The organism is Microcoleus sp. N9_A1 (assembly GCF_036701795.1).
In the GTDB taxonomy this organism is placed as follows: domain Bacteria; phylum Cyanobacteriota; class Cyanobacteriia; order Cyanobacteriales; family Microcoleaceae; genus Microcoleus.
This window is the reverse complement of the sequence record NZ_JAUBRI010000058.1, coordinates 1-43,001: the sequence shown is the minus strand read 5'-3', so window position 1 is coordinate 43,001 and position 43,001 is coordinate 1. Positions and strand designations below refer to the sequence as shown.

Here is a 43,001-nt window from a genome sequence, read left to right as displayed (position 1 = left end):
TTTACGTGAGAGTAAGGGGTGTGAATCCCTTAGTGGAGTAGGCTCCACGTGCCGAACGACCTTTCAGGTCGCGCCCCTAAGAACCGGACTTGACACTTGTCGCATCATCCGGCTCAAGCCTCTGCCTTCACAGTACGTTTACCACTGTGTACCACTTTATGACAGATTTTGTGTAGGTGCTGGAGATTGTCGATGTCATCCGAGCCTCCTTTTGTCATTGGTACTATGTGATGTGTTTCGATAGCTTCACCATTGCTAAGATATTCGCCACAGATAGGGCATTTCCCTCCTTGATTTTGGGCAATTTGGTAATACTTCGACCCTTTTTCCCAGATGGTTTTCCCAGATTTTGTGGCTCTTTTAGCCCAATATTTTGTTAGGTTGGGGTCGTCTGGGGATGCTGTTCCTTTTACCTTTATGTGGCGTTCGATGGGTATTTTAGCTATGTTAAATAGGCTAATTTCCTTGTTGTTACCTTTTCTGTCCTTGACATTGCAGGTAAACTCCCACCCTTTGCCTCTAATTTTAAAGTATCGGTTGGCAATCCACCGTTTGCTCTTGTTTGGGTGTCGCCGTTTTGCCCATCGCCAAAGTGCTATCCATACCTCAGAACTGATGTAGCTAAACACTTCTTTGCTGACGGCGTGGCGATAGTAGTTTCCAAAGCCTCGAAGTTTGGGGTTTAATTGTTCAATGACAATTTTCTGTTCTACCGTTTTATTTCTTTTGAGCCATTCCCTGATTTCCTTAAGGAATTTTAGGGCTTTCTCTTTTTGCGGTTTGATCAGTAGTTTGCCATTGTATTGTCTGAGATTGAACCCAAGAAAATTAAATCCTTCGCTGATGTGCACGATTCGGGTTTTCTCCCTATTTAGTTGTAACCCTTTGTTGGATAGCCATTGTTCGATTTCAGGTCGGATTTTCTCTATGTCTTCTTGACAGGTAGCGGTGACGATGAAGTCGTCTGCGTATCGGACGAAACCATATCTATCGGATTTGTATGAGCCTTTGACCTTCTTGAATTGGCTCAAGAAGTTTTCCAGACCGTGTAAGCCGATATTTGCCAGTAGGGGGCTGATAATGCCTCCTTGTGGCGTTCCGCTTTGTGTTTCATGAAGTTTTCCCTTGTCTATGTATCCTGCTTTTAACCATTGCTTGATTAGGCTGCGGGCGGGGAAATTCCCTATGGAATGTAGGATGGTTTCATGAGTGATATTGTCGAAGAATCCTGATAGGTCGGCATCCAGAACCCATGTGTCTCTATTACCTTGTAGGCGTAGAAAACACTGCTCAATGGCATCGTGGCAACTTCTTCCGACTCTGAATCCATAACTGTTTGCCTCGAAAAGAGCTTCCCAGATTGGTTCTAGAGCGTTCTTAACTATGGCTTGTGCTACTCTATCCTTGATGGTGGGGATGCCTAATGGTCTTTGCTTCCCATTGGCTTTTGGTATATATACTCTTTTGGTGGGTTTAACCTTCCATAGTGTGTGCTGCCCCATTTCTCGGATGAGTTTTACCCGTTGTTCAGGTGTTAATGCTACCTCCTTGTCCACACCTGCTGTTCGTTTTCCTTGATTCAGTTGGGTAACTTTACGCACTGACAAAATTAGATTGTCGAAGCTTCTTAACATCAGTTTTGTGAGGCTTCTGACCTGATTCCACTGACCGCTCTGTGTGGCACGATAAATCCGTTTCCTCAGATTCTTAACATTCTTGACGATTGATTTCCAGTCAATCTGTGACCAGTCGTTAAGTTGTCCAGAGCTTCCGATAACCATAGTGGTTTCCATCTTTCAATCTCCGTTTAGTTTCTTTGAATCCTGTTTATCGTTTAAGACCTGTCAGAAGTGGGCTACCATTTTCAGGCGGTGTGATGTTGGGATATTCCTCAACCCTTATCCTCTGCATTACACAGGGCGTTCGCTTTCTCTGACTTCCTTTACCCCCTAGACAATTCGGCTGTGATTACTCTTGGCTTACTCTCTTGTTTCGACCTTAAGAGAGAGTCTATTGGGCTTACCGTGTTTCGCTTTTGATGACCTGCGAAAAAGGTTAGGGTTCGACTCATACTCCGATAGCTTTTTGAACTTCTTTATTAGACAGCGAAACTTCTAATAATCAGCTATTTACCTTTTGGTTAAGGTGTTCCAGCCTGATTTCACCTTTTCGTGTATCACGGAGCTAGATTAGTCGTTTACTTATCGTTAACCCTTCCTTTTCTTCCTCTTGCATACACTACCGATTTAGGCTATCAGCTTAGATGCTTGTGTGGTCTGCACTCCAACGATTTTATTACTTACTTTCGTTGTGACCGGACTCGGATTGAGTCTTTTACACGAGGACTGAGGAGAAGTACCCCAGAGAGAGACGGCTCTCTACTCATCAAATGCGACTTTGCACGTCGCGCTTCACCGCACACGGCTCCTAAGTAACATAATCCTGGTCATGGATACAGTATTCTGAAGATATATTCTCTTTCTTACTGCTTGACAGATTCCTGTTTACCCCTAAATCCCACCTTAAGATTGCTCCCAGGTTTTAGGCTTGTAAAGGGCTACTAAAGACCCTGCCTTTTACGCTACCCGGTGCTGTCAGCTTATCTCTGTCATTACAACAAAGCATTGGCTTCTGCGACCATCCCTCACACTCACAGCTTATAGCTAGCAACCTACTTAATTATTTAAGGGCTGTGAGCGCTTTACTTCGTTCCGATTACACATTGGTTGAACTTTTAGCGTAATGCTATCCACCGGGTTTTTGGGCAGTGCTTGTAAGTCAATCCGATAATTGCTTACGCCCTATCCTTGCCTTTGGGCTTGGTCTATAAGCCGTTTGACCATCTATCATAACGGTGGTTCAGACACATTTTTGCTTTCGCTACGCATAAGTTCTTGCTCGACAGCTACCTCATTCGGCTAGAAGTCTTTCTGCCTTTGATCCCCGCTTTATCCTGTTGGTTGCTACCCAACAACATAGGGAAAATGCTTTCACTCCTGCACTTGGAGGCTAGGACTAAGGGAGGAACCCTGCACCTAGATGTGTAATCAGTTATCAAGGTTCTGTTGAACCAGGCTAACCGTCCCTAAGTATTTCTGCTCATTTTGGTTAAACGAATCGCACATCGGAATTGATATCATGGGCGGGCAGGATGCCCACCCCACAAGAAAATTAAATTTTTGTGGCACAGGCAGGATGCCTGTTCTTGAGCATGGTGCAAGATCTCAGTTACTACTTTTACAACAAACCAGGAACTCTGCAACAACTCTAACGTCCATTTTGCAACTTTCTTACCTCTTTGTGCACGCTCATCCCAATCTCCAAAGCCTCATTTAGTAACCGCCCGTATTCAGACGCCCGATCGCTCACATCCAATGCCATCAAAGCAGCCAAATTACTTTCAATATTAGCAAATAACTCGTAACGGCGACCTATAAATTGCTGATTTTCCCTGAGAATCCTCTCTGTTTTCAAAGCACAGACTAAACTTTCTCGAGTGATTTGTAAGGCTTCAATTGCATCTCCTCGGTTAATTAAATTGGCTTGTAAATTGCCAGCAGCCGTTAGGCGATCGATAATATCTAAAGCCTGAATTACCTCATGATATTTCTCAACTTCATCCAGCAGACCCGCCAGCGTTGCCAGAGGCTTTGCCTTTACCCATTTATAGACATTCCAAGCAACAGTAATCGCCAGCGAAAAACCGAAAGTTAATTGTAAAACCCGGACAAATATCTCAGCATCGTTAACTGAACCTACATTATGTTTATTGACCAGCAAAGCCACAGGCAGCGATACAACAAGCGTCACGCAAAATATCAACAACTCATGGAACAAAAGAGCAAACAGCTTTTTGCCGTCCCGGAGTGCCGCAGGTCGGTAAAAATCCGCTGCAAAACCGTCGCTCAAAGCTATTCCACTCAAATCATCTAACTCCTTTTCAGGAATTTTCAATTCATCCAAATCTGCTTGTATCACTATTTAAAATCTCCTTAAATTGCGATTAATTACGATCCTCCCAGAGACATAATTGATTGCCACAGACTCATATAAAAATTGCTTTCTCGGTTTCGGAACAGTTCAAAAGCTTGGCCCGGTGCGCCAAAAAACGGTCTCAGCGTCCATCCCAACTGACTGCCAACAAACGCATAAAGTCCCAACCAGAAGCGCAAAATATTTAGCCTGATGTCTTTGCCTTCGGCATCTTGTTCGGACAGAAAGTGCATTCCTTGATAAATGAAACTTACCCCCAAAAATCCTGTAATTGCCATGATAGCAACATTCAGCAACAGATAAAAAGTGTAATTGGTACTGCTGATTAGAAAAAACAGGCTGACCGGTGCAAATCCAAACAGCAAAACGCTAATCATCGCCATCGCTGTCATCAACAATGTCAAATACTGTTCAAAAGTTCGTTTTGAACCAAACATGACATTAAAAAAGTATAGTGTGGGAAAGCAGATAATCAGTGTCAGCAAGTAAAGTGCTGGCAACTTGATTGCTGAAACGAGACATTGCATCCACGTACTAGATGCACCTAATATTGCTCCGTAAATCCCAAAAAATATGGTACTGGAAATCAACAAACCAAAAATTTTTGATTTGAGCTTGACACCTTGGCGAATTTCTTCGAGAAATTGTTGCCGTTCCCGCAGCAAATTCATTACTACTGAAAAATATTTCACGGCTTCTCCTTGTGATTGATGCGATTCCGAATCAGTCATAACTCAAGCTGAGTTCGATCGGCAATCTTGCCAAATCAGGGCACTCTATGTTAACTCATTATTTTTGTACCCAGCTCACCCCAAGCTGAGATGTGGAGGCGTTTTGAGAGATACTTGCAAAGCTAAACGGCTCAAACTGAATACAGTTATGCTTTGTATTCAATTTGTATTCATTTGTCTCCAAATTGTCTCCAAAAAGGGCGATCGGGTACTCATTGGATACTCAGTTGATACTCAGTTTGGTCGTTCCGTCGTCAAATCGTAGTCATTTTGTATCCAATTTCTAGTCAATTTCTAGTCAACCAGACCCCTTGAAAACCGAGAAAATCAGCAATAAAAAACCTCAAACCGTTGATTTATCGTTGGTTTGAGGTTCTTATAGACGTAAGCGGGCAGCGGGAATCGAACCCGCATAGTTAGCTTGGAAGGCTAAAGTTTTACCACTAAACTATGCCCGCACACAGAAACTAAACTTACCACAAGTCTCTGGGGATTGCAATAGGCCTGTGCAAAATTTTTGAATACCTCCCTCACACTGGCTGAATAGGGACTTGCGCCCCGATCGCCCAATCCACCCAAAAATCCCCCTCTCCCACGCTGCGAAAGGCTTTACGGATGAAAATAAGCGTAAATTTGCTGCGCCAGACGCGGCCCAATCCCAGAAACTTCTGCCAACTGTTCGGGAGTTGCTAAACGCAGGTAGTCGATCGACCGAAAATGTGCTAACAATTGTTTTTGTCGGTGGTGTCCCAATCCGGGAATTTCATCAAGGCGCGATCGCTTCATTCTCTCGCTTCTTCGATCCCGGTGAAAACTCACAGCAAATCTGTGCGCCTCATCCCGCACCCGGCGCAATAATTGTACCCCTGGCTGCTCAGAATTAGTTGGCAGTGGCAAAGATTCCCCCGGCAAAAATATCTCCTCTCGCTGCTTTGCCAAACTGACAACGCGCAACTCTTCTAGCAAATTCATCTCCCGCAAAACAACCACAACTGCTGACAGTTGACCTTTGCCACCATCTATCATAATTAAGTCGGGTTTGTCGGAAATAGTATGAGAAACCGAAGACAAACTACTAATTTCTTCCGGTTCTCCTACATTACTCAATTCATCTTCCTTCTTTCTTCTATCCGTTAAATCCCGTACATTGCTCGTTGCCGAACTTCTTTCTTCTTCCTTCTTCCCATCCGTTAAATCCGCTGCCGAACTTCCTTCTCCCTTCACTCCTCGGAATCGGCGACCGATAACTTCTGCTAAACTAGCAAAATCATCAGAATGACCAGATTTAATTTCAGGATTTTTAATTTTGTAATGGCGGTAGTGCTGATTAGCCGGCAAACCGTCAATAAATACGACGCGGGAAGCTACGGCGTCAGAACCTTGAATATGAGAAATATCGTAACCTTCAATGCGGCGAGGAACTTCTGGCATATCGAGAATTTCTGCTAAATCTTGCATTGCTTGAGAATTGCGATCGCTCAATCTTTGCATTCTCGCCAATTCATACTCAGCGTTGCGTTCCACCATCTCAATCAACTCAGCCTTAGTTTGCCGCTGCGGCGTCAAAATCGTAACTTTTCGCCCCTTACGGTTGCTCAACCAATCTGCTAATATTTCCCCTTCTGGCAATTCGTACTGTACTGAAATTTGGCTGGGAATTTCTACGGATTCGACATTTTGATAGTGTTCTTCCAACACCCGCTGCAAAATCGCTCCGGCCTCTACCCCCCCTCGTTCCCCCCCTTGGCAAGGGGGGGAGGAAAGAGAAAGTTGAGATAACTCTTGCCCATCTTTTACAAGAGATTGAGATAACTCTTGCCCCCCCGTGTCCGCCCTGGGTTGGGGGGGTATTTCCGCCATGAATCCCAATCTTCCGACCAATTGACCGGCGCGAATTTGGAACAATTGAACGCAAGCGTGCTGACTATCGGCCGCAAGGGCGATCGCATCTCTGGAAACCGTATCGTCTGGCAAAGATACTTTTTGACCCGCACTCAAAGACTGCAAACCCTTAATTTGGTCGCGAATGCGCGCCGCCGTTTCAAAGTTTAAATCTTCGGCAGCTTGTTCCATTTGCGGCGCTAACAAATCGAGTAATTCCTGAGTTCTTCCCTGAAAAATCATCGCTACTTTTTGGATAATTTTTCGGTATTCCTCCGGCGAAGTTAACCCTTGACAAACGCCAACGCAGCGCCCGATGTCGTAGTTCAGACAGGGACGGTCTTTAAACAACGGTTGAGGGCGCTGCCGCAGCGGGAAAATCCGATTAATTAAATGCAGCGTACTCCGCAGCGCCCCTGTATCGACGTAGGGGCCGTAATAGCGGTCTTTTGCACTACCTGCGCGGCGTTTGCGGGTGATAAAAATGCGCGGGTATTCCTCCGACCAAGTTATGCACAAATAAGGATATTTCTTATCATCTTTTAGGAGTACATTAAAGTAAGGTTGGTGCTGTTTTACGAGGTTTGCTTCTAACGCTAAAGCTTCTGCTTCTGTGTCGGTGGCGATGAATTCAATTTCGCGCACTTGCTGCACCATCATCGCGATGCGGGGACTGAGATTTTGGGTTTCGCGGAAGTAGGAACGGACGCGGTTTCGCAGTCTTTTTGATTTGCCGATGTACAGGATGCGATCGCCCTCATCGCGCATTAAATATACACCCGGAACCGCCGGAATTTCTTTGAGGCGACTTTCTAGGCGTTCAGCATCTTTAACCAGTGGCAGTGTTTTTATTGATGGCATATAAAATCGAGATTTTCTGGCTTATATATACCATTGTAACGCTATTATCCGAGTCTAGGGAATCAATCACAAATCAAAACGGCAGACTTATTATCATCTACCTTATCCAACGGATATTTATCCTTAATAAATTCTTGCAGCAAATCAAAGAAAATGTCAAAAGCATGACTTTCATCAGTTGAATAGAAGAGAATAATTTTAGCCCAAGAAGCGGAGGTGTTAACAGTAAATCTCTTTTGCAGCCAAGGCTGAAATTCTGCAAATTCTTCCTCTTGTTCTGTGAACGGGGTTTCGAGCAAATCGCGGGCGTGTTGATATCCGCACAAGAACATAAATAAGTGGCTGATAGAAGGGGAACCCATGTACATTCCCGGTTTTTTTTGAATGCGAGCGAGTAATTCGTAAAATTGAGTCATTATTTATTCCTCCTTTATGTAAATTGATACAATTAAAAGCTTTCAATTTATTCGAGAATAAACTGACCGCTCGGACAGTCAAAGTCTTCGATCCATTCTTCTCTAGTCAGTCCGGTTGTTGACAAATTATCAAACACTCGGTTGCGAACCTCAATACCGTAGTGTGTGCCATTCTGAGTAATCGGTGTTCTGCCTTCTTCCCACCGTTGACTAACTATAAAATATCCTCGTCCTACCAACTTTAGTTGAAGATGAGTTCCGTTAATACCGTTTGCTTTTAACCAATTTTTAATAACTTCAGCACATTCAGCGCACTGCAATAGCTTAAAATTCCTGACAAGCGAGGCTATCTGTTGATAAATTTCTTCGTCAGAAAATTGTGGATTGCTTGGCATTAAATCGTATCTCTACTTTACAATATCTGAGATAAAAACTTGCGCGTGCGTTCTTCCTTCGGATTATGAAAAAACTCTTCCGGCGCAGCTTCTTCAACCAAAACACCGCCATCCATCAATACAATGCGATCGGCAACTTCGCGCGCAAAACCGACTTCGTGAGTCACCACCACCATTGTAATTCCTGTTTGAGCCAAATTTCGCATTACATCTAGAACTTCCCGCACCATCTCCGGGTCTAATGCTGATGTCGGTTCATCAAACAGCATGATTTTAGGCTGCATGGCTAGAGAACGTGCAATCGCTACCCGCTGCTGCTGTCCCCCAGACAACTGTCCGGGATATTTTTTTGCTTGTTCCAAAATTCCCACTCTTTCTAACAGTTGCATTGCCACTTCTTCAGCTTTTTTCTTGGGCCAGCGGCGCACCCACACCGGGGCTAGCATGACGTTCTGCAAGACTGATAGGTGGGGAAATAGGTTGAATTGCTGAAACACCATTCCTACTTCTTGGCGAATTTTCTCGATGTTGCGTAAGTCGTGGGAAAGTTCGATTCCGTCGATCGTAATTTTACCTTGTTGGTATTCTTCTAATGCGTTGAATGTGCGAATAAATGTCGATTTTCCTGAACCGGATGGCCCCATCACGACAACGACTTCACCTCGGTTTACGGTCATGCTGACGCCGCGCAGTACGTGAAATTGTCCGTACCATTTGTGGACGTTTTCTGCGACAATTACTGTTTCTGGGCTTGTTTGCTGAGTTTCCATATTTTTTTTATTTTTAAACCGCAGATGGAGGCTGATGAACGCTGATGAACGCTGATGAAAGTAGATGAGTTTTTAGCGCTGGCCTACTTCTAAAGTTCGCTCTATTTTGCGGCTTGCTAGGGACATTGAGTAGCAAAATATCCAATAAATGATGCCGACGAATATGTAAACTTCGGCGTACCTGCCGATATAGGATGGATTTGCTAAAACTGCGCGGGATATTCCGATTAATTCTAACATTCCGAATAGGGCAAGTAGGGATGTATCCATAAATAATCCGATGAATTGACCGCCGATCGCAGGAATGACTATTCGCAGTGCTTGAGGCAGTACAATGAGAATTGTGAGTAGGGGTGTATTTAGCCCGATCGACCTCGCTGCTTCTATCTGTCCCCTAGGCACGGCCTGCAAGCCACCGCGCACGTTTTCCGCCAAGTATGCTGCACTGAATAGAGTCAGTCCCGCAATCGCTCTAATTACTCTATCCAATTTAGGATACTCTGGTGGCAAGAAGAGTTGCAGCATTACTTGACCTAAAAACAAAATGCCAATTAATGGTAAACCACGAATAATTTCAATATATAATGTTGATAACAGTCTCACAACGGGCAAAGAACTTTGTCTGCCGAGTGCTAGCAATACTCCCAAAGGAAAGGAAAGCACAATACTAATAACTGCTAAAAACAGGGTCAATACTAAACCGCCCCAATCATTTGTTGACACTTCTGTCAAACCCAACCCGCCTTTAATTAGCCACAAAACTATTGGGAAGGAAAGAACCCAAATTGCAGGCATCCAGCCCATGATTTTTGGGCTAATTTGCCTTCCGATGGCATAGCTGGCGGCGGCTGCGATAATTATTCCTAAGAGGTAGAAGCGAGAGGTTAGGTCGATCGGCGAAATGACCGCACCCACAACCGCAGCACCTAGTATAATTAGTAAAGGCGGATTCCAAAGACGTTCTTGCCGCTGAATGTTTCCCCAAGTTAATCCTCCCAACAAGGCAATTATGGCCGTTACTATCCACAGCCTCCAGTAGTAGTCGCGGGGAAATCTTCCCGCGAAAAATAGCGGCAAGTTAGCTTCTAACACGCGCCATTGAGCTTTTGTTGTTGTCCAAACGATAATTCCTTTAATAGTTTGGAAGGCGATAATTAGGCAAACTACTGTCAGAATGCTGTTGTACCAGGTACTAAATAGGTTTTTGCGCGCCCAATTCCAAGGGGTAGGCGATTCGGTGGCTGGGGGCGGTAATATGGGGACAGTTTCCATATAGCGGTTTTCAATCCTATGACGTAGAGTAACAAGCAGTTATTTTATTAACCCGCGTAGGCGGGTTTTGTTTGTGTAGACGCGATTTCCAATCGCCAAGGCTAAAAAAAATCCTACTTATTTTCGCCGATTTATCCAATCTTCTCCACCTGGTAACTGACTTAAATGCTGGGCTAACACTGCGGGTAAATCTTTGGCGGAATGGATATAAGTCAAGTTTAATAACCTCACAGCGGTTTGAATAATCAGGTTTCTATCCATCATCTCTGCAAGTTGAAATTGAGTATAAACACCATTCAATACTTCCTCTGCAGCCTCTGCGATCGCATCCTCAATCACCTCCTCCTCTATAAAACTATCCCATTCATCAGAATTGATGTAATAAGATGTTTTATTATCTTTAATATTTGCCTTCTTAATTTCTCTGATTGAATTGCGAATCGAACTTGCCCAAGAACCAGTTAATCGTTGTTCAACTTGATTTTTTATCAAGTGAATCAGCAGAACATTTAAAAAAGATTGGATTTGTCGCAAAATTGCCTGTTTGCTCATTCCATCTAACTCATCGACTATTGCCAAAGCATCCGTATACCTTCCTTCCAATATGCTATTCCTAAGAGCAATTAATTCTTGTGTCATTTGATCTGCCTCAACTTTAATACTAACAAGCTAAAGATAGTTGTGACTTATTTATTATTGGTTAATCGTCAACTCACAAGTTTTGGTTTCTCTGTATAAGCTACATTCACTGTATGCCACTTTATGCGCTATCCTTTGATTACCAGTAAATTGGGTTAAATTTAAAGTCTTTACCTTTCCTTGATTTGTACAGTTTTATTGTACCAATTCATGAACAGAGAAACTATCAAACTAATTGTTAGGTATGTTACCATGATAATTAACATTGCTTCGATCGCCCTTCCGGTCTGATTCAGCGTCGGAGACCCCACCACAAAATAAACGTCGGGATAAGCAACCGCAACCGCTAAACTCGAATTCTTAGCTAAATTCAGATACTGACTGGTTAAAGGCGGCACAATCACCCGCAAAGCTTGCGGCAAAATTACCATCCGCATCATTGTTCCAGACTTTAGCCCCAAAGACTTTCCCGCTTCCCACTGACCTCTCGATACTGACTGAATTCCGGCCCGGACAATTTCTGCAATGTAACTGCCAGTATACAAGCTGAGCCCTGTCACCAAGGCTGCAAATTCTGGAGTTAACTTTAATCCTCCTTCGAGTTGCAATCCTGCTGTCAGGCGGGGGAAATCTAGACGAAAAGGCAGATTTTTGGTGATAATCAAAGCTAAGATTGCACTGAGGATGATCGCACCTACAGCCCAAAACAACTGTCTTCCCGGCTTAGCTTCTTCCAGCATCACCCGCGCCCGCCACATCCACAGCCCAGCCGCCGCCAAAACTCCGAGTGTTAGCAAAATCACCCAAATCTCGAAACCGGGCAAAGCCACAGGCCAAGGTACAGCAATGCCGCGATTTGTCAAGTAAATCGGCCCCCTCATCTGCTGATTGTCTTCCAGTTTTGGCAGGGAAATAAAAACTGCAAAATACCAGAAAAATAATTGCAGCAATAACGGCGTATTTCGCAGAATTTCTACATACAAAGCAGCCAAATTCCGCAGCAGCCAATTGTCGGAAAGGCGGGCAATTCCTACAGTCAAACCCGCAATTGTTGCGAAAACAATCCCCAGACCCATCACCCGCAGCGAGTTGATTAAACCGACAAAATAAGCTTGTCTGTAAGTATTTTCGGGACTGTAGGGAATCACGGTTTCGCCAATGTCAAAAGATGCTTGGGAATTGAGAAAATCAAATCCAAACGCAATCCCCAGTTGCGAGTAGTTGGCATTGAGATTGTCCCAGAGAATGGCGATAACAACTATTACTAAAATTAGGGCGATCGCCTGTCCGGCAATTTTCCAGAAGCGATCGTCCCGCAGCAGTTTTGATATATCTTTAAATTTGGGCAATTTATGCGATTTGCCCGGTTGAGGTTCTGGATTCATAACTTAAATTATATTTGATAAATCTGCTGGCAAATCCAGGCGAGATTGAGCTTTGGTGCGTGATATCGTTTCCGGTTGCATCGGAATGATTTAACCACAGAGGGCGCAGAGAACGCAGAGGGAGAGAATACAGAGATGAATAATTCCGATGCTACCGGATTTGATATGACTTGATATAGCAATCCTAAATGATTCTGATAAATTTGTAGGGGTAGTGCCCCCGTGCCTACCCCCTATCTATCGGGCAACCACGGGGGGATTGCCCCTACAATAATTATGCAAATGATTTAGGATTGCTATAGTTACTCGATTGGCGATCGGGATTTTCACCGTCACGCACCCTACATAGCTTTACTAACGGAACGGCGGCGAGTAAAGCAAACCGCCATCTTTCCAGAGTCTGTTTTGACCCCGTTCTAACTTAAGTGTACTTTTGGGGCCGAGGTTGCGATCGTACATTTCTCCGTAATTCCCAACTTTCTTCACAACGCGGACGGCGTAGTCATTCGGGAGTCCCAAACCTTTACCTAAATCTCCTTCTGTTCCTAGCAAACGTTTGACGTTCGGGTCTGTAGTGCTTGCAACAATTTTGTCTACATTTCCCGAATTAATTCCCAAATCCTCAGCTTCAATCGCCGCGAAAATAACCCATCTCACCGCGTCCGACCATTTAGGATCGCCACTTTTTACCGCTGGGGCTAACGGTTCTTTTGACATCACGATCGGCAAAACAACATTATTCTCGGAATTCGGCAGAGTTGTCCGCTTCGAGACTAGCTGCGATCGATCGGCAGTAATCCCTTGACAGCGACCTTCTTGATAGGTAGCAAAGGTAGCATTCACATCTGGAAACACCACAGGAGTGTATTTAATTCCTAATTTTCGCATTTGGTCGGACAAATTTTGTTCCGTGCTCGTACCTGTCTGCACGCAGATAGATTTGCCCGCAAAATCTTTTAAACTTTTGATGCCGCTGTCTTTTTTGACCATGATGCTTTGAGAGTCATAAAAGATAATTGGGGCAAATTCCAGTCCGGTAGTGCTGTCGCGACTCGCCGTGTAGGTGGTATTTCGGCTGAGAATGTCGATTTCTCCCGCCTGCAAAACTGTAAATCTATCTGTGGCGTTGAGTTTTCGGTACTCGACTTTTTCGGGGTCGTCAAATATTGCCGCCGCGACAGCCCTGCACACATCCACATCCAGTCCCGAATATTTGCCTTTTTCGTCTACAAAGCTAAAACCCGGCAGTTCGCCGCTGATGCCACAAATCAGTTTGCCGCGGCTGATAATTGTATCTATCCGGCTGGAACCTTGTTGCGAGTTGCCACCTGCTGCAGTTGTTGCTGTTGTTTGTCCGGTTTGTGCCGATCGATCCCTACAAGACGCCAACGGTGCCACAAGTAACACACTTGCTAGTAGCAGAAATCCCCATTTACGCATAGATTTTAGTAGAACGCTTTCCTGACAATCCTACCTTGTAGCTGTCAGAACTGTGGCGATCGGCGATGTACAAGAGCCGACGGCTTCTGGCTTAGCCGTTCTGCACCCAGTTCTGCACCCAGACAAGTGTACTCGCTACCAGCCTGTTATTTTTTTGCCCGCTGCGGGCGATCGTCCTTTCCTGCAATATTTATGGAATTTTGATTTAATCGGCTCAGAACCGCTCTGGTGCTAGGCGCTGCTCAGCTAAATCGCGGATTAGGGAAAGCCGAGACTGGATGTATTCGTCCAACAAATCTGCTTCTTTGCCATTAAGCGCAGAGTTCATCTTCAACTGCTTGAGCAGCCACTGTACCAGGGTGGCATCGTCCAAATTCACTAACAGAGTAGCTTGGGTGGTCTCAATTAATGACCAGAGTTGGCGTAACATGACTGGAGTCATAAAACCTCGTTGAGCGTAAATACGCACTTAATGGGCGGGGATAGCGAAAAGCGGGTCTTGGTGTCTCAAGCCGATCGACGAAAAGCACCCTCAGAGCCATCGGCTTAATGATTATTTTATATTTGACCACAATAACTTAATACAGTAGTGTCACAAGCTACAACACACAAGATGTTATAAGAGTTCCGAATTCCTTCACATTGAGATAAATATCTTGATAAAAGATTAAAAATCTTTACACGCGCTCCCTCGTGGGGGCTGCCAAGAGCCGTCCGCGATCGGGTACTCCTGCCCGGTTCGCCAGAAAATTAATTAAGCTGTGGCGCATTTAAATTGTATATTTCAATGCCCTATTCCCCACTGGTCAAATCCTCTACCCCTGTCCTCTTCTCGCTGGTCAGAACCAAACTTTCCCGCTTAGATTTCTGGTACGCCCGCCCTGTCACGGCGGAAGTTTTAGGATTAGGTGCTGAGTGCTGGCAAGGGTTCCGGTTGCTGTGGAAGTGCGATCAGAACCGCTGCACTTAGGAGGCACTCCAATTTGTAACCTGCTGTACTTAGAAAGGAAGGATATCTATTTCTTTGTAAGGTACTTTGCCAGTTCTGAAACTTCACCGGCGCGCTGCCAGTCAGCTTCTCCTCGTCTAACTTTTGTGCGATCTGTGATTTTCTGAACTTCCCAAAGTTGCAATGTGGTATACGGCCCCTCAGCTTTACCCGATCGGAATACGTACCAGTCAGCAATTTCGGGGGTTGCTAGTTTAGCAGGTTTCACTCGCCGCTCTACTGGGCTTGGAGTTGGTGAGGTAGATTTCTGATTCATCTTCATTAGCCATGCACCGATGAAACCAAATGCACCAAGGACTCCTCCTCCGACTCCAAACATTACGACTGGAGAAGTTGGACGGTATGGCTCTGGTACTGGTGGAGGGGGAGGAGCTACGGGTGATGGAGTTGGATTTGTATTATAGTTTCGCGGATAATACCGATCACTGCTGCGACTTCTTTTCCCTTTTTTTGCGGCTTCAACTGGAATAGAAACTGTTGTGGCAGCTAAAAAGCTTCCACCCAACATTAGCAGCATTTTTCGGCGCGACAGTTTAGTAAAATGGTTCATGTTCTGAGATGTGATAGGGGTATCAATATTTTCTCAGAACACCAGACAAAGTAAAATAGCGCTCGCAGCCCGCCAAGTATTTTATTTTTGGCGGGCTGAACATTTAAAACTCTATTATTTAATTTGGCTGCACTTAGGATGCCTCCAGCTTACTCACTAGCCACCAACTTTTCAACCCTCGCCAGAATTATTTCTAATTCAGCGATAATTTTTGTAGCCCCCTCCAAATCATTAGATTCGGCCAGACTTTGAAGCTGATCTGCCATCTCGGGCATTAACCGCACCGCCGCCGTAGCGCTGACACCTTTAATTTGATGAGCGTGGCGCGCCAGTGTCTCCATATCTCCCGAGGCGATCGCCCCCTTAGCAGCTTCTAAATAACTACCAGTATCCACCACAAAAGCTTGCAGTATTTCCCGCTCAAACTCTAAATCAGCGCCCGAAATTTCGTGCAAACGTGCCATATCGACTACCGATTCGATATCTGGCTCAGAATTTTGAAGTTCCTCGCCATTAAACTTGGGAGTTTCAATTTTTAGCTTAGCCGACCAATTTGCTAGTACCGATTTTAACTTTTCAATCGCAATAGGTTTGCTAATATAATCGTCCATGCCCGCCGCCAGACACTTTTCCCGATCGCCCTTCAAAGCATTCGCCGTCATCGCAATCACCACCGTCTTTTGATGTGGCTCCATCTTGCCAGCAGCAACATCTGCCGCTTCCCGGCGGCGCAATTCCAGCGTTGCTTCGTAACCGTCCAAAATCGGCATCTGACAGTCCATCAACACAATGTCATACTTTTTCAGAGCAACCATAGATAGCGCCTCTGCGCCGTTATTGGCCACATCTGCGGTGCATCCCAAAACTCTGAGTTGATTGATACCAACTTTTTGATTGATGGGAGTATCTTCAACTAACAAAATCTTTAAACTTGCTAACTCCCGGTTGTCAATAGCTGAGGCTCGATTGGAAGTTGAATTTGCCAGCGGCTCATCAATCAGCGTCATCGGGGCGATCGCATTCGCCAAGCAATCAAATAGTCGGTGAGCTTTAACAGGTTTAGTTAAATAGCCACTAAAACCGCTCTCTACCAAGCGTTTCGCCTCTGCAACCTGAGTCATTGAAGTCAGCACCACCCACTTTGTCTGCTGCATTGCCGGCTCAGAAATCCTCAAGCCTTCGAGACTTCCCGCCACCATTTCCGGCAACTGAATATCAACCAAAACGATATCGTAAGGGGAATTAACGCTGACAGCTTTGTACAGAGATGCGATCGTCATCCAACCGTTCTCAACCTCCTCAACCTCCATTCCCCACAAAACAGCCATTCTCACTAGCACTTTTCGCACTGTCGGCTTGTCGCTGGCAACTAACATTTTTCGCCCCGCCAGCACCGTTTCTAAATTCACTTCGCACGCTGTCCCGACAGCAGTTAAATTTTCCTTAACTGTCGGCACAGTAAACCAAAAAGTCGAGCCTTGGCCAGGGGTACTTTCCACACCTATTTGGCCACCCATTAACTCCACCAACTCCTTAGAAATAGCCAGCCCCAAACCTGTGCCACCATATTTTCTGGTCGTAGAGGCATCAACTTGAGTAAAAGATTGAAACAGCTTTTTTTTATCTTCGGGAGCAATCCCAATTCCTGTATCTGTGACTTTAAACAGCAGGAGCATGGAGTCATTATTTTCTATTTTTAACGGTTCGATACTCTCTAAAATTTTCTGATTATCGCTGGCTGCCAATAACCCAGGATTACTAGCATTAGCAACCTCAATTACCACTTCTCCTGATTCTGTAAACTTAATAGCATTGTTGATCAAATTAGTGAGTATTTGCCGCAACCGCGCTGCATCACCTTTAATTTGCAGCGGCACGTCGCTGTCAATCAGTGCCACCACTTCTATACCTTTTTCTTCTGCGGGAGTTGCCAACAAATCCAGCACTTCATTCATACAGATACTGAGGTTAAATTCTAGTATTTCTAAGCGCATTTCTCCTGCTTCCAGTTTGGAGAGATCCAGAATATCGTTAATGATGGACAGCAAATTTTGGCCGCTGAGTTTCAGCGTCTGCACAAAGTCGATCTGTTCGGGAGTAAGATTCGTTTTCAGCAGCAAATCAGTCATCCCCATCACTCCATTCATCGGAGTACGAATTTCGTGACTCATATTTGCTAAAAATAACGACTTCATTCGAGACGCTTCTAGGGCTGCTTCTCGGGCCTGCTGCGCTTGTTCAAAAAGAGTAGATTGCTGAATGGCGATCGCCAACTGCACGCTCAACCTTCCCAGCAAATCCACCTCAGAATCAGTCCAAACGCGCGGAGATCTGCACTGATGGGCAATCAGCAATCCCCACAACCGATGTTGACTCGTTTCCAAACTCCTTCCCGGCAGTTCAATTCGAGTTTCCGGCGAGTATTCTGTTGCCAAACCTTGACTTTCATCGCCTATAAAAATTGGTACAACTACATTAGCTCTTACCTGCAAACTAGCAAGTAAATCTCGGTGTTCCTCGCTCAAATTAGCCGTATAAATATCTGCCATTGCTTGAATTGTTTCTGCACTGTACAGCCATACATAACTTTCCCCAAAGGATGTTCTTTGAACTTTTCTGCCCAGCAGGGGCATCCAATCATCCCCTACCGATTCCACAACCACAATCGCTGTTTCCTCGGAATCAAAACGATAAATTACCGTGCGGTCAGTTGCCAGCAACTGCCGCACTTCATGTACAGCAGTGCTCAGAGTTTGAGTGAGGTTGAGAGACTGCCGGACTCGCTGGGCGATCGCCGAAACCAGGCGTTCTTGTTCTGCTTGTTCCCGCAGCATTCTCTCAGCTTGCTTGCGTTCGGTGACATCGCGAATTACCGCAGCAAAGCACAGCGGTTCGGTGGTTTGAGGGTGCTTGACCAGAAAAGCATTCATCACAACATCAATGGGTTTTCCGCTGTGCAAGTGGTGCATTTGACCTTCGCCTTGCCACTGGCCATGACTGATAATTGTTGGTAAAATCTCTTGACTGAATTTCTGTTGAAAATTGGGCCCAATATAATCCCAGATCTCCGTATAAAGCACTGCCGAAAGATTCTCTACACCCACCAGTTTTCGTCCGGCTTCGTTGACAAAAAGCGTTTTGCCTTTCAGGGTAGCCATACCGATAAAATCGCTGCTGTTTTCAATCAGCGACACAAATTTTTGCCGTTCTTCTTCTCCTTTTTTGCGTTCGGTAATGTCGCGCTTGACGCAGACATGACAAATTACATCGTCGGCGTTGTTAATCACAGAGTATGCGGCAACGTCGATCGCCAGCGTCTGGCCTTTTTTAGTGCAGTTAGTAATTTCGCCCCGAAAACTTCCTGTTTTCGCTAAACTTTGGGCAATTGCCGAAAAGCGCTCCCCCGCAACCAGCGGCGACGCTTCAGCTTCTAATTCCGCGTCTGTGTATTCTAAAAGCGTTTGGTGAGCAAGATTTTGTTCGAGGAAAAACCCATCAGCATCGATAATGACGATCGCATCATTGGAGTTTAAAAATATTTCTCGGTAAAGTTTTAGTTTTTCCTCAGCTCGCTTGCGTTCGGTGATGTCTCTTTTGACACTTACGTAACAAACTACATCCCCAGCATCATTGATAACCGCAAAAGCCGAAACCTCCACCTCAACTGTTCCTTCTTGCACAGCCTTAATACAGGTCATTTCGCCTCGGTAACTCCCTGTTTCTGCCAAGCTTTGCAGCACAGACATAAATGCCTGTTCTCCCATGTGAGTTGCAGGTGTTTTTCCCCACAATTTTGACGCGCTGTTACCCAGCAAAGCCGTGTGAGCTTGATTTGTTTCTAAGTAATAGCCTTGGGGGTCTAAGATCGCGATCGCATCGTTGGATTTCAAAAAGATTTGTTGATAAAGTTGCAGCTTCTGTTCAGCTTGTTTCCGGGCGCTAATATCCGTGAACAAGCCATAGTAAACTATCTCCCCCGATGCTTGAAATTCTGGCTGGGAAGCTCCTTGCACCCATTTAAGTTTTCCTGACGGAGTGACAATTTTTCCTTCCCACCGCCAAGGCTGCAAATTTTCAGCAGAAAGCGTCACCGAGTTGAGAAAATCATCTCGATCTTCGGGATGAATCATGTCAACAATTACATTAAAATCCTGCTGAGCAGCCTCTGGTTCTATTTCATACAATTCTCGGCAGCCCGCGCTTACAAACGAGAAGGCCATCGAGCCGTCTGGATTCAAATCAATTTGATATACCGTACCGGGTACGCTAGCAGTAATTTTTTGCAGTTTGGCTTGGCTTTGATTCCTGGCTTCATCTGTGGCCTGCAATTGACCAATCTCTCTAGAAAAGCCCAAAACCCCAAATATATTACCCTCTGCATCGCACAGTGGCACTTTTTGCGTGTCAAAGATGTGCTGTTTGCCACCTTCAAAGAGGAGCGCCTGGTAGGGATTGCGAACCCTCTCCCCAGCCAGCACTGCTCGATCTTCCTCGCGGATGCCCCTAATTCGGCTGTTGCGATCGCCAAATACTAATTCGGCTGAAAACCCTAATTCAATATCATCTTTGCCGATAATTTCCTCAACATTTTTCCCCACATATTCAGCAAAACTTTGATTTACAAAAATGTATCTAAAGTTTCTATTTTTCGCAAAAACTCTGTCCGGGGCATCGTCCATTACAGCCCGCAACAATAGTTCTTGACTTTCCGAATCCAGAGCAAAATTATTTTGAAATTTATCCTTGACTCTGGTCGTTTGACGTGCTATAGTTATTAACTGTTTTGCACAAATTTGAGCTACAGTGTGGAGCAAACAAAGGTGTTCCAAATTAAAAGCAGTTGCCTGCTCTGCACCAATGAAAAATACTCCCAACAATTCTTCACTTTCATCCAGGTTGGCTGGTGCCATCAACACCGACTGAAACTGAGCAATTGGTGGCGGAGTGATGTTGTGCGCCCAGTCCCGATTGCCAGCAAGCCATTCAGCGCGAGCAGCTTGCAAGCGCCCTTCCATTTCGGCTTTGGTGCTAGGACGTAACGGCTGTAACTGTTCCAGATATATTTGATCGTCCGGTAGCGTCAAAATGGCGATCGCCTCTCCAGGAATCAGGCGATCGAGATGTGCCAGACACGCAGACCAAATTTCATCAGCACTGAGAGCGGCTTGAACTTTTGCAGTAAGTTCGTTGAGAACTTGCACTTCCAAGGTACGCTGGCGGACTTTTGCTTTGAGGCTGGCGGCTAGGATTTGCATAGTGCTCACCAAACTGGTTTGCTTATATTATAATTATTGATTTTTAAACTTTTTCAAACAATCATCTTAAAATACATCCGCCGAAAAAACAACTTTTTTATATTTATATTACTTTCAACCGATAAAAAAAAGCGTGCGATCGGGAGCAAAGCGGCACCGCAAGGCACCTGGTTTGCTCCCGCAGCGAGATTAGACGGCGAAATTATCCCATTAAAATCACGTTATCGATCACATGGATCACGCCGTTGTCAGCTTCGATATCCGCAGCGACAACTGTAGCATTTTTCACCTCAAAACCGTCAGAACAATCAATTTTAATCGGCGAACCTTCCAAGGAAGTAACAAAACCGAGTTTTGCCAAATCAGCCTTCATAAACTTGCCGGAGACGACGTGAAACATCAAAATCCTGGTCAGTTGGGGAACGTTCTGCACTAGGGTTGTGATAGTTCCCGGTGGCAATTTCGCAAAAGCATCGTCAGTGGGTGCAAAGACAGTGAAAGGGCCCGGACTTTTGAGCGCATCTACTAAATTAGCTACTTGCACCGCTGTTACCAGGGTTTGGAACGAACCCGCACCTACGGCAATATCAACAATATCAGGCATTTTGTGTTACCTCATTTGGCAAAAAAAGTTATATTAAGTATCGTAAACTGATTTGGTTACTGGTTATATCAAATCTGTTAGCATCGGAATTATTCATCTCTCTTATCTCCCTCTGTGTTCTCTGCGTTCTCTGCGGTTAAATCATTCCGATGCAACCGGAAACCATATTATTGGTTATTTGTACAATACTGCTGGCGTACCCGAGGCCAAAACCTCTGTTTCTAAATCGGCTCTTGGTGAATTAAAATTATCTCCTTTGTGAATGCTAAAACTGCCGTACAAAATTGAAATTTCAAAAATATCTGTATGAATTAAAGCCGCTGTCCGGTGCGCGTCCTCACCCAAATGAATGCCTATTAAATCAGCTTCAGGCTCTTGTACATCTTCAGGATGGAACACCTCCCAACTGATATCTCGGCAGTCATGAAATACTATGGTATAAGGCAAGCGATCCCCTGTAGGATCGTAAATACATTCAAATAAAATTTCATTTCCCCACAAACAGACATTAACATTCGTTACGAGGGATGTCAGTCCCCCTAAATTAAGCAAGTTGTAGTCATCCGGCATACTAATTCCTCACTTTTTCTCCAGTATTGTGTGTACCCAGAATTGGGTTGCCAAATTCATCGCGTGTTTTGACCAAGCTGCCGTCTTTGTCAAGACGCAAACCTTTGTTTATTCTTCGGCCATCTGAACCGTATCTGGGAGCTGGGGGTGCGTATAACTTCACCATCAGTACGAATATTGACTCGCGAACGATCGGCAAATTCGTATTCAAGATAACCCCCTTCAGTAGTTCTGATTTCTGCACCCAGCCCGCGCAAAAAGTCATCGACTTCTTGGCGAGTCATCCCGCTTAAGTCTCCAAATTCCGATGCAATTCCATTGCCTCCAACTCCCTGACTCGGCACTCAAGTCTCCTCATCAACCCTTGCCGTTTCTAATTTAGCACATTACCTTGTGCAAGTAGCTACGCAATACGCTTGTGATACCAAAACCTCGGTTTCTTAACTCATTCCCAAGTCTTTTATCTAAAATTTCACCGCTCAAATCGAAATTACTAAGCGACTGCTTGCGCTTGTGATACCAAAACCTCTGTCTCTAAATCTTCAGAATTTAGTTTTTCTCCCTTTTGAATGCTAAAACTGCCGTACAAAATTGAAATCTCAAAAATGTCTGTAGTAATCACTGCAGGCTTGCGGTGTTCCGGCTCGCCCAAAGTAATTCCGAAAAATTCAGATTCAGGTTCGCCAACTGCCTCTTCATCGTGTACAGTCCAACTGATATCGCGACAGTCTTTGAATGCCAGCATATAAGGCAATCTTTCTTCTGGATTGTAGACGCATTCAATTAATACTTCGTTTCCCCAGAAAGATACGTTGACTTTTGTGATTAAAGATGTAAAGCCACCCAAGCCAAGCAAGTTATAGTCATCCTTCCAATCACTCATTTAATTTTTCTCCCGTATTGTGAGTACCTGGAATTAAATTACCAAATTTGTCTCTCCTCCGCAATAAATTACCATCTATATCGAGACGCAAACCTTTGTTGATATTTCTTCCATCTGAGTCATATTTCGGTGCAGGGGTTCTAATCACTTCACCGTTAGGACGGATCATTACTGTTGACTTATCAAAAAAATTATATGCAACATAACCATCTCTAGTAGTTCTGATTTCTGCACCCAGTCCGCGCAAAAAGTCATCGACTTCTTGGCGAGTCATCCCGGTTAAGTCTCCAAATTCCGATGCAATCCCATTTCCTCCAACTCCCTGACTGGGCACACAAGTCTCCTCATCAAGCATTGCTGATTAGAGTTTAGCACAGTTGGAAAATGGGAAAAAGGAAGTTCGACAATGGATGAGTGTAACGGATGTAACCGATGTAACGGATGGAAGGAAGAAGGAAGAAGGAAGAGGGAAGAATCATTCCTCAAACTCGCAAGGCCGAATTCCCAATGCCCAATTCCCAATGCCCAATTCCCAATGCCCAATTCCCAAAACAAATAGGGCGCGCACCGCACGCCCTATCTATCAGCAATTAGCCAACAATTATTTATTAGCCGAGTTGCACTTTCACCACGCGGTTCTTTTCTGCTTCCGCTTTGGGCAAATTCAGGTGCAAAACTCCATTTTTGTACTCAGCTTCTACGCTGTCATTTTGAACGCGCGTGGGTAGAGGAATCACCCGGCGGAACGAACCGTAGCGGAACTCAGAGCGAGTCATGCCTTTGTCTTCAGTCTTAGTTTCCTGACGGCGTTCGCCGCTGATAGCAACCGCTTCTGCTGTGACTTGCACGTCCAAATCCTGAGCTTCCATGCCCGGAACTTCTAATTTAAGGTGGATGGCTTCGGGAGTTTCATCGAGTTCGGCGGCGGGTACAAAAGCAACACCGTTAGATGTGCGATCGGTTGCCGGAGTCAAGCTATCAAACAACCGATTCATTTCTCGCTGCAAGGAGTCCATTTCCCGCAAAGGTTCCCAACGAATAAGTGCCATAACTAATACCTCGACTATCTGAAGTTTTTAGGAGTTGAGAAACACTTGACTCAACCTGTATTTAATATATTCCAGCTCCCGAAACTGGGGGATTCGGTTTTCCGCAAAAAGACCGATCGCATTTCCGAACATTCGCGATCGGTATTGTAAAATCATCCTAGGTGCGGGTATCCGATCCAACCCGAACCTAGCAATTTTAGATTTTAGATTCGATCGCGCAATTCCCATCTAAAATCTAAAATCGCAGGTTGGTTAACTCCATCGTGAGTGCCCAAAAGAAGCGTAGGTATCAAACAAAGCACCCACCAAACCAAAAGTTAGACCAATGACGAAAAAGCCCTGGAGGGGACAGCCGCTGCCGAAAGTAGCTAAGAACTGCAAAATCAGGTCTTCTCCAGAACGACCAACTCCTTGGAGAGCAGGCACGAAGCCGATCAGCGAAAAGCTAGTCAATCCCGCGCCGATTAACAATAAGGGGGCGACAAAGCTCAACAGGCTGGTCAGCAGTACAGAGCGAAGAAAATTGGGAAAAATGCTCATAAGAGTCAGTAAATTCAGCTAAACTGCCGAAAGGTACAAGCAAACAAAACTTGTCCTTTTCTACGATAGGCAGCGATCGCCCTCAGTGGCCGGTTCTGTCAGAAATCTTAAATCTTAGAGAAGAAAGTTGTTTAAGATTTGTAGATAGATTTCATTTTTGGCAGTTGTTCTACACTTGAAATCCCCTTGAGTACCACTACATCTTCGAGCTTAAGTTTGTGGAGTCAGCGGTTGCTGGCAGCAATTTTATTGGGCGGCCAAGTCATGCTGCACTTGCTGAAGGGCAAAATTCACCGCCGTAACACCCTCGACCAAATGGCCGCAGTCGGCCCGGAATCTCTGCTGATTGCTTTGCTGACTGCGGGTTTTGTGGGCATGGTATTTACTATTCAGGTAGCGAGGGAATTTATTAACCTCGGGGCCGGCAATGTCGTCGGTGGCGTTTTGGCTTTGTCTTTGACTCGCGAGCTCGGCCCCGTCTTAACAGCCGTCATCGTGACGGGACGGGTAGGTTCGGCTTTTGCAGCGGAAATCGGCACGATGCAAGTCACAGAGCAGATAGATGCCCTGCTGATGCTCAGAACAGACCCGATCGACTACTTAGTAATTCCCCGCGTCCTGGCTTGCTGCTTGATGCTGCCAATTTTAACGATCATGTGTCTCGTCACCGGCATCATGGGCGGACTGCTGATTGCTACCACGATGTACGGCATCTCTCAAAGCGTGTTTTTAGAATCAGTCCGCAATTTCCTGAGTCTGTGGGATATTTGCAGCGCGGCAATTAAGGCTTTTGTATTCGGTGGTTTGATTGCTGTAATCGGCACTAGCTGGGGTTTGACCACCACCGGCGGGGCAAAAGGCGTCGGTCAATCGACTACTACGGCCGTGGTGACGGCTTTACTGGCTATTTTTATTGTGAACTTTTTCATGACTTGGGTGATGTTTCAGGGGACGGGCTCTAGCGTACTCAAAGGCTTGTAAGCTAGGAAAAAGATAAAATATGAATAATTGGCAACATTCGTTTACTACCCTCTGATTTAAACCCGTGAATACAACTGCCTCTTCGACTGCGCCCACAAGTACGATCGAACTCGCTCCCAGTTATGCGATTCCCCTAGTTTTGGTACTGGCGGCCGTACCGCTGCTGTTCGTGCAGAAGTGGGTGAGTTTGCCACTTTCTGTGTTCGGCTTGTTTCTGATGTACCAAGCCGCCACCATCCGGCTGCAATTTACCCCAACAGATTTGGACATTTATCGATCGTCCAACTTAATCCGCCGCTTTCCTTACCGAGAATGGCAAAATTGGCGGATATTTTGGCCCGCTGTGCCGATTTTGTTCTATTTCAAAGAAATTAACAGCATTCACTTTCTGCCGGTTCTGTTCGATCGTAAAATGCTACAGACCTGCTTAGAACAGCGCTGTCCCCGTCAAGACTAAAAAAGTTGTTAATTTTTAATTTTTAACTTTTCCGTGCCCTACGCCGAACCAAATTTCCCATGAATTCAGACGAATCTCCAACCCAAGAACCGCAACCACAACCAGCCGCCCCAAGCGGTGACGGCGAAGTCGATTTACCCGTGAATGAGAGGGAGTACCAACTTCTATCTCAAACTCGAGATTTGTGGATCGACGAAAATGAGCTGCCAGCCCAACTCCCGCCAGAAACAGACCCGCCGCTGGGCGAGGAAGATGCCGAAATCGCCCAATTCGTGGACGAAGCAGGCGCCGCAGCCCAAATTCCGGCCAACACCGACAATGGCTCCTCAGAAAGTCCGATCGCTCAAAGTTCGCTTCCAATAGACTCCCAGCCAACAGCAACCGCAGAAACGGTAACGCACATCCCAGAAAATGTTACCGAACAGTTGGCCCTGAGAGTCAAAGAATTGCAGCAGCAAGAACAAGCTTTGACAGAAAAAATTTCCGCCTTGGAAGCCGACAAAGCTAATGCTATAGAAGCGTTGGGTTCCGCTCAAGCATCGATCGGGCGTTTGGTACAAGACGGCTTGATTCAACTAGATCACCGCAAACAAGCGCTACAAATCGAAGTAGAAAAACTAGAACGCCGGCGCGATCGAATTCAAAAGGAAATGCGAACAACTTTTGCCGGGGTTTCCCAAGATTTAGCAATTCGAGTTCAGGGTTTCAAAGACTATCTAGTAGGCAGTTTGCAGGATTTGGCCGCCACTGCGGAAATCTTAGATTTGACGCCACCGGTGCAAGAGACACCCAAGCAAATTCCTGCTGAGGAGTCTCAATCCTCAGCAACAGTAAATCCCAGATTTGCCGAACAAGGATTTCAAGAACAAGCCAAACAAATTCGCCGCACCCTCGATCAATACCGCACTCTCCCCGACTACTACGGCCCGCCTTGGCAACTCCGCCGCACTTTTGAACCGATCCACGCGGAACGAGTTTCTAACTGGTTTTTCACTCAAGGAGGAAGGGGCGCTTTGCGGACTATGGGTTCGCGCTTGCAAAATATCTTGATTACTTCGACAATTATTTCTGTGCTCAGAAGCGTCTACGGCGGGCGGGTGCGGACTTTGGTGCTCGCCAACAGTCCCGAACGTTTGGGAGAGTGGCGTCGGGGTTTGCAGGACTGTTTGGGCATTACTCGCAGCGATTTTGGCCCGGAAAGGGGGATTATTATGTTTGAGTCTGCGGAAGCTTTGGCTCAAAAAGCCGATCGACTGGTGAAAGATGGCAAATTGCCGCTAATTGTCATTGATGAAACTGAGGATTTAATTAGTTTGTCACTGCTGCAATTTCCGCTGTGGTTGGCCTTTGCTTCTGACCCGCAAACTTTGACGACGGCTAAGGATTTTTGATTGGGTAATAATTGGTAATTGGTAATTGGTAATTGGTAATTGCTAATTGCTGATTGGATAGGCGGAAAAAACACACAATATCTTGTAGGGGCGGGTTTAGCTAATAATCTATGAGACAAGCCACTTTATGAAGGCAAAACCCGCTCCTCCCCATGTAATGTTTATTTGTACCACCTACTTAATTGCTAATTGCTAATTATGCTAGGGGAAAGGTTGCAAATTGTAAAAATACACGAAATCTCAAATAAAAAAATGGCTAGCTGGATAATTTTAAATGGCGCATTGCTAATAGCAGCTTATCTGCTAGGTTCGATTCCGACTGGGTACGCCTTGGGGAAATGGATGCTGGGAATTGATATTCGAGAGGTTGGTTCGGGTTCGACTGGTGCGACTAACGTATTGAGGACTTTGGGGAAGTGGCCGGGGTTGGGGGTGTTGCTGGTTGACGTGTTGAAGGGGGTAAGTGCGATCGTCCTAATCCGCTACATTTATTCTCTCACTTTTACCCAGCAGCTAGCAACCGCCGCCGGTTTAGAAAATACTGCAACTCTCCTCCCTTGGATGGCAACTTTGGCTGGTTTTTCTGCTGTTTTAGGCCACAGCAAATCAATCTGGCTGGGGTTTACCGGCGGCAAATCTGTGGCGACGAGTTTGGGAGTTTTGCTGGGTTTGTACTGGCCTGTTGGTTTGGGAACTTTCGGAATTTTCGGGATAGTATTTGCGGTATCGCGAATTGTCTCTTTAAGTTCGATTATCGGGGCAATTAGCGTTGCTGGATTGATGTTTGCTTTACATCAGCCCCTGGCTTATGTATTGTTTGGCATTGCGGGTGGCGTATTTGTAATTGTGCGGCATCGCAGCAATATTCAGCGTCTGCTGAACGGTACTGAACCGAGGATTGGAGAGAAATTGGAAACAGCAGCTAGCGATTAATAATTAGTATTGTTGTACCGCTGGTTGCAGATTACCATTTCTCTGTCCCATCTTCGATTTAAGCTTTTGGAGGAGGCTTTGCAGCGCATTCTACAGCTTAGAATCCCTGAGCAGAGATAATACTCCCTTGAATCTCAGCCACACTTACATTTGCCACAAAGCCTACTATGTCGCCGGAATTCCTAACTTTAATTAGAGTGCCTTGACTCTGTATCGGTTGAGGATCGAATACACCTGGCGCGAAAACTTGATTGAAACTTTCTGGTGCATCAAACCCCAATAAGAGTGTCACGTTTGTCACGTATTGCAAGTCTACATCGCTAGCAGTCAAACCGCCTGCCAATCCAATTCGATCGGCACCTACTCTGAAACCTGCAATAGCATCGGCATTATTGACATCTGTAACTCCGGGTTCTGCTTGGAGGACGTACAAGTTGCTGCCCCCGATTTTGATTGAATTATTTTCATTCAAGGCGGCTAAAAAGTCGCGACCCAAACCTCCCACCAGAGTGTCATTTCCGTTACCGCTGGCTAAGAAATCATTGCCTCTACCGCCCAAGAGAATATCGTTTCCCGCATCACCCGTAAGCAAATCTGCATCTTGACCGCCGCTGAGAGAGTCATTTCCCTCATTTCCTTCAAGTAGATCTATTCCTTTTCCCCCAAATAAAGAATCGTTGCCCAACTCCCCGCTGATAATATCTTCCCCTTCATTGCCAAATATCAAATCATTAGCTGTTGAGCCGGTGACTAGATCGTCACCTCCGAGCATCCAACCTCCCAAAGGAAAATTAGTTGCATCTGCGATCGACAAAGTAACGACTTCGGATGTATTGTCGCCAATTAATCGCCGCTGTTCTGACGGATCGGGTTTTAAAGCCATAAAAAATTTCCGCGTAAAATCTCGGATGTCAACATGATTAAATAAGCCTCTCTCAAAGTCAATTCATATATTCATAACTTTGAGTTCATAAAAGTCATAACCTTGAGTTCATAAAAGTCATATTTGTGAAAATATGTTGCAAAGGGTAGACAAAAGAGCCAATATCATAATAGTCATAGATTCATCGAACAGGATTTGCCAACATTTAGGGCTAAATACGCGATCGACCGAAGTGAAAATTTCTCGGCGTCTGTCTGCACAAGTTCTGTAAAAATAACGAATAGTGTGAAACTTATGAATGCGGAATCAGCCACAATCGTTCGGGTGAGTGTACAAGAAGCAGCCCACCTTCTAGATAATTTGGTATGCGAACACAGAGGCGAACATTTGAGCCGCTTGCAGCAGACAATTATTGAAGGAGCTTTAGAGGGTTTCACTTACCAAGAAATTCGGGAAAATTATGCGATCGCGCGCGGATATACAGTACACTACTTGGCGCGATATGTTGCTTACCATTTGTGGAAATTGCTGACAGAGGTATTGAGGAATGCAGGAATTGTTGGGCCAGAAGAAAGAGTTCGCAGAGCAAATTTGTGGGACAGCGCGATGAGAGTAGCACAGCAAAGCGTGCAGTCGGAATCTGTACAAAAAAATCCACCCCCTGTACCGCCAGATCCGATGCTGGAGAGAAAACTGCGAATGCGTTACCGAATTACCGAACATTTGGTGAGTACCGAATTTAGCGATACCTATCTTGGTGAAGATGAAGATGTTCCCGATCGCACTTTTTGTGCAGTCAAACGCTTGAAAAGTCAGTCGAGCGAAACCACACAGCGGTTTGAGCGGGAAGCGCGAGTTTTGCGAAGGTTGGGCAAGCACGATCGCATACCGGAACTGTTAGCTCGTTTTGAGGAAGAGGGATATTTCTATTTAATAAATCAATTCATCGAAGGGCAACCTTTGAGTCAAGAATTGAGCGACGGTAAACCCTGGCAAGAACAGGAAGTCTCTGCTTTATTGCAAGATATTTTAGAAATTCTCGCCTTCGTTCACCAGCACGATGTCATCCACCGCGACGTTCACCCTCACAACTTAATTCGGCGGGCTGCTGACGGCAAAATGGTGTTAATTGATTTCGGGGCAGTTAAAGAAATTAACCTCTCGCAGAATAGTCGGGGTCAAACGAAATCGCGGGGCGGAACTCACAGAGATTATATGCCGGCGGAACAAGCACATGGTTCGCCGAAATTGTGCAGCGACCTCTACGCTGTCGGTTTGCTGGGAATTCAAGCCCTGACGGGTTTGCCTCCTAAAAAACTCAAAGTCAATCCCGATACTGGCGATATTATTTGGCGGGAAAAAGCAGAGGTTAGTTCGCCGTTTGCCTGCTTTTTAGACAACATGGTGCGCTACCATTTTCCGCTGCGTTACCCGTCAGCAACCGAGGCACTCCAAGCTTTGCAAAACTTACAGTAACGCCGCCCTAAAAGCGCGGTAACGAAACCGCCGCTATACGCCGGCGTTACATACTTGTAAGTTAATCTCTTTGACATACTCACCGACCTGAAGGTACGGTGATTCTTAAGCCTCGCGACTTAAGTTTCTGCTTCTTCGCAACTGCCTCCACCCTCAAAGAGTTTTGGTCTTATGTTCGCTCCACAGACTAACCCCGCAAGCCCTGCGGTTTTTACGTGTCGAATACCAAACGGAATTCTTCGTAGTTGTGATTCTAGGGTTAGACTTCCATTGCCCTATCCTCTTTTCCCGGTCTACCGATTTTGCTTCGCCGCCAGCACAAGGCTGAACTTCGCTCGTATAGGCTGTTTGATCCATCGTCTCGGGTGGGTCGTTGACCAATTACATTCTAATATAAAGCCGTCCTAAAAGGACGGGGTTTCTACCCAAATTTGTGATGAACCCGTCCCCGCCCGATGGTAAAATTAATATCAACGAGTGTGGCGAGTCGAGAGATTGTAAAAAACTTATGTGCCTGAATCCAGGGGATATTCTGCGCGATCGCTACCGAATTATCGGTCAATTAGGGCAGGGAGGGTTTGCCAAAACCTATACGGCTAACGACGCTTTAGGCAGCCCCGGAAATCCCCTGTGTGTCGTCAAAGAAATTCCGCCGCCTCAATCTAAGGATGGGCGGCTGTTGGAGGAAGCACAACAGCAATTTGAAAGAGAAGCTAGAACCCTCAGACACCTGGATAATTGTGCGCGCATTCCCACGTTAATCGATCGCTTCCAAGAAAATGAAAAATTTTACTTGATCCAAGAATACATCGAAGGAAATCCGCTGAACAAAGAGATCGGTTCAGGCAGGCAGTTTGAGGAGTCAGAAGTTATTGATTTATTGCTGGACATTTTGTCAGTTTTAGATTTCGTCCACTCTCAAGGGATTATTCACCGCGATCTGAAACCGTCAAACTTAATCCGGTGCAAGCTTGACGGTAAAATTGCGGTGATTGATTTTGGGGCTGTAAAAGCGATCGGCACTTTGGCGATCGAGAACGGTCAAATAACTCAAACTCGTGCCGTTGGTACAGAGGGTTATATGCCCGCGGAACAGTGGCAAAATCAGCCAAGGTTTAACAGCGATATCTATGCTGCGGGAATCATCGGTATCCAAGCGATCGCGGGGTTAGATATTGAAGACTTTTTGCATCATAAAAAAACTGGGGAACTCGTCTGGCATTACTCCACTGGCGATCGCCCGATCGTCCAAATTAGCGACAAACTGAAAAAAGTTTTAAATAAGATGGTGCGCTACCACTTTAACGATCGCTATCAATCTGTTGCTGATGTTTTGCAGGATTTGCGATCGCTAGCGGAATCTCCCTCACCGCAGTCGAGAGTACAGCAGCCGCCACGCAAGCGCAGCAGGAAATTGAGAGTTATTCTGCCAATTAAGACTGCCACAGTTGCAGCGGAATATTCGATGATCGCCAGTGACAGCAGGACACCTTTGGCCTCAAACCCTCGTTTAGTCCTCCCAGAGGGTTTAAGCGCCGGAGAAAAAATTCTCCTGACAAGTTCTCGTCCTCGGTTAAAGCAAAGAGGAGTTAAAGAATTTGCAGCTTCAAATTCAGAGAAAGCTTTTAATTTATTCAAAGAATCGTGGCAGAAAGAATACGGCAAAGATCCAGAAACTTTAATTTACACGAACAATGCTTGTCTGGAGAGCGGCAACGATCCTTATTACACAATTGCTGTAGCCCTTCCCATTTGTCGGAGAAATCCGGACAGTTTTGCTCAGCTTGGTTCTCAGGCGAAAGAATTTCTGCGCGGAGTGGCTCAAGCGCAAACAGAAGTTAATTTGGGACTGTCTAATGCTAGCGATCGGGACTTTCCAGGTCGGGGTTTTTTACCAAGTACAGCCATTAACGGCAAAGGACTTAAAGTCATTATTGCTGACGATTCGAATGATGAAGAAGAGGCAAAAAAAAGAGCAATTTCATTGGTTGATCGACCGGAGATTTTAGCAGTTGTCGGTCACGCTAGCAGCGAGATGACGATGCACGCCGTAGATATTTACCATAACAATAATCTGGTTTTAATTTCTCCGGGTGCAGCCACGGAAGAGCTGACATACGAGCCTAAAAAAAATTTCTTTCGCACTCAATATACGACCTGTTTAATCGCTAGAGATTTAGCGAAATACCTCCTAGAAAAAAATCAAAAACAAGTAGCAATTTTATACAATCAGGAAAGCCCATTCGGCGCATCTTTTGTGGAAGAGTACAAAAAATATTTTCGAGATGCCCGAGGAGGAAAAATAGTCTGGATTCGCGATTTCGATATATCTAAAACAGACTTCAATGCCGAAAGAGCAATAAAGGAAATCCAGGCTAACGGAGAAACTGCGATCGTGTTAGTTCCAGACCTTCATGTTACCAGATCCCTAAACAACGCCTTTGAGATAATAAAACTTAACGGCTCTCGCAATTGGATTGTCGGGTCATGGATGCTGATGTGTCCGCAAATGTTGGAATTTGCTTCCCAGCAACCGCAAAAGTTGTTGGAAAAACTCATCTTTTCTGTGGGCTGGCATCCCTTAAGTAGTCCAAACAAAGAATTTCCCCAACAGGTTCGATCGCTGTGGGGAGAAGAGGGAAATACCCGCCTAGCCTTTGCTTACGATGCGATTCGCGCGCTCGTAAAAGCATTGGAAATGCAGCCAAAACCCAGCCGCGAAGGAATGCAACAAATGCTTTCATCTCCTGATTTTAGCGCAGAGGGAGCAACAGGAACCATTGAGTTTAACTCGCAGACAAATGGCGATCGCAAAAATCCTCCCAGCGATTTAGTACATATTGTAGAATGTCCCAAAGAGCGGTTCGGTCTCGCTTTTGTTCCCGTCAAATATCCGACAGCGGAGGCGGCTCGTTTAAAGTGCGAGTGAACTCATATCAAATCCGGTAGCATCCCAATTATAAAGTGCGAGCGTCCTCGCTCGCGATCCACGCCGCGAGCGAGGACGCTCGCACTAAAATTATCAAACATAGGATTCGGATGCTACCGGAAACGATATCACGGACGATCGATTCAATTGTTCGGAGGAACAGCCTCGCCAGCGATTCCGCCCGCGATATCAAGGAGATTCTGGTTATTTTTGCACTCTCCCAATAGCGCTTAATAAAATACCTAAAATTTTCCCCACATCTCTCAGGTAATATTCGATCGGATCGATATAAATAAGGTAATTGCTCAACCCCCCCCTACGGACAAAAATAAAATCTCTGAAACCCTTTGTAGGCAAGTATTCCAAAGTTTGAACACAATTATTTCATTTTTCCGTTTTGATCGCTAAAACCCTCATTCTCTCGTTGATTTTATTGAAGAAGAAGCTTTTTGCTTAAAATTCACAATCTGAAACTGTCTCGCTTGAGGCAGTTTCAGGGGAGGGGGGTAGTTGAGCAATTACTAAATAAGATTGCCCTCTAATTTCAAAAACCTCCATACAGTACCCGATGTCACGGTTCCATAAATAGTTGGAATGTTATTTCCTTCCTGTTCGTTAAATAACCGAGCAGCTAACATCTCGGCACCGCACTGCCCCAACCCTGCTTTAATATCTTCTTTTTTAGCTTCTACAAGGGCAATTACAGGAGCGCTGATAAATAGGCGTTCCGGCGACAAACTTACCAAAAAATCGCAGGTTCCGTTCAATCCTTTTTCAGGATCTACATTAAATTCCGAGCCGGAAAATAAACTAATTTGATAATTTACTTGCCGCCTAACTTCAAGTAAAATCGGTGCGACAATCAGTTCTGAACGAGCTTTTTCTGTATTGATGTCTACTGCTAATCCTGAATTTTCTAGCAACCACGATTTAAGATTTTCGCTAGGCTCTACTTCTGGCGCATCGCCAAATAAATCTTGGTTTTCATTGAGAGTTAAATCGAATTGCTTGACAAGTTCCTTCAACTTGAAGTCGCTATAAGCCATCTTAAATTCTCTGTTGTTATTTACCCAATTCTTGAGAACGCAAACAAGCTGCTTTCACTGCTTCGATCAGCGCCGAACGAAAGCCGTTACTCTCTAATTTAGCAATACCCGCAATAGTTGTGCCGCCGGGACTTGTAACTCGATCTTTCAATTCTGCTGGGTGCATTCCCGTTTCTTGCAATAGCTTCGCCGTACCGAATACAGTTTGCAAAGCTAATTGAGAGGCGATCGCCCGTGGCAAACCTGCACAAACTCCGCCATCTGTCAAGGCCTCGATCAAAATTGCTACATAACCAGGCCCGGAACCAGAAAGCCCTGTCACCGCATCCAGCATACTCTCAGGCACTTCTACCACTTCTCCCACAGCCCCAAAGATGCGCTTTACCAATTCTAAATCAGCCGGTTGCACAAGTTTTCCCGGAGCGATCGCGCTCATGCCCGCCCCCACCGTTGCCGGAGTATTCGGCATCACACGCAGCACTCCCCGCCCGGGAAAAGCTGGTTCGAGCTTGCTGAGTGGCACTCCTGCCAAAATCGACACTACCAGCGCTTCTGGCTGGGAATTAGCCGTTTCTCCATTATTTCCCTGTTTGCGATCGGCTGCCACAGCCAACTCCAAAGCCACCGTATCAAAAACTTGCGGTTTAATCGCCAAAAACAGCACTTCTGTAGCGACAGCAACTTCTAGATTGCTGGCTGTTGTTCCAATCCCGTATTTCTCAGTTAAAAACTCGCGGCGCTTTACCCCAGGCTCGCTCACCAATATTTCTGAAGGCAAATAAACTTTTTCTGCTATTAAGCGGGATAAGAGAGCTTCTCCCATTACCCCGCCGCCGATCGTACCAAATTTTATGTTAGTCATTAGTCACTTTTGAGTTATCAGTTATCAGTTGTCAGTTGTCAGTTGTCAGTTGTCATTGGTTACTTAATTGTTAGCTAATGTTATTAATCTGCAGTGTTTATTCCACAGTTATTAGCTGTTAACTACTGTCAACTGTCAACTGTCAACTGTCAACTGTCAACTAACTACTGTCAACTGTCAACTGTCAACTGTCAACTGTCAACTAACTACTGAGCGATTGGAGCTTGTTCTGCCGGCCAGACTGTCGGTGCAGGAGCAGCAGCACGGGGCCGTCCTTGAGCAGGAGGCACTTCGTGAACCACACCAGACTGAGTTCTCACCTGTACGCAGCTAGGCGTAAACAAGAAAATACTTTCGCCAATTCGCTCTTGATGACCGTCAAGGGCATAAGTACCGCCCGCCACAAAGTCCACAGCTCTTTGCGCTTGGTCTGGGTCCATCACCGTCAGGTTCAAAACCACAGACTTCCGTTCCTTAAGAGCTCGAATTGCTGCCGGCATCTCTTCAAAAGTGCGCGGCTCCATTACTACAACTTCCGAAATCCCGTTCATAGCTCCAGGCATTCCAATCACGTTATTCATTACTGACCCTACTCCCCCGGTTGGTGCAACAACATCCATACCTGTCGATCCTACTACTGACCGCTCTCGCATTCTACGATTTTGACGACGTTCTTCTTCTGCTGCTGCGACGGCAGCGGGGTTCGGTTCAGGCGCTTGGTAGAAGTTCTGATAGCGCTCCCCTTCCGTTTCGTCGTACACGTCATCGTACTCAGGCTCATTGTTGATGCCTACAAAATCTCGCAGTTTAGAAAAAATATTCATGATTCACGCTCCTTCACGACTTTGCTGCCCCGACTATACTCGCGTTGCGCGTTAGTCGCGGGTGGCTGACTACTCTATATTTACCCCAAATTGTCTTTATCAGAAGATTTCAATTATTTATCCCCTCCTAGAGCCAAATAAGGTTTGTCCTAGCCGTACCATAGTAGCACCTGCTTGAATTGCCAAATGATAATCTCCCGACATCCCCATCGAGAGCTGCTGCATTTGAATGCAGGGCAAATTTTGCTGCTGGATTTTGTCAGCAAGTTCGCGAGTGCTGTTAAATAATTCTAGGATTTGCGAGTCATCTAATCCCAGCGGAGGAATTGTCATCAAACCTTGAATTTTGATATGCTGACATTTGTTGAGTTCTGGAAGGTCGGCCAGCAGTTCTGGAACGCTCCAGCCGTATTTGTCCGGGTCTGGCAACATTTTGACTTGCAGGCAGACTTGGGGAGAGCAGGACATTTCCCCCGCCAAGCGCGAAAGTCGCTGAGCGATTTTTAAATTGTCGAGAGAGTGAATCCACTGGAAATGCTCTAGGGCTTTGGCGGCTTTGTTGGCTTGCAAGTGGCCGATCAAGTGCCAGTTGATATCCGGTAAATCTTGCAGTTGGCTTTGTTTTTCGGCAGTCTCTTGAACCTTACTCTCGCCAAAATCCCGGATACCGGCATCATAAGCTTCCCGGATAGCATCAGTCGGTACCTGTTTGGTAACGGCAATTAACCGCACTGATTCGGGCAATAGTTGGCGAATGCTGTTAATTCGAGAGGCAATGGTCATGGGTACTCAACGCTCTTGACTGGAGGAAAGGAAAATTAAGAGAGTTACCAATTAACAAATTACTGATTTTCGTTATTGAAACGTGCGCTGGTGAATGGTCTGCAATTGGTCGTACTCCTGATATTGACCGCTGCGGCGCAGGGTTCGCAGGCGAATTTCGACCATGAGGCGAGCATCGGAGCGGCTGATTGGTTCAAATCTCAGCCCGCCCGGGCCGTTTGTCACCAAAAAAAACAGGCGCTGAGCGTATAGGGTGGTAAATAATTCTTGGCTGTCTTCAACCTGGGATACCCTGAAGAGGAGGCCAAAGTTTGGATGATTCAGGTAAGTTTCGGTAGTCATTCACGCTCACAATCGATCAATTTTAGATTAAAGATTTAGATTTTAGATTTTAGTTTCGCTTGCGAATCGCCCGACGGCGTTGTTTGACGGCGGGGTACAAAGGGCTATCGCCGTAGCCGTGCAATAGTCTCCGTCGTGGCTGAGGCTCAATTGCCACTGGCAATTTCCCCAAACAGAGGCTTGTGCTGCTGCGGTTCCGTGCAGTTGCACATTGGGAGCACCGTTTTGGGAGCGCCGAATTTCCACATCTGCATACCGTATTCCCCGCCATCCCGTGCCTAGAGCTTTGACAACGGCTTCTTTTGCTGCCCAGCGCCCCGCTAGTTGGTTGCAGGAAACTCGATTCATTTTACCTTTAATGCTGCTGTGTTGAGAATTTAGTTGCCCGCAATCCCTTTGTTCGGCGGGCGTGTAAACTTTTTCGAGGAAGCGATCGCCAAACCGGTCTAATGCGGCTTGAATGCGGGGAACATATACGATATCTGTCCCAAGATAGATGTTCAAGGTCTTGGTTCTCTAAATATTTATCTCCATTACTTTAGCAGGACTTAGGCGTGGGAGCATCTCATAGGATTTTAGATTTTAGATTTTAGATTTGGGGATGACTGACTGGATATGGGTTTGGAGTCCACCTACAGTTGTATTCTTATTTGAAACTGGTATCAATTTTGCTTTGATAGGTGGCCGATACCCGTCAAGCATAAATAGTTTGATTTCCGTACTATGCAACTGTCAACTGTCAACCCTTCTCCCTTGCTCTTCGGGCAAGCTGTCAACCGTCAACTGTCAACCGTCAACTGTCAACCGTCAACTGTCCCAACCCCAAGCCAAGCGGGCGCTCCAGAGGACGAGCAAGCAGCCGAGGGCGATCCAGTCTCGGATTTTCAATTGCAACTGGTGCCATTCTACACGGTGTCGATCGGGACTGGTGAAGCCGCGAACTTTCATGGCGCTGGCAATTTGTTCAGCTCGCAGGAGCAAGTTTTCTAACAGCCGCTCAGCTATCATCAACCACACTTGAGCGGCGCTGCGAAATCCGAGTTTTTTCCAGTTTATCGCTCGGGTTCTGACCGATCGCACTAAATTTTGTATTTCTTCCAATACTAGGGGAATGAATCGCAAAGATAAAGTTAATGTTAAGGCTATTTCGGTAACAGGCCAATTCAAGCGGCGCAGCGGCTGCATTAAGTTTTCAATGGCGCTGGTGATTTCTTCGCTGGCTGTGGTAAGGAGATAGAGGTTGGTGCTGTAAATTACTGTAAAAAATAGGGTGCTGACGTTGATAGCTAAATCTAGGGATTTGCGGGTGATTTTAATCGGGCCTTGTTTGAGTACAACGTAACGGTAGTTTGTGGGTTGGGGGAGTTGATTTGGGCTTTGGGCTTTGGGATTGGGGATTGGGGAGTTTGAGCCTAAGTTAAAAGGTTTGTACCAGGGTTTGGGCTCTTCACGGGGTGGAAGAGTTGCGGGCTGTTGGGAAAAGGTTAATTCGTCGGCGGGGATGCGGGGCTGGTGTTCTGAGGGGAGTCCGTCGGGGGCGATCGCGCTGAGGCAAAATACTAATAGACAGAATAGCAGCAGCATTCCCATTTGCTGTTTCCACACGCGCAAGGGAATTGCTGCGGTTAGTGTCAGTACGATTAACATTCCTACTAGCATCAACCGCCAGATGGGATTGGCGAGTATTGGCGCAATCAGAAATGTCATCAACCAGGCTAGTTTTACGCGAGAGTCTAGCCGGTGAAGCCAGGTTACTGGTTGTTCTAGGTAGAGTCCGATAGGAAGCGAGCGAAGTAAATCCATGTTGTCGATTTGAGATTTTTAATAATATCAATAGACCTCTTGCATTCATTCCAAAATTATCTTGAAATTATCTGCGTTTGTCTGTGTTTATCTGCCTTATATCTGCGGTTTCTGTATCAAGAAAGGACTTATACAAGAGATCTAATTTATTGAACTGCGAAGACGCAGTACGCGAAGCGGTGCGTAAGCACTAGGACGCGAAGTAAGAGAAAGAAGGAAAAAAAAGAAAGAAACGCAATTTGCTTTGATTATTAAACTGCGTTTTTTCTTTAATCTAAAATCTAAAATTACTTGACGCGCAGTGCTCTGTTGGTTGTGCTAATTTCGGTGGCACGAACTTTTTTGCCTCTCCAAAGTAGTCGCATTGGTGTACCGGTAAAGCCTAGGTGTTTTCGGAATTGGCTTTCCATGTAGCGACGGTAATTTTCAGTGAATCGTTTGGGATCGTTGACAAACAGCGCAATCGTCGGTGGCTGCGATCGCACTTGAGTACCGTAATAGATTTTGCCTTGTTTTCCTTGGCGGGTAACTGGGGCTGAGTGCCAGCTTGTGGCTTCTTCTATGACTTCGTTAATCACGGCGGTGGGGACGCGACGCTTGTGTTCGTCGGAGGCTTTGTCTACTAATTCAATGATTTTTTCAACTCGCTGTCCACTCATGGCGCTGACAAAGATCATTTCTGCCCAGTCGAGGAAATACAGTTTAGTTCTTGCTGTTTTTTCGTACTCGTAGATGGTGTCGTTGTCCTTTTCTATGGCATCCCATTTGTTGATGACGATGATGCAGGCTCGACCTTCTTGGCTGATGCGATCGGCTAATTTTTGATCTTGATCAGTAACGCCGTCAATTGCGTCAATGACTAGCAGTATGACATCGGCGCGGCGGATGGCTTTGAAAGCGCGGTTGATTCCGAAAAATTCGGCACCATATTCGACGTTTTTCTTTTTGCGAATTCCGGCTGTGTCGATCAGGCGGTAGGTTTGACCGTTGCGTTCTACTATGGTGTCAATTGCGTCGCGGGTTGTGCCGGAAATTGGGCTGACTATGGCGCGGTTTTCTCCGAGAAATGCGTTTAGCAAGCTCGATTTGCCGACGTTGGGACGACCGATTATTGCTACTTTTATTTCATCTACTTCTGGCTCTACTTCTGTGGGAAGGTAAGTCATTAATTGGTCTAGCAATTCACCGGTGCCGTTACCGTGAATCCCGGAAATGGGGTAAGGTTCTCCCAGTCCCAATGTCCAAAAGTCTGCTGCTTGGGTGAGTCCTGTATTTTCCGATTCGCATTTGTTGACGGCGAGAATGATCGGGACTTTTTGCACCCGCAGCCAAGAGGCGATGGATTCGTCGCCGCCTGTGAGTCCGGTTTTTCCGTCTACTACGAAAATGGCTGCGCTGGCTTCTGCGAGGGCGGCCATTGCTTGTTCGCGAATTAAAGGCAAAAATTCTGTCTCGTCGTCGAATACTAGCCCGCCGGTGTCTACGACTTGATATTCCCGATCGCCCCAGTATGCTGGTCTGTAAGTGCGATCGCGCGTGATTCCTGGTTCGTCGTGGACGATCGCGTCTTGGCTGTTGGCTAAACGGTTGACGATCGTCGATTTGCCTACATTGGGGCGTCCAATAATAGCAACTATAGGTAGAGACATAAAAGTAGCAGCAATTAGGCTGCGCCGTAATTTTGAGGTTTAGTCTTGTATTGTAAGCGAAACTGACCGGAATTTTATAGATTGAGGCTGTGTTTCTGTCTTTTCATGCTGTAGGCGGTGTTTTACCAAAAAAAATTGGTTTAAAGCCGGAACCCATAAGCGGGAGAAATTAAAAGAAGACTATTCATTACTCCAATCCTCTTCCTTCCAGGTAGAGGTCGCTATCTTGCGGTCAACTGTCAACTGAACGATCGCCCGTTTAAACATTGAACCCTAAAAAATAGGCACAGCCTATGGATCTGCATTCCCAGCCAGACTCTGAGAATTAGAAATAAAACTTAAATAACTCAACAAATCATCTCATCTGTGGTAATTCTTTGATGATTATGAGGGTAGATATAGGATTTTAGCGATCGGCTATTATTGAAAAAAGCAGGAGTTTAGTTTTTGACCCAAGCTTAAAACAGCAGCTTAAAAATGGAAACTAAATTTCCCTCAAAGCTCAACACATTAGGTGGTAATATGGCTGTTCTGCAACTAGAAGACGGTAGAACATATACGGATATCCGGGCGATCGCGAGTCAACTGGCAGTTTTAAATATTGAGATCGATTCCCTGCCCACAAACGAAAATCCGGCGTTTCAAGAATTGCTGGTTCAAGACATTCTCAATGTTACAGAAAAACAGCAGATTCTCGCAGCATTTAATAGCGAGTTTGAAAAGTTTAAGCGCGTCAGCGGATATCAGTGGTGCGACTTAAAAGTGCTGCATCCAGGTTCGCAGCAGATTTACGCGCTGATGACTCAAAGCGATCGCACTCATACCCACACAGATGCAGAAGTTCTTCACATTTTAGCTGGGGAATGCGTTTTTGGGTTTGTGTATTCTAACGGCTCTCAGGTAAAATTAATGCTGCAAGCTGCAGAATACATTAAAGTGCCTGCCAATACCGAACATTGGTTTTATCTCACTCCGTCGCTGTACTTGAAAGCCTTGCAGTATTACACCAGTGCTCAAGGCTGGGTTCCTCAGTATACTAACAGGAAACTAAAAATTAAAAACTAAATGTAGGGTGCGCTTCGGCGCACCTTCCTCTATCAAAATAGGCAATTGAAATGGCAACTCAAGAAAGAAAAACTATCTCTAAGACTAGAATTAAATGCTCTCTACTTCATTAGGGGCGGCCATTTCAATTTCTTCGCAACGCTGCAAAAGCGCTTCTATTTCCTGAGCTAAAAAAATTACTTCCGGCCAAGAAGAACCGTTAATTAAATCTTGAGCGTGAGCTAATTTGTTTCTCAATGCTTCTGCTGACTTTAAAAAACGCTCCCCGTAGCGTTTGGATTTGAGCCCCAGCCGATCGACTATTTCAGCAGAAGTCAGGATTAAATCTCGCTTGTCGCAGAATTGCAGGTAATCGATTAAGTCAATTGCTTCATTTCGCGATCGCCCCGATTCCCAAAGGTGTTTGGCGGCTAAGATGCGATCGCCCTTAAGCAATTTTTGCCAAGAATCTTGGGGAAAGTAAATCCGCACGATTCGCAATAAATTCATTTCCAGAAGCGTCACCAATCCAAACAGCAGCATCCGCACCGGTGCTTTTTGCAAATCGCCGCAGGTAACGATACCGTTGATCCTGTTACTTTCCAAGACAAATAATCTGGGTTTTTCTCGCAGCAGCGGCAGCAATTCCATTAAAGGAGTGGCGGCGGCGATTAATTGTGAGGGGTGAAAAATTTGCTGGTAGTCGCTGCACTTGCCTGTCATTAAGTGCGATCGTTCTACATAGCCGCAAACCGTGCCCTTTTCTTCGATCCCCAGCACGTCAAAATCGCGGGCCTCCATCCACGATCGCAATTTAGCTGCATCTTCGCAAGCGGGTACAGATTTTAGCGGTTCCGCCAGATATTTAACTGTAATGCTGTCTTTGAATAAATCCCGCAAGTCGGCGGAACTTGATTTTAAATGTTTCATCTATTTTAAATTGCAAAAAAAATTATCATTGTCGATCGCCTCCTCAATCGCGTGATTTGCCTCTTTTGCGCGATCGGCTTCTGGGAACCATTGATGCCATATACTTTGTTTACTCGATTTTTCAAAGTAGACTTGAGTTGCATAAATATTCCATCGCTCAGTTAACCGCAGATTTCAAGCGGATAAACACTGATGGACGCAGATTCATTCTATGATTGAAAGCGATTGAGTGCAACTCAAGTCTACTGAATGCGATCGCTCCACCACTCCTTGACAATCGCGTCTATATACTTTCAATAGACCTCTTGCAAAAATCCTTTTCATCAGTTAATGGGACGGGCTCTCCGGCCCATCCCACAAGAAAAAATCACTCTTGTGGGATGGGCCGGAGAGCCCGTCCTAATTATTTTTGCAAGAGGTCTAAT

39 protein-coding genes and 1 tRNA gene are annotated in these 43,001 nt (G+C 45.6%); 8 read left to right on the top strand and 32 right to left on the bottom strand.

The window, feature by feature from the left end; all coding sequences use genetic code 11:
- Positions 1-113: 113 nt before the first annotated feature.
- The 12 genes from ltrA to QUA58_RS23105 all read right to left on the bottom strand — a co-directional run bounded on the left by ltrA (position 114) and on the right by QUA58_RS23105 (position 13,783).
- Positions 114-1,793 carry a group II intron reverse transcriptase/maturase gene (gene ltrA / locus QUA58_RS23160; RefSeq protein ID WP_333396203.1) on the bottom strand — a complete coding sequence of 560 codons (1,680 nt, stop codon included), beginning with the start codon at positions 1,791-1,793 and terminating at the stop codon, positions 114-116.
- Positions 1,794-3,267: 1,474 nt separating this feature from the next.
- On the bottom strand, positions 3,268-3,978 hold the full coding sequence (locus QUA58_RS23155; RefSeq protein ID WP_333257461.1) for a hypothetical protein: 711 nt from the start codon (positions 3,976-3,978) through the stop codon (positions 3,268-3,270).
- A gap of 29 nt (positions 3,979-4,007) precedes the next feature.
- Positions 4,008-4,724 (bottom strand): actin-binding WH2 domain-containing protein, encoded by a 717-nt coding sequence (locus QUA58_RS23150; protein WP_333310086.1) that lies wholly within the window; start codon positions 4,722-4,724, stop codon positions 4,008-4,010.
- A 387-nt stretch (positions 4,725-5,111) separates the two neighbouring features.
- Positions 5,112-5,182, bottom strand: a tRNA-Gly gene (locus QUA58_RS23145).
- 151 nt (positions 5,183-5,333) lie between these two features.
- Positions 5,334-7,466, bottom strand: a complete 2,133-nt coding sequence (gene uvrC / locus QUA58_RS23140; RefSeq protein ID WP_333396202.1) for an excinuclease ABC subunit UvrC — start codon at positions 7,464-7,466, stop codon at positions 5,334-5,336.
- Between the two features lie 62 nt (positions 7,467-7,528).
- Positions 7,529-7,882, bottom strand: a complete 354-nt coding sequence (locus tag QUA58_RS23135; RefSeq protein WP_333396200.1) for a hypothetical protein — start codon at positions 7,880-7,882, stop codon at positions 7,529-7,531.
- Positions 7,883-7,929: 47 nt separating this feature from the next.
- On the bottom strand, positions 7,930-8,277 hold the full coding sequence (locus tag QUA58_RS23130; RefSeq protein WP_333396199.1) for a papain fold toxin domain-containing protein: 348 nt from the start codon (positions 8,275-8,277) through the stop codon (positions 7,930-7,932).
- A gap of 17 nt (positions 8,278-8,294) precedes the next feature.
- Complete coding sequence (locus QUA58_RS23125) at positions 8,295-9,047, bottom strand: amino acid ABC transporter ATP-binding protein (protein ID WP_333396197.1); 753 nt, start codon at positions 9,045-9,047, stop codon at positions 8,295-8,297.
- Positions 9,048-9,119: 72 nt separating this feature from the next.
- Positions 9,120-10,319 carry an amino acid ABC transporter permease gene (locus QUA58_RS23120; RefSeq protein ID WP_333396195.1) on the bottom strand — a complete coding sequence of 400 codons (1,200 nt, stop codon included), beginning with the start codon at positions 10,317-10,319 and terminating at the stop codon, positions 9,120-9,122.
- A gap of 117 nt (positions 10,320-10,436) precedes the next feature.
- Positions 10,437-10,958, bottom strand: a complete 522-nt coding sequence (locus tag QUA58_RS23115) for a DUF29 family protein (protein ID WP_333396193.1) — start codon at positions 10,956-10,958, stop codon at positions 10,437-10,439.
- Positions 10,959-11,128: 170 nt separating this feature from the next.
- On the bottom strand, positions 11,129-12,343 hold the full coding sequence (locus QUA58_RS23110; RefSeq protein ID WP_333396192.1) for an ABC transporter permease subunit: 1,215 nt from the start codon (positions 12,341-12,343) through the stop codon (positions 11,129-11,131).
- 354 nt (positions 12,344-12,697) lie between these two features.
- A complete protein-coding gene (locus QUA58_RS23105; protein WP_333396191.1) occupies positions 12,698-13,783 on the bottom strand; it encodes an amino acid ABC transporter substrate-binding protein in 1,086 nt (361 codons plus the stop codon).
- Positions 13,784-13,835: 52 nt separating this feature from the next.
- On the opposite strand from QUA58_RS23105, the gene QUA58_RS23100 reads away from it, so the two are divergent.
- The gene (locus QUA58_RS23100) at positions 13,836-14,018 is read left to right on the top strand and encodes a hypothetical protein (protein WP_333396189.1); all 183 of its coding nucleotides are present in this window, start codon (positions 13,836-13,838) and stop codon (positions 14,016-14,018) included.
- On the opposite strand, the gene QUA58_RS23095 is transcribed toward QUA58_RS23100, so the two are convergent.
- The 10 genes from QUA58_RS23095 to QUA58_RS23050 form a co-directional block, all read right to left on the bottom strand.
- A complete protein-coding gene (locus QUA58_RS23095; protein WP_333253654.1) occupies positions 13,998-14,225 on the bottom strand; it encodes a hypothetical protein in 228 nt (75 codons plus the stop codon). The genes QUA58_RS23100 and QUA58_RS23095 overlap by 21 nt on opposite strands.
- A gap of 574 nt (positions 14,226-14,799) precedes the next feature.
- On the bottom strand, positions 14,800-15,342 hold the full coding sequence (locus QUA58_RS23090; RefSeq protein WP_333396187.1) for a DUF4339 domain-containing protein: 543 nt from the start codon (positions 15,340-15,342) through the stop codon (positions 14,800-14,802).
- A 149-nt stretch (positions 15,343-15,491) separates the two neighbouring features.
- Positions 15,492-20,597, bottom strand: a complete 5,106-nt coding sequence (locus QUA58_RS23085) for a PAS domain S-box protein (RefSeq protein ID WP_333396205.1) — start codon at positions 20,595-20,597, stop codon at positions 15,492-15,494.
- Between the two features lie 202 nt (positions 20,598-20,799).
- The gene (locus tag QUA58_RS23080; protein WP_006634220.1) at positions 20,800-21,201 is read right to left on the bottom strand and encodes a fasciclin domain-containing protein; all 402 of its coding nucleotides are present in this window, start codon (positions 21,199-21,201) and stop codon (positions 20,800-20,802) included.
- Positions 21,202-21,375: 174 nt separating this feature from the next.
- Positions 21,376-21,771, bottom strand: a complete 396-nt coding sequence (locus tag QUA58_RS23075; RefSeq protein ID WP_333253663.1) for a hypothetical protein — start codon at positions 21,769-21,771, stop codon at positions 21,376-21,378.
- Positions 21,772-21,860: 89 nt separating this feature from the next.
- Positions 21,861-22,115, bottom strand: coding sequence for a hypothetical protein (locus QUA58_RS23070; RefSeq protein WP_333396185.1), 255 nt, complete (start codon positions 22,113-22,115; stop codon positions 21,861-21,863).
- Positions 22,116-22,264: 149 nt separating this feature from the next.
- Positions 22,265-22,654, bottom strand: a complete 390-nt coding sequence (locus QUA58_RS23065) for a hypothetical protein (RefSeq protein WP_333253667.1) — start codon at positions 22,652-22,654, stop codon at positions 22,265-22,267.
- Entirely contained in the window at positions 22,647-22,988 is a 342-nt protein-coding gene (locus tag QUA58_RS23060; RefSeq protein ID WP_333396184.1) for a hypothetical protein, read from the bottom strand. The genes QUA58_RS23065 and QUA58_RS23060 overlap by 8 nt, the downstream gene beginning before the upstream one ends.
- Before the next feature lie 274 nt (positions 22,989-23,262).
- Entirely contained in the window at positions 23,263-23,703 is a 441-nt protein-coding gene (locus tag QUA58_RS23055) for an Hsp20/alpha crystallin family protein (protein WP_333253672.1), read from the bottom strand.
- A gap of 252 nt (positions 23,704-23,955) precedes the next feature.
- Complete coding sequence (locus QUA58_RS23050; protein WP_333253674.1) at positions 23,956-24,243, bottom strand: hypothetical protein; 288 nt, start codon at positions 24,241-24,243, stop codon at positions 23,956-23,958.
- Positions 24,244-24,429: 186 nt separating this feature from the next.
- Here QUA58_RS23050 and QUA58_RS23045 point away from each other — a divergent pair, with 186 nt between their 5' ends.
- From QUA58_RS23045 to plsY, 4 genes are all read left to right on the top strand, one after another.
- On the top strand, positions 24,430-25,224 hold the full coding sequence (locus tag QUA58_RS23045; RefSeq protein WP_333253676.1) for an MlaE family lipid ABC transporter permease subunit: 795 nt from the start codon (positions 24,430-24,432) through the stop codon (positions 25,222-25,224).
- A 64-nt stretch (positions 25,225-25,288) separates the two neighbouring features.
- A complete protein-coding gene (locus tag QUA58_RS23040; RefSeq protein WP_333253678.1) occupies positions 25,289-25,681 on the top strand; it encodes a DUF3119 family protein in 393 nt (130 codons plus the stop codon).
- A gap of 59 nt (positions 25,682-25,740) precedes the next feature.
- Complete coding sequence (locus QUA58_RS23035; protein WP_333396183.1) at positions 25,741-27,072, top strand: DUF3086 domain-containing protein; 1,332 nt, start codon at positions 25,741-25,743, stop codon at positions 27,070-27,072.
- 252 nt (positions 27,073-27,324) lie between these two features.
- Positions 27,325-28,005 (top strand): glycerol-3-phosphate 1-O-acyltransferase PlsY, encoded by a 681-nt coding sequence (plsY, locus tag QUA58_RS23030; RefSeq protein WP_333396182.1) that lies wholly within the window; start codon positions 27,325-27,327, stop codon positions 28,003-28,005.
- Between the two features lie 97 nt (positions 28,006-28,102).
- On the opposite strand, the gene QUA58_RS23025 is transcribed toward plsY, so the two are convergent.
- Positions 28,103-28,888 (bottom strand): calcium-binding protein, encoded by a 786-nt coding sequence (locus QUA58_RS23025; RefSeq protein ID WP_333253684.1) that lies wholly within the window; start codon positions 28,886-28,888, stop codon positions 28,103-28,105.
- A gap of 294 nt (positions 28,889-29,182) precedes the next feature.
- Here QUA58_RS23025 and QUA58_RS23020 point away from each other — a divergent pair, with 294 nt between their 5' ends.
- Positions 29,183-30,364 carry a serine/threonine-protein kinase gene (locus QUA58_RS23020; protein WP_333396180.1) on the top strand — a complete coding sequence of 394 codons (1,182 nt, stop codon included), beginning with the start codon at positions 29,183-29,185 and terminating at the stop codon, positions 30,362-30,364.
- A 436-nt stretch (positions 30,365-30,800) separates the two neighbouring features.
- Positions 30,801-33,293: a bifunctional serine/threonine-protein kinase/ABC transporter substrate-binding protein gene (locus QUA58_RS23015; protein ID WP_333253688.1), complete on the top strand. Its 2,493-nt coding sequence runs from the start codon at positions 30,801-30,803 to the stop codon at positions 33,291-33,293.
- A 521-nt stretch (positions 33,294-33,814) separates the two neighbouring features.
- Here QUA58_RS23015 and QUA58_RS23010 read toward each other — a convergent pair.
- From QUA58_RS23010 to der, 8 genes are all read right to left on the bottom strand, one after another.
- Positions 33,815-34,339 carry a hypothetical protein gene (locus QUA58_RS23010; RefSeq protein WP_333253690.1) on the bottom strand — a complete coding sequence of 175 codons (525 nt, stop codon included), beginning with the start codon at positions 34,337-34,339 and terminating at the stop codon, positions 33,815-33,817.
- Positions 34,340-34,355: 16 nt separating this feature from the next.
- Complete coding sequence (gene proC / locus QUA58_RS23005; RefSeq protein WP_333253691.1) at positions 34,356-35,201, bottom strand: pyrroline-5-carboxylate reductase; 846 nt, start codon at positions 35,199-35,201, stop codon at positions 34,356-34,358.
- A 206-nt stretch (positions 35,202-35,407) separates the two neighbouring features.
- Positions 35,408-36,025 carry a cell division protein SepF gene (locus QUA58_RS23000; protein WP_333315277.1) on the bottom strand — a complete coding sequence of 206 codons (618 nt, stop codon included), beginning with the start codon at positions 36,023-36,025 and terminating at the stop codon, positions 35,408-35,410.
- 117 nt (positions 36,026-36,142) lie between these two features.
- Positions 36,143-36,808, bottom strand: coding sequence for a YggS family pyridoxal phosphate-dependent enzyme (locus QUA58_RS22995; RefSeq protein ID WP_333396178.1), 666 nt, complete (start codon positions 36,806-36,808; stop codon positions 36,143-36,145).
- Positions 36,809-36,880: 72 nt separating this feature from the next.
- Positions 36,881-37,150, bottom strand: a complete 270-nt coding sequence (pipX, locus tag QUA58_RS22990; RefSeq protein WP_006634205.1) for a transcriptional coactivator PipX — start codon at positions 37,148-37,150, stop codon at positions 36,881-36,883.
- Positions 37,151-37,192: 42 nt separating this feature from the next.
- Entirely contained in the window at positions 37,193-37,654 is a 462-nt protein-coding gene (gene acpS / locus QUA58_RS22985) for a holo-ACP synthase (RefSeq protein WP_333253695.1), read from the bottom strand.
- A gap of 303 nt (positions 37,655-37,957) precedes the next feature.
- Positions 37,958-38,953 carry an energy-coupling factor transporter transmembrane protein EcfT gene (locus QUA58_RS22980; RefSeq protein ID WP_333253697.1) on the bottom strand — a complete coding sequence of 332 codons (996 nt, stop codon included), beginning with the start codon at positions 38,951-38,953 and terminating at the stop codon, positions 37,958-37,960.
- A 287-nt stretch (positions 38,954-39,240) separates the two neighbouring features.
- Positions 39,241-40,602, bottom strand: a complete 1,362-nt coding sequence (gene der / locus QUA58_RS22975) for a ribosome biogenesis GTPase Der (protein WP_333253699.1) — start codon at positions 40,600-40,602, stop codon at positions 39,241-39,243.
- Between the two features lie 477 nt (positions 40,603-41,079).
- On the opposite strand from der, the gene QUA58_RS22970 reads away from it, so the two are divergent.
- On the top strand, positions 41,080-41,667 hold the full coding sequence (locus tag QUA58_RS22970; protein ID WP_333253701.1) for an acireductone dioxygenase: 588 nt from the start codon (positions 41,080-41,082) through the stop codon (positions 41,665-41,667).
- 90 nt (positions 41,668-41,757) lie between these two features.
- On the opposite strand, the gene QUA58_RS22965 is transcribed toward QUA58_RS22970, so the two are convergent.
- A complete protein-coding gene (locus QUA58_RS22965) occupies positions 41,758-42,576 on the bottom strand; it encodes a hypothetical protein (protein WP_333253703.1) in 819 nt (272 codons plus the stop codon).
- Positions 42,577-43,001 lie beyond the last annotated feature (425 nt).

Coding starts and splice junctions, on each gene's coding strand:
- ltrA (WP_333396203.1), bottom strand. CDS start 1,793: ATGGAAACCACTATGGTTATCGGAAGCTCTGGACAACTTAACGACTGG.
- QUA58_RS23150 (WP_333310086.1), bottom strand. CDS start 4,724: ATGACTGATTCGGAATCGCATCAATCACAAGGAGAAGCCGTGAAATAT.
- uvrC (WP_333396202.1), bottom strand. CDS start 7,466: ATGCCATCAATAAAAACACTGCCACTGGTTAAAGATGCTGAACGCCTA.
- QUA58_RS23135 (WP_333396200.1), bottom strand. CDS start 7,882: ATGACTCAATTTTACGAATTACTCGCTCGCATTCAAAAAAAACCGGGA.
- QUA58_RS23130 (WP_333396199.1), bottom strand. CDS start 8,277: ATGCCAAGCAATCCACAATTTTCTGACGAAGAAATTTATCAACAGATA.
- QUA58_RS23125 (WP_333396197.1), bottom strand. CDS start 9,047: ATGGAAACTCAGCAAACAAGCCCAGAAACAGTAATTGTCGCAGAAAAC.
- QUA58_RS23120 (WP_333396195.1), bottom strand. CDS start 10,319: ATGGAAACTGTCCCCATATTACCGCCCCCAGCCACCGAATCGCCTACC.
- QUA58_RS23115 (WP_333396193.1), bottom strand. CDS start 10,958: ATGACACAAGAATTAATTGCTCTTAGGAATAGCATATTGGAAGGAAGG.
- QUA58_RS23110 (WP_333396192.1), bottom strand. CDS start 12,343: ATGAATCCAGAACCTCAACCGGGCAAATCGCATAAATTGCCCAAATTT.
- QUA58_RS23105 (WP_333396191.1), bottom strand. CDS start 13,783: ATGCGTAAATGGGGATTTCTGCTACTAGCAAGTGTGTTACTTGTGGCA.
- QUA58_RS23095 (WP_333253654.1), bottom strand. CDS start 14,225: ATGACTCCAGTCATGTTACGCCAACTCTGGTCATTAATTGAGACCACC.
- QUA58_RS23090 (WP_333396187.1), bottom strand. CDS start 15,342: ATGAACCATTTTACTAAACTGTCGCGCCGAAAAATGCTGCTAATGTTG.
- QUA58_RS23085 (WP_333396205.1), bottom strand. CDS start 20,597: ATGCAAATCCTAGCCGCCAGCCTCAAAGCAAAAGTCCGCCAGCGTACC.
- QUA58_RS23080 (WP_006634220.1), bottom strand. CDS start 21,201: ATGCCTGATATTGTTGATATTGCCGTAGGTGCGGGTTCGTTCCAAACC.
- QUA58_RS23075 (WP_333253663.1), bottom strand. CDS start 21,771: ATGCCGGATGACTACAACTTGCTTAATTTAGGGGGACTGACATCCCTC.
- QUA58_RS23065 (WP_333253667.1), bottom strand. CDS start 22,654: ATGAGTGATTGGAAGGATGACTATAACTTGCTTGGCTTGGGTGGCTTT.
- QUA58_RS23055 (WP_333253672.1), bottom strand. CDS start 23,703: ATGGCACTTATTCGTTGGGAACCTTTGCGGGAAATGGACTCCTTGCAG.
- QUA58_RS23050 (WP_333253674.1), bottom strand. CDS start 24,243: ATGAGCATTTTTCCCAATTTTCTTCGCTCTGTACTGCTGACCAGCCTG.
- QUA58_RS23035 (WP_333396183.1), top strand. CDS start 25,741: ATGAATTCAGACGAATCTCCAACCCAAGAACCGCAACCACAACCAGCC.
- plsY (WP_333396182.1), top strand. CDS start 27,325: ATGGCTAGCTGGATAATTTTAAATGGCGCATTGCTAATAGCAGCTTAT.
- QUA58_RS23025 (WP_333253684.1), bottom strand. CDS start 28,888: ATGGCTTTAAAACCCGATCCGTCAGAACAGCGGCGATTAATTGGCGAC.
- QUA58_RS23020 (WP_333396180.1), top strand. CDS start 29,183: ATGAATGCGGAATCAGCCACAATCGTTCGGGTGAGTGTACAAGAAGCA.
- QUA58_RS23015 (WP_333253688.1), top strand. CDS start 30,801: ATGAACCCGTCCCCGCCCGATGGTAAAATTAATATCAACGAGTGTGGC.
- QUA58_RS23010 (WP_333253690.1), bottom strand. CDS start 34,339: ATGGCTTATAGCGACTTCAAGTTGAAGGAACTTGTCAAGCAATTCGAT.
- proC (WP_333253691.1), bottom strand. CDS start 35,201: ATGACTAACATAAAATTTGGTACGATCGGCGGCGGGGTAATGGGAGAA.
- QUA58_RS23000 (WP_333315277.1), bottom strand. CDS start 36,025: ATGAATATTTTTTCTAAACTGCGAGATTTTGTAGGCATCAACAATGAG.
- QUA58_RS22995 (WP_333396178.1), bottom strand. CDS start 36,808: ATGACCATTGCCTCTCGAATTAACAGCATTCGCCAACTATTGCCCGAA.
- pipX (WP_006634205.1), bottom strand. CDS start 37,150: ATGACTACCGAAACTTACCTGAATCATCCAAACTTTGGCCTCCTCTTC.
- QUA58_RS22980 (WP_333253697.1), bottom strand. CDS start 38,953: ATGGATTTACTTCGCTCGCTTCCTATCGGACTCTACCTAGAACAACCA.
- der (WP_333253699.1), bottom strand. CDS start 40,602: ATGTCTCTACCTATAGTTGCTATTATTGGACGCCCCAATGTAGGCAAA.
- QUA58_RS22970 (WP_333253701.1), top strand. CDS start 41,080: ATGGAAACTAAATTTCCCTCAAAGCTCAACACATTAGGTGGTAATATG.
- QUA58_RS22965 (WP_333253703.1), bottom strand. CDS start 42,576: ATGAAACATTTAAAATCAAGTTCCGCCGACTTGCGGGATTTATTCAAA.